37 protein-coding genes (1 of these 37 only partly in view) are annotated in these 57,671 nt (G+C 39.2%); 13 read left to right on the plus strand and 24 right to left on the minus strand.

Features of this window, described 5'->3' with window-relative positions; all coding sequences use genetic code 11:
• The first annotated feature begins 200 nt into the window (after window positions 1-200).
• Entirely contained in the window at window positions 201-1,451 is a 1,251-nt protein-coding gene (locus AC04QZ_RS24295; RefSeq protein ID WP_086545723.1) for a Na+/H+ antiporter, read from the plus strand.
• Between the two features lie 691 nt (window positions 1,452-2,142).
• On the opposite strand, the gene AC04QZ_RS24300 is transcribed toward AC04QZ_RS24295, so the two are convergent.
• Genes AC04QZ_RS24300 through AC04QZ_RS24310 form a run of 3 tightly spaced genes read right to left on the minus strand, consistent with a single transcriptional unit; the run spans window position 2,143 to window position 6,084 of the window.
• Window positions 2,143-3,819: a sodium/sugar symporter gene (locus tag AC04QZ_RS24300; RefSeq protein ID WP_478359799.1), complete on the minus strand. Its 1,677-nt coding sequence runs from the start codon at window positions 3,817-3,819 to the stop codon at window positions 2,143-2,145.
• A gap of 39 nt (window positions 3,820-3,858) precedes the next feature.
• Window positions 3,859-5,010 carry a galactokinase gene (locus AC04QZ_RS24305; protein ID WP_478359800.1) on the minus strand — a complete coding sequence of 384 codons (1,152 nt, stop codon included), beginning with the start codon at window positions 5,008-5,010 and terminating at the stop codon, window positions 3,859-3,861.
• An 18-nt stretch (window positions 5,011-5,028) separates the two neighbouring features.
• The gene (locus tag AC04QZ_RS24310) at window positions 5,029-6,084 is read right to left on the minus strand and encodes a UDP-glucose--hexose-1-phosphate uridylyltransferase (protein WP_086545720.1); all 1,056 of its coding nucleotides are present in this window, start codon (window positions 6,082-6,084) and stop codon (window positions 5,029-5,031) included.
• A 163-nt stretch (window positions 6,085-6,247) separates the two neighbouring features.
• Between AC04QZ_RS24310 and AC04QZ_RS24315 the strand changes: the two genes are divergently transcribed.
• Together AC04QZ_RS24315 and AC04QZ_RS24320 are read left to right on the plus strand one after the other, a co-directional pair.
• Window positions 6,248-6,946 carry an NUDIX hydrolase gene (locus AC04QZ_RS24315; RefSeq protein WP_086549285.1) on the plus strand — a complete coding sequence of 233 codons (699 nt, stop codon included), beginning with the start codon at window positions 6,248-6,250 and terminating at the stop codon, window positions 6,944-6,946.
• 127 nt (window positions 6,947-7,073) lie between these two features.
• Window positions 7,074-7,604, plus strand: a complete 531-nt coding sequence (locus tag AC04QZ_RS24320) for an OmpA family protein (RefSeq protein ID WP_478359801.1) — start codon at window positions 7,074-7,076, stop codon at window positions 7,602-7,604.
• Window positions 7,605-7,724: 120 nt separating this feature from the next.
• Here AC04QZ_RS24320 and AC04QZ_RS24325 read toward each other — a convergent pair whose 3' ends face one another.
• The 13 genes from AC04QZ_RS24325 to AC04QZ_RS24385 form a co-directional block, all read right to left on the minus strand.
• Complete coding sequence (locus AC04QZ_RS24325) at window positions 7,725-8,582, minus strand: glycoside hydrolase family 16 protein (RefSeq protein ID WP_478359802.1); 858 nt, start codon at window positions 8,580-8,582, stop codon at window positions 7,725-7,727.
• A gap of 98 nt (window positions 8,583-8,680) precedes the next feature.
• Entirely contained in the window at window positions 8,681-10,426 is a 1,746-nt protein-coding gene (locus AC04QZ_RS24330; RefSeq protein WP_478359803.1) for a RagB/SusD family nutrient uptake outer membrane protein, read from the minus strand.
• Window positions 10,427-10,438: 12 nt separating this feature from the next.
• Window positions 10,439-13,528, minus strand: coding sequence for a SusC/RagA family TonB-linked outer membrane protein (locus AC04QZ_RS24335; protein WP_478359804.1), 3,090 nt, complete (start codon window positions 13,526-13,528; stop codon window positions 10,439-10,441).
• Window positions 13,529-13,558: 30 nt separating this feature from the next.
• Complete coding sequence (locus AC04QZ_RS24340; RefSeq protein WP_478359805.1) at window positions 13,559-15,262, minus strand: RagB/SusD family nutrient uptake outer membrane protein; 1,704 nt, start codon at window positions 15,260-15,262, stop codon at window positions 13,559-13,561.
• Window positions 15,263-15,266: 4 nt separating this feature from the next.
• On the minus strand, window positions 15,267-18,353 hold the full coding sequence (locus tag AC04QZ_RS24345) for a SusC/RagA family TonB-linked outer membrane protein (protein WP_478359806.1): 3,087 nt from the start codon (window positions 18,351-18,353) through the stop codon (window positions 15,267-15,269).
• Window positions 18,354-18,635: 282 nt separating this feature from the next.
• On the minus strand, window positions 18,636-20,471 hold the full coding sequence (locus tag AC04QZ_RS24350; RefSeq protein ID WP_478359807.1) for a glycoside hydrolase family 35 protein: 1,836 nt from the start codon (window positions 20,469-20,471) through the stop codon (window positions 18,636-18,638).
• Window positions 20,472-20,580: 109 nt separating this feature from the next.
• Entirely contained in the window at window positions 20,581-21,702 is a 1,122-nt protein-coding gene (locus AC04QZ_RS24355; RefSeq protein ID WP_478359808.1) for a glycoside hydrolase family 43 protein, read from the minus strand.
• Window positions 21,703-21,787: 85 nt separating this feature from the next.
• Complete coding sequence (locus AC04QZ_RS24360) at window positions 21,788-23,035, minus strand: DUF2264 domain-containing protein (RefSeq protein WP_478359809.1); 1,248 nt, start codon at window positions 23,033-23,035, stop codon at window positions 21,788-21,790.
• Window positions 23,036-23,047: 12 nt separating this feature from the next.
• Window positions 23,048-24,181 carry a glycoside hydrolase family 88/105 protein gene (locus AC04QZ_RS24365; RefSeq protein ID WP_478359810.1) on the minus strand — a complete coding sequence of 378 codons (1,134 nt, stop codon included), beginning with the start codon at window positions 24,179-24,181 and terminating at the stop codon, window positions 23,048-23,050.
• Window positions 24,181-26,352: a glycoside hydrolase family 43 protein gene (locus AC04QZ_RS24370; RefSeq protein WP_478359811.1), complete on the minus strand. Its 2,172-nt coding sequence runs from the start codon at window positions 26,350-26,352 to the stop codon at window positions 24,181-24,183. Before AC04QZ_RS24370 ends, AC04QZ_RS24365 begins: the two co-directional genes overlap by 1 nt.
• 15 nt (window positions 26,353-26,367) lie before the next feature.
• Entirely contained in the window at window positions 26,368-27,693 is a 1,326-nt protein-coding gene (locus tag AC04QZ_RS24375; RefSeq protein ID WP_478359812.1) for a BNR repeat-containing protein, read from the minus strand.
• Window positions 27,694-27,833: 140 nt separating this feature from the next.
• Window positions 27,834-31,829, minus strand: coding sequence for a two-component regulator propeller domain-containing protein (locus AC04QZ_RS24380; RefSeq protein ID WP_478359813.1), 3,996 nt, complete (start codon window positions 31,827-31,829; stop codon window positions 27,834-27,836).
• A 166-nt stretch (window positions 31,830-31,995) separates the two neighbouring features.
• Window positions 31,996-33,651, minus strand: coding sequence for an arylsulfatase (locus AC04QZ_RS24385; protein ID WP_478359814.1), 1,656 nt, complete (start codon window positions 33,649-33,651; stop codon window positions 31,996-31,998).
• Window positions 33,652-33,867: 216 nt separating this feature from the next.
• On the opposite strand from AC04QZ_RS24385, the gene AC04QZ_RS24390 reads away from it, so the two are divergent.
• Window positions 33,868-34,050, plus strand: coding sequence for a hypothetical protein (locus AC04QZ_RS24390; RefSeq protein ID WP_086545708.1), 183 nt, complete (start codon window positions 33,868-33,870; stop codon window positions 34,048-34,050).
• Window positions 34,051-34,188: 138 nt separating this feature from the next.
• On the opposite strand, the gene AC04QZ_RS24395 is transcribed toward AC04QZ_RS24390, so the two are convergent.
• Window positions 34,189-36,042 (minus strand): ATP-binding protein, encoded by a 1,854-nt coding sequence (locus AC04QZ_RS24395; RefSeq protein WP_478359815.1) that lies wholly within the window; start codon window positions 36,040-36,042, stop codon window positions 34,189-34,191.
• Between the two features lie 119 nt (window positions 36,043-36,161).
• A complete protein-coding gene (locus AC04QZ_RS24400) occupies window positions 36,162-36,443 on the minus strand; it encodes an Rdx family protein (protein ID WP_478359816.1) in 282 nt (93 codons plus the stop codon).
• A gap of 476 nt (window positions 36,444-36,919) precedes the next feature.
• Between AC04QZ_RS24400 and AC04QZ_RS24405 the strand changes: the two genes are divergently transcribed.
• Window positions 36,920-37,336 carry an SRPBCC domain-containing protein gene (locus AC04QZ_RS24405; RefSeq protein WP_478359817.1) on the plus strand — a complete coding sequence of 139 codons (417 nt, stop codon included), beginning with the start codon at window positions 36,920-36,922 and terminating at the stop codon, window positions 37,334-37,336.
• On the opposite strand, the gene AC04QZ_RS24410 is transcribed toward AC04QZ_RS24405, so the two are convergent.
• The 3 genes from AC04QZ_RS24410 to AC04QZ_RS24420 all read right to left on the minus strand — a co-directional run bounded on the left by AC04QZ_RS24410 (window position 37,333) and on the right by AC04QZ_RS24420 (window position 43,108).
• Window positions 37,333-39,501, minus strand: a complete 2,169-nt coding sequence (locus AC04QZ_RS24410; protein WP_478359818.1) for an alpha-galactosidase — start codon at window positions 39,499-39,501, stop codon at window positions 37,333-37,335. The genes AC04QZ_RS24405 and AC04QZ_RS24410 overlap by 4 nt on opposite strands.
• A gap of 142 nt (window positions 39,502-39,643) precedes the next feature.
• Window positions 39,644-40,753, minus strand: a complete 1,110-nt coding sequence (locus AC04QZ_RS24415; protein WP_478359820.1) for a PepSY-associated TM helix domain-containing protein — start codon at window positions 40,751-40,753, stop codon at window positions 39,644-39,646.
• A 3-nt stretch (window positions 40,754-40,756) separates the two neighbouring features.
• A complete protein-coding gene (locus AC04QZ_RS24420; RefSeq protein ID WP_478359821.1) occupies window positions 40,757-43,108 on the minus strand; it encodes a TonB-dependent receptor in 2,352 nt (783 codons plus the stop codon).
• 178 nt (window positions 43,109-43,286) lie between these two features.
• Between AC04QZ_RS24420 and AC04QZ_RS24425 the strand changes: the two genes are divergently transcribed.
• The 4 genes from AC04QZ_RS24425 to AC04QZ_RS24440 all read left to right on the plus strand — a co-directional run bounded on the left by AC04QZ_RS24425 (window position 43,287) and on the right by AC04QZ_RS24440 (window position 46,818).
• Entirely contained in the window at window positions 43,287-44,060 is a 774-nt protein-coding gene (locus AC04QZ_RS24425) for an SDR family NAD(P)-dependent oxidoreductase (protein WP_478359822.1), read from the plus strand.
• A gap of 634 nt (window positions 44,061-44,694) precedes the next feature.
• The gene (locus AC04QZ_RS24430; RefSeq protein ID WP_478359823.1) at window positions 44,695-45,501 is read left to right on the plus strand and encodes a phytanoyl-CoA dioxygenase family protein; all 807 of its coding nucleotides are present in this window, start codon (window positions 44,695-44,697) and stop codon (window positions 45,499-45,501) included.
• 157 nt (window positions 45,502-45,658) lie between these two features.
• Window positions 45,659-46,348 (plus strand): CDP-alcohol phosphatidyltransferase family protein, encoded by a 690-nt coding sequence (locus AC04QZ_RS24435; RefSeq protein WP_478359824.1) that lies wholly within the window; start codon window positions 45,659-45,661, stop codon window positions 46,346-46,348.
• Window positions 46,345-46,818, plus strand: a complete 474-nt coding sequence (locus tag AC04QZ_RS24440) for a GtrA family protein (RefSeq protein ID WP_478359825.1) — start codon at window positions 46,345-46,347, stop codon at window positions 46,816-46,818. Before AC04QZ_RS24435 ends, AC04QZ_RS24440 begins: the two co-directional genes overlap by 4 nt.
• 301 nt (window positions 46,819-47,119) lie before the next feature.
• Here the strand turns inward: AC04QZ_RS24440 and AC04QZ_RS24445 are convergent, their stop codons facing one another.
• The 3 genes from AC04QZ_RS24445 to AC04QZ_RS24455 form a co-directional block, all read right to left on the minus strand.
• Window positions 47,120-48,211 (minus strand): phosphotransferase enzyme family protein, encoded by a 1,092-nt coding sequence (locus tag AC04QZ_RS24445; RefSeq protein ID WP_478359826.1) that lies wholly within the window; start codon window positions 48,209-48,211, stop codon window positions 47,120-47,122.
• Between the two features lie 118 nt (window positions 48,212-48,329).
• On the minus strand, window positions 48,330-49,679 hold the full coding sequence (locus AC04QZ_RS24450; protein WP_478359827.1) for a Gfo/Idh/MocA family protein: 1,350 nt from the start codon (window positions 49,677-49,679) through the stop codon (window positions 48,330-48,332).
• A gap of 130 nt (window positions 49,680-49,809) precedes the next feature.
• Entirely contained in the window at window positions 49,810-52,137 is a 2,328-nt protein-coding gene (locus AC04QZ_RS24455) for a beta-galactosidase (RefSeq protein WP_478359828.1), read from the minus strand.
• A gap of 598 nt (window positions 52,138-52,735) precedes the next feature.
• Between AC04QZ_RS24455 and AC04QZ_RS24460 the strand changes: the two genes are divergently transcribed.
• The 4 genes in view from AC04QZ_RS24460 to AC04QZ_RS24475 are tightly spaced (at most 47 nt apart) and all read left to right on the plus strand, a layout consistent with a single transcriptional unit that may run on beyond the window.
• Window positions 52,736-54,550, plus strand: coding sequence for a type VI secretion system Vgr family protein (locus tag AC04QZ_RS24460; RefSeq protein ID WP_478359829.1), 1,815 nt, complete (start codon window positions 52,736-52,738; stop codon window positions 54,548-54,550).
• A gap of 1 nt (window position 54,551) precedes the next feature.
• Entirely contained in the window at window positions 54,552-54,710 is a 159-nt protein-coding gene (locus AC04QZ_RS24465; protein WP_478359830.1) for a hypothetical protein, read from the plus strand.
• 47 nt (window positions 54,711-54,757) lie between these two features.
• Entirely contained in the window at window positions 54,758-55,570 is an 813-nt protein-coding gene (locus tag AC04QZ_RS24470; RefSeq protein ID WP_478359831.1) for a hypothetical protein, read from the plus strand.
• A gap of 10 nt (window positions 55,571-55,580) precedes the next feature.
• Window positions 55,581-57,671 carry the 5' portion of a PAAR-like protein gene (locus AC04QZ_RS24475; RefSeq protein WP_478359832.1) on the plus strand. It continues 1,521 nt past the right edge of the window, so only the first 2,091 of its 3,612 coding nucleotides appear in the window; it begins with the start codon at window positions 55,581-55,583; its stop codon lies beyond the right edge, outside the window.

Below are 57,671 nucleotides of genomic sequence, written 5' to 3' on the forward strand. Positions count from 1 at the left end.
ATTTTTTTGTTGACCATTAAGAATTGAAGAACATGAAGGATTTCTTCATTAAATTTAAATGTACTAATCGCAGTAGAATTCCAGGCATCCTCCACGTTTCATCGGTAAATTTATTTTGATCAGAAACTTTTTAATTCAGTTCTAAACCTATATTTTGCATTAAGTGTTTCGACATTTATTAAAAAACGCGTTTTGCAGATATGGAAAATTATGCCATTGTAATATTTATTTTAGCGGTGATGATTGGCCTTTCTGCTATCGCCGATCGAATTAAAATCCCCTATCCTATTTTATTGATTATAGCTGGAATTGCAGTGGGTTTTGTACCATCTTTACCACCAATTGATATTAATCCTGAAATTATATTTTTGATATTCCTACCGCCATTGCTTTACGATGCTGCCTTTAATATCTCATTTAAGGAATTTAAAACCAATATCAATACCATATTTGCACTTGCCATTACGCTGGTTTTTATCACCGCTATTGGTATTGCTGTAGTGGCGCATTATATGATTCCGGGGATGAGCTGGCCGGTATCTTTTGTATTGGGCGCCATTCTTTCGGCTACTGATGCGGTTGCGGCGATGAGTATTACCAAAGGACTCGGTTTATCGCACAAAACCAACACCATTTTGGAGGGTGAAAGTTTAGTTAACGATGCTTCTGCACTGGTAGCCTATCGTTTTGCTGTTGCCGCGGTAACCGGAACAGCCTTTGTATTTTGGAAAGCGTCTCTCGAATTTGCCCTTTTAATGGCAGGTGGATTCTTAATCGGCGTGGTGATGTCGAGAATTTTGGCATTTATCATTAAGAGGATCCACAACAACCGCCTGGCAACCATTAGCTTTATGTTATTGATGCCTTTTGTTACCTATTTAATTGCGGAACAAGTACATGTTTCGGGGGTTATTGCCGTGGTTATTTTAGGATTGGGCATATCCAGGTTTAGCAACAAGGTATTTCCGGAGCAGCTTAAAAATCAATCGAAAAACATCTGGGACATTATTATCTTTTTATTGAACGGCCTGATTTTCATCTTAATCGGTTTACAGTTCCCTTATGTATACAAAAATATCAACAGTACAGATATTCTACCTTACATTGCTTATTCGCTGGTGATTACCATTGTAGCGTTGTTACTGCGGATGGCACGTGTTTTCCTGCAAAAATTTAATCTTCAAAAAGCTTTTCAAAAAGGGAAACACCGCATTACAGAAGACGCATTGCTCGATTTCAAAAACAGTTTAATTATTAGCTGGTCGGGAATGAGGGGTATTGTTTCACTGGCCATTGCCATTGGCTTACCTGCTACCTTATCGGATGGCAGTGCATTTCCACAGCGAAATGCCATTATCTTTATATCCGTTGTGGTGGTCCTGTTTACCCTGATCGGACAAGGGCTTACTTTACCATGGTTGGTAAAAAAACTGGCTACTGAAGAGGATTAATAGCTAGTCCTTAGCGCAAGTTATAAAGCCATTGTCAATTTAACTTGTTTTACAGGAAAGATGCTGAAATAAATTCAGCATGACGATTACAAGAGAAAGTTCTCTTCCTGAACTTGTTTCAGGATCTTTAGGACAGCATACTTCATTATTAAGGGTTTAAGAACATTAAGGTTTAAATTTAATAGCACCGTCTTCATGAACTTGTTTCAGGATCTTTAAGACGGCATACTTTACCATTAAGGATTTAAGAACATTAAAGCTTAAATTTAATAGTACCGTCTTCCTGAACTTGTTTCAGGATCTTTAGGATGGCGCATACTTCATCATTAAGGATTTAAGAACATTAAGGTTTAAATTTAATAGCACTGTCTTCTTGAACTTGTTTCAGGATCTTTAGGACGACATACTTCATCATTAAGGGTTTAAGAACATTAAGGCTTAATAGCACCGTCTTCCTGAACTTGTTTCAGGATCTTTAGGACGGCATACTTCACCATTAAGGGTTTAAGAACATTAAGGTTTAAATTTAATAGCACCGTCTTCCTGAACTTGTTTCAGGATCTTTAGGACGGCATACTTCACCATTAAGGATTTAAGAAAATTAAGGGTTTAATTTACAAGCGAGCACATTTAAACAAAAAAGGGATTAAATCTTAAGATTTAATCCCTTTTCATTGCTATAACTTATGATTTACCAGTATACACTGTAAAGTGCAACTAATAATCCGATGATAATTAAAGCACCCACTGCAAAACTGGTAGAAGTTTTAAACATCTTCGCATCAATGGCCAATCCTTTTGCTTCTGCTTCAGCTTTGTTGCTCAACATACTGATGATGTACATACCAATAATACAGAATACAAACACGAAGCCCATACGGTCTAAAAATGGAATTTCATAAACGCCAGCTGCGTTTTTAACAGAGAAACCCATACCCGATAACCAGGAAAGATCGGTAAGGTTAGGTAAGAATTTAAGTAAAATCGATAAGCCGAAACCGCCAATGGTGGCGAATAATGCAGCAGTTGAAGTTGTTCTTTTCCAGAAGAAACCTAAAATAAACATGGCAAAAATACCCGGAGAAACAAAACCCGTATACTCCTGAATATATTGGAAACCACCTTTTTTATCGATTCCTAAATGTGGTGCAATTAATACGCCAAGAATCATCGCTACAATGATCGAAATTTTACCTGTAGTTACCAGGTTTTTCTCTGTGGCATCAGTTCTTAATACTTTTTTATAAATATCTAAAGTAAAAATAGTTGCAATACTGTTTGCCTTACCAGCCAAAGAAGCTACAACCGCAGCGGTTAATGCGGCAAAGGAAAGTCCTTTTAATCCGGCAGGAAGTAAGTTTAACAAGACCGGATACGCACGATCTGGGTTTACAGCTCCATCCTGAAGCATTTCTGACTGAAAGGCTCCATCTTTAAATAAAACATAAGCGGCAATACCCGGTAATACGACAATAATTGGCATTAATAATTTCAAGAATGCCGCGAAAAGAATACCTCCACGGGCAGTCTCCAGGTTAGCACCTAAAGCACGTTGCGTGATGTATTGGTTACAGCCCCAATAGTTTAAGTTCACAATCCACATACCACCTACCAGCACACTTAAACCAGGTAAATCGATATAATTTTCGTTCTCCGGTTTTAAAATCATGTGAAAATGTTCAGATGCCTTTGAAGTCATTAAGCTATAACCTTCGAAAATACCAGATGTTCCATAGTGGGTAGATACAAGGTTTAAAGCTAGATAAGTAGTGGCCAAACCACCCAGAATGAGGAAAAACACCTGGATCACATCGGTATACCCAATAACTTTCATTCCACCTAGTGTAATGATAATGGCAAAACCTGCAATGGCGTACATGCAGAAACTGAGATCGAAACCAGAAATACTGCTCACCGCTAAAGCACCTAAGTAAAGTATAGAGGTTAAGTTAACTACAACATAAAGTAATAGCCAGAAAACAGCCATAATCATGGCCACTGTACCATTATAACGCTGATGCAAAAACTGCGGCATGGTGGCAATTTTGTTTTTCAGGTAAACCGGAATGAAAAATACCGCGACAACCACTAGTGTTGCTGCGCCCATCCATTCGTACGTTGCAATGGCAAGACCCATTTTAAAGCCTGATCCGCTCATACCGATAAACTGCTCGGCTGAAATATTCGAGGCGATTAACGATGCGCCAATAGCCCACCAGGTTAAAGAGCCTTCAGCAAGAAAATAATCTTTAGAACCCGTAGATTCAGACTTTTTCTTATTGTAAATGTAGAGCCCGTAAGCGGCTACAATAACGAAGTAGATTGCAAATACAATGTAATCCTTCGTGTCTAATAAGTTGTTTTTCATTGATTTATTTTGGTTAGTATAACTTGGGTTGTTTAAATTTTAATTGAATAAACTGGTTCCGTTATCGGTTTGAACAGTGTAGGAATCAAGTTTGAGCCCGAATTGTAATAAATATTTTGAAGATAACTCTTCAACTAAATCGGCAATTTTTTCTTCTTTCACAATATTGATGGTACAACCACCAAAACCACCGCCCATCATTCTGGCACCCAGCACATAATCTAATGGTTTAACCGCTTCAACCAGGAAATCCAATTCTTTACAACTTACTTCGTAATCTTTGCTTAAACCTTCGTGTGTTTCGAACATCAGCTTACCTAAGGCTTGTAAATTACCGTTCTCCAACTGTTCAGCTGCTGTTAATAAACGCCCGATTTCTTCTACTACAAAACGGCACTTATTATACACTTCTAAGTCCATTGGCTTAACATAGGTTTCTAACATGGTTAAGTCTACATCACGAAGGGTACTTACATTTGGATAATGCGCCTTTACCCAGGCTACACCTTGCTCGCACTGTGATCTTCTTTTGTTATAAGCCGAATCGGCTAGTGCATGTTTTACATTGGTATTTAGAAGCAAAAGTTTATAACCATCCAATTTTAAAGGAATGTAAATATGCTTCATCGATCGGCAATCGAGCATAATGGCTTGATCTTTCTTGCCAAATACCGAGGCAAACTGATCCATAATACCGCAGTTAACCCCGGCAAAAGTTTGTTCGGCTTTTTGTGCAATTAATGCGATATCCATCCTGGAAACAGAAAGCGAAAAAAGTTGATCGAGTGCAAATCCGGTTGCACATTCTACAGCAGCCGATGATGATAAACCTGCGCCCAAAGGCACATCGCCATCGATATAAAAGTTAAAGCCACCCAACTGGTAACCTCTTTCCTTTAACTGATCGGCAATCCCTAAAATATAGTTTGCCCAGCTATTTTCTGATTTCTTTAAACTGTTTATCGATGAAATATCAAACTGCTGATAGCTCTCTGAAAATAAATGTATTTCATCGTCTTCTCTTTTTGATATGGCGACATAAATGGCCTTATCAATAGCAGCAGGCATTACAAAACCACCATTATAATCGGTATGTTCTCCAATAATATTGATCCTTCCCGGCGAACGCACCAAAATAGGCTCAGCGTTGAAAAGTTTTTTAAATGTATTTTTTAAATGTTGTGCATTCATTATTTAATATTTTTAGTTTTAAACCTTGCTGATTTTATAGTGTGTTGCAGACATTTCTTTTAAACGGTTTGCGGCAAACTCAGGGGTAATATCACGTTGAGGATTGGCCAACATCTCATAACCCACCATAAACTTTTTAACTGATGCCGAGCGCAATAACGGCGGATAGAAATGCATATGCCAATGCCATTCAGGGTAATAGCCATTGTTTACCGGCGCCTGGTGCATGCCGGCAGAATATGGAAAAGAAGTTTCGAACAGGTTATCATATTTGGTTGTTAATACCTTAATGGCTTCAGCTAACGATTCCTTTTCGGCTTCTGTAAACAACCTAATGCTATTTACATGGCGTTTGCTAATAATCATCGTTTCGTATGGCCATACTGCCCAGAAAGGAACAAGCACGGCAAAATGATCGTTTTCGAATATAATGCGCTCCTTTTTCTTCTGTTCTAATTTAAGGTAATCGGATAATAAGCTCCTTTTATGAATAGCATAGTAAGATTTCTGGCGTTCGGTTTCTTTGGCGATTTCCAGTGGAATATCGCCCTGCGACCAGATCTGACCATGTGGGTGTGGATTGCTACAGCCCATTATTTCGCCCTTGTTCTCAAAAATCTGGATGTATTTGATCCAATTGTTTTCAGCCAGACTATTAAATTCATTCTGCCAAACATTTACCACAGCAGTTATTGCTTTAACACTCATCTCGGGAAGTGTAAGGTGGTGTTTAGGGCTAAAACTGATTACCTTACAAAGTCCCCTCTGGTTACTGGCTACCAATAAATCATGTTCATTCATATTACCGGCTGGTGTATCTTCAAGCAGCGCGGCAAAATCATTGTTAAAAACAAAGCTTTCGGTATATTCCGGATTGCTATCGCCATCTGCCCTACTATTACCCGGACATAAGTAGCATTTAGGGTCGTATTCCGGACGATTATCTGGTGTGACGTCTTCAACCTTACCCTGCCAAGGCCTTTTTGTACGGTGCGGAGATACTAAAACCCATTCGCCGGTTAAGATATTTAACCTGGTGTGTGGATTACTGTCGAGTTCGAATGTTTGGTTCATCTTCTTATTTTCAATTGGTTAGAAACACGAAAGCTATTTTAGCTTAGCTTATCTACGCCGCTAAAATATAAAATAATTATTAATTGTCAAAATGACAATTAATAATTATTTTTATATTCGTGAAAATTTGAACATATTAAGCCCTTTAAAATCCCGGATAAAAATGATTGAATATTCCAGACAGCCACATTATCTTGTTGCCGTTGACTGCATCGTATTTGGATTTGATGGAGAACATCTTAAAATTCTATTGGTTAAACGAGGTTTAGAGCCCGAAATAAATAAATGGAGTTTAATGGGCGGTTTTGTAGGCGCTGACGAAAGCCCGGATGATGCGGCAAACAGGGTGCTCAAGAAAATGACCGGTTTAGAAGGCGTTTACCTAGAGCAGATGCAAATATATGGAGAGCCTGCCCGCGACCCTATTGAACGCACATTATCTGTTGGCTATTTTGCTTTAATTGATATCCATAAATATGAAACACAGCTGAATGACGATTATGAGGCCGAATGGTTCCTGATTAATGACAGGCCAAAACTTATTTTCGATCATGACCAAATGGTTGCTGACGCCAGAAAAAAACTAAGGTATAAAGCTGCCCTTCATCCTATTTTGTTCGAGATGCTGCCGAAAAAATTTACGATTCCACAATTGCATATTCTTTTCGAGGAAGTAAATGATACTAAGATTGATACCAGAAATTTCAGCCGTAAAATTACCTCTACCGGACTATTGATTAAGATGGCTGAAAAAGACAGAACAGGATCTAAAAAAGGGGCATTCTATTTTAAACTAGATAAAAAGAAATACCATGCTAATTCGCAGGCCTTCTTAAACTTAATGCCAAATTTAAAGGTTTAAATCTTTGTTAAAATTTAAAAATCAATTTCAGAAATATAACTTCTTCTAAAAAACGTCGTTATAGCTGTAATCATTTATTAGTATGTTTGGGCAACAAACACACAATAAACTTAAATTAATTTTAAACATGAACATTACCAAAAACCTTTTATTTAGTACGCTCCTAGCTTTGTTTACCCTTACCATGTATGCTTGTAAAACAAAAAAACTGGTTGCAAAACCAGCGCCGGCACCCGTTGAGAAACCAGCACCTCCGGTAGAAGAGAAAAAAGCAGCACCTGCACCGCAGAAAGAAGAAACCCCGGCTCCCGTTGAAAAGCCAAACTTTAATTTAGATAATATCCAGTTTGAGTTTAATTCTTTCGTACTTAAAACATCATCATTCTCTATTTTAGATAAAGCTGTTGCCGAAATGAAAAAATCGCCAAACACAAAATTCATTCTTAACGGCCATTCATCTGCCGAAGGCACACCAGAGCACAACATGCAACTTTCTGTTGACCGTGCAAACGCAGTAAAATCGTACTTCATAAACGCAGGTTTAAGCGGAAATAATTTCACAGTTGTTGGTCACGGCGAGAAAGAGCCGATCAGCAGCAATACCAGCGAAGAAGGCAGAATACTGAACAGAAGGACTGAAATAAAAGTTCAGAATTAATTCTTTTTAAAACAACAAAAAGAGCCATGGTTTAATTTCCATGGCTCTTTTTGTTTCGAATAAACGTATCAGGTTTTAAAAACCTGATAGGTTTACACAGGATGACAATTGGAAAAGCATTTATTTCTGATAAACCCTAACGTAATCTACTTCCATTCTGTTGGGGAATTTAGTATCATTTAACAATCCACCGTTCATACCACCCATGGCCAGATCAAATAAGATATAATGCTGTTGTTTAAAAGGATGAAAATCGGAGCCATCATCATTTTTGAGGTCGCTTAAATTGGTTTTATTCAGGAGTATCCCATCTACAGATAAGCTAATGGCTTCGCTGTCCCAATCCATACGCCAGATATGAAACGCTTCTGCCCATTTTTTTCCACCCAATTCGGTTATGGTTTTGGTATTGCTAAACCATTTTGGCTTTCTATTGGCGCCTAAACTAGCAATATTGGCCAGTAATTTTCCGCGGTAGTATTCCATAATATCAATTTCGCCGTTGGCAGGCCAGCGGCCTTTTACACCAAGTGTCCAAAATGCCGGCCAGAGTCCATCCGAGATATCAATCTTTCCCCTCATTTCGAATCGTCCATACTGCCAGCTCTGTAAACCTTTGGTGATGATACAGGCAGAAGTATAGGTTATGTTTTTAGGTTTTTTACGCCAATCGTTGCTTCCTTCTACATAAAGCGGATTAGGTTTCACTTCTTTCCTTGCTTCAATAATCAGCTTGCCATCTTTGCAGAAAGCATTTTCTGGCTGGTACCATTGTAATTCTTCATTACGCACAAAACCTTTTTCATAATCCCAATTGGCCGGATTTGGCGCTCCATCTTTTTCAAACTCATCACTCCAAACCAGTTTATAACCTTCTTTAGCATAAAGGTTTGAAACATTTTGATTCTTTTTGATCGCACAGGATTGCATGAAAATGGCTAACAAAACAATAAGAGAGAATGAGATTCTATTTTGCATGGGTAATTTCTTAATTATAGTACAATTTAACTAAAAACTTAATTTAAAAAATACCGGATCGCCAAAAAAAGACGACCCGATACACTAACCATATCAAATTAATAGCCGGGGTTTTGAAGCATTGAAGGCATCTTCGAAACTTCCGACTGTGGGATTGGCATTAAATAATGTTGTGGGTTAAATACATGCTGACGGATGGTATTCACCACCTGATAGGTATACACATTCCCTGTTTTGGTAATATTAATCGCTTTATTAAAACCATTGTTTACATCAACCGCAATTTTCCATCTTCTAATGTCGTTCCAACGGTGATCTTCATTCATTAGTTCAATACGGCGCTCATTCTGAATCACAGCTCTCATTTCATCAACGGACATATTAGCCTTTAAACCATATAAATTATCGCTACCTGCAGTTATGCCTGCGCGTTTACGGATAGCCACTAATTTTGGATATGCCAGTGCTGTTTGTCCGGTTTCGTTAATGGCTTCGGCATAGTTTAATAAAATTTCTGCATAGCGGATTAACGGCCAGCCCCTTTCGGTATTGAAAGAACTGTTGCTCGAAATATTCTCATCGCACATTTTACGGGCATAATAACCCGTTGTGGTTGGCCCGGTTCCGTTAGACGTATAACCATCAGTTGGAGCGCCATTATAAGTATTTACCACAATTTTAGTACTGGTTGTGGTACTGTAATATAGCGATTGATTGTAAATAATCGAATACCCGAATCTGGGATCGCGGTTTGTGTAAGGGTTTGCGGCATCATAACCAGAAGTAGGGTCGGTAATTGCTTTTCCATTTTTCATTGGGAAAGCAGCAGCCAGTTGCTGTGTTGGCGTAGAGTTTTTTGCCCCTCCCCTTGATGGTGGATTGTAATAACCTTCAAAATCGCGGTTAGATGGCCTGTTAAAGGTGAAAATATATTCAGAATTAACCCTTTTTAAGAACACATTGTAAAAACCGTAACCCGGAGCAGTAACATTATCTTCAAATAAACTGTAGGTACCGGTATTAATCAGTGCTTCTGCCGCGTCGGCTGCTTTTTGCCAACGGGCTACGCTATAACTCGGATAACTTACAATTGGTTTTACAGCTGCCGAAGCCTGTGCTATAGCACCACCATTAAACAATGGACTGGCAGCATACAATAAAACCCTCGATTTTAATGCCAAGCAAGCTCCTTTTGTTGCCCGCCCATAATCCTGCTCTGCATAGTCGGCAGTAACGGGTAAAGTATTGGCCGCAGCATCGAGCTCAGAAGTAATGTAATTAACGGATTCGTCAAACGATGACCGGGGAAGATCGATCACATCGGTAATGCCATAAACATTATCTCCTTCAAGCGGTATCCCACCAAAATTGATCAGCAGTAAATGATAATACCATGCCCGCAGGAATTTCAGTTCGCCGGTAATGCGTTTCTTTTTTGCTTCTGAAAGTGGAATAACAGGCAATTTAGATAACATCAGGTTTACCCTACGGATATTGGCGTAAGGAGTTGTCCAAAAATCGGGTAAACCACCCCCACTCCAAAAATTGGTTGGCGAAAGTGTTCCATTGTACATGATTACCGCGTTCTGGGTTGGCCCTGAATAGGCGTATTCGGCATCATCAGTAGCCATTTCGGTATTTCCGTGGCTGCTAAAGCGTCCTTTTGCAAAACTATAAGATGAAGCACTATAAATCTGGGTAAGAAAGCGGATAGATTTTAAACTATCTGAAAACACCGAAGCTTCAGTTTCTCCTGTATCTGCTTTGCTATCTAAGAAATCGCTATTTTTTTTACATGCTGCTATTGAAGCACATAAACCTATCATTAATATTATTTTTTTCATGTCAATCAATTATCAAAACGTAACACTTAAACCTAAATTGATCATTTTTTGCGGTGGATATTTAATCCTGTCCTGCCCTGAATTCGATTCCGGATCGAATTGATAACGTTTATCCAAACTCGACCAGGTGAGGAGGTTATATCCGTTGATGTAGGTACGAATGTTCTGCACTTTTAATCTTTCAGTCAGCTTTTGAGGGAAATTATAACTGAACTCTGCATTTTTCAAACGGAGGTAATTTCCTGATACCAACCAAAATGTAGATGGATAAGCTGAAGGACTGCTTAAACCAGGGCTTAAAGAAAGCAATGGATATTGTGCTGCATCGCCAAGTGCTGGAGTCCACGAGTTTTGGTGGATCGAAGTTAAATTAGAGGCAAATGCCTGAATGGCTTCTGCTACCCCACGAACATTAAAGTTGGTTGCGGCCTGGAACAATAAACTTAAACCAAAGTTTTTATAATTGGTCCGAAGTTCCAAACCATAATTTGTATTGGGCAAATTCGGATTTCCGTTTATAGACATATCGTAACCATCAATTTTACCATCACCATTTAAATCGGCATATTTTAAATCGCCAATTCTAGGTGCAGTTTGAGGTACAGGACTTGAAGCAATATCGGCAGCAGAAGTGTAGAAACCAATCCACTGATAAGTTAAAATCTGACCGATACTAGTTCCTGTAAATGCCTGATAAGGATAAGCTGGCAAAGGTTCATCACGATAGAGGATTTTATTTTTGGCCAATGAGTAGTTTGCCCTCACAGAGAAATCGACATTTCCGATTTTATCCCTGTAGCTGATCTCGATCTCACCACCCTGGTTTTGTACTTTACCTAAATTTACCGGCGGCAAGCCCACACCAAAAATTGATGAAACTGTTCCTCTTGAAGTTAAAATATCGCTCCTTACATTATGGAACAAATCGATAGAACCTGTGATCTTGCTTCCGAACAAGCCAAATTCCATCGCCACATCTGCTTTCTTTTCTTTTTCCCAGCTTACATCATCATTACCCAATGTACCTTCTGAAAGTCCGGTTTGTGTATTATCTGAATAACCGAACGATGCATTGCCTCCATTGCTGTAATTTTGCTGATAGTAGTAGTTAAAGCCATCACCAATGCGGTCGTTACCTACAATACCATAAGAACCCCTAAATTTTAAAAAATCGATAAATTTTACATTGTCCTTCCAGAATTTCTCGTTCGACACCACCCATCCGGCAGATGCCGCAGGAAAAAACCCATACTTTTTCTTGCTCACAAAACGATCTGAGCCATTATAGGCTGCATTAAACTGAAATAAATATTTATCGGCATAATCATAACCTACACGGCCGGTATAACCTTTAAAGTTGTTAGGCACAAAATTATAAACTGCGTTATCATTATATTTAATGACGGTATTGATATTGGTTAATGCCGTTCCGTAAACATGGTGGCTGTTAAAACTTCTATCGTAATTTAATATGGCTTGAGTAGTTAAGTTTCTGATGGTACTGCCTGCATTGTAGCCGATAAAATACCTTCTTACGCGGTAAATATTCGGATCTCTGGGTTCGTAAGTATTGTTGTCTGAATTGTAGATAAAAGATGGAAACTGATCTCTCGTCATACTTCTGGTATAATCGTATGTACTGGCATAAGAAAGCACACCTTTTATCGAAAGTCCTTTGGTAATAAAATCTAATTTCTGGTTCACATTGGCTACTAAATTCATGTTATTACCATATTTGCGGTTATAACCGTAATGTGTAATCCTTCCCACAATGTTATTCTGATTGTAGTTTGGATTCTCATCTCTTTGCCACTTACTATAACCAAAAGTTCCGTCAGGATTATAAACCGGGTAGTTAAATGGCGCCAGCGAAGCGAAACTTACGTAATCGTAAAAAATATCGTTATAACCAAAAGCACTACCGATGTTATTGGTATTGGTTACGCCCAAATTACCATATAAATCAATTCGGATATCCATGGTATTGGTTGCCTTAATATCCAGATTTGAACGGTAATTGTACCGGTTATAGTAAAAGTTAGAATTTACACCTTGTTCTTCCCCATAATTCCGCAACATACCATCCTGGTATAAAAAGCCTGCAGAAACAAAGTATTTTACTTTTTCTGTACCGCCGGAGATATCGAAATTGCCTTTTAGCTGACTGCTGAAATCCTTGAATAAAATCTTTTTCCAATCGTTGTTCGGGTGACCGTAGGGATCAGATCCGTCCTGATATTTCTGCAGATCGTTTTCGGTAAATCTTGGTGCCAAACCATCATTTGCCTTGGCCTGGTTATATAATTTTGCCGATTCGTAAGCATCTAAAAACTTAGGCATAACTGTAGGCTGCATTACACTATATTCGCTTCTAAAAGTAATCTGTGGTGTACCCAGTTTCCCTCTGCGTGTGGTTACCACCACTACCCCGTTTGCACCCTTGATACCATAAATTGCCGTAGTTGCAGCATCTTTAAGGATACTGATGTTTTCTACCTCGTTGGCGTCGATGGCTGCAAACTGCTCCGGACTGTATTCAATATCATCTACAATGATTAAAGGTGTGGTAGAACCACCATTGTACGAACTGATACCCCTGATAAAAAATGTTGCACCATCTGATCCCGGTGCACCAGAACGTTGTTGAGAAAAGAAGCCCGGTAACCTGCCCACCAGGGTGTTTTGTAAACTGGCAGACGGATTTTGACGGATATCAGCTCCTGTTATGGTACTCATGGATCCGGTTAAGGTTATTTTTTTCTGTTTACCGTAGCCGATAACCACCACCTGCTCTAAACCCTGTACATCATCTTCTAACTGCACATTAACGGTTTTTCTGTTGCCAACCACGACTTCTTTTGGTGTAGCGCCAACAAATGAAACCACTATGATACCGCTGGTTCCCTTTAACCTAAGGGTATAATTTCCCTTTGCATCGGTAACCACCCCATTGGTTGCCAAGCCCTTCTCTTTCACAGAAGCGCCTGATATGGGGCCTGTAGCATCGCTAACGGTTCCCGATACGACCTGGTTTTGTGCCATAACCAAATTGGAGGTTAAAAGCACAAGCAACACCAGTAAATATTGATATATATATTTCATGTTATGATCTTATATTGGATTTGTACTGATTTACCAACCTTCGTTTTGAAGCAGTTGACTGTTTTTGGTTGTTTCGGCATACGGTACCGGCATGTGGTAGAGTTTATTGGTAAAAATGGAAGTCACTACCGGAATATTCTCGTACGTAAAAGTGTTATTGGCATTTTTGGTGATTTTGGTTCCATTCAATGCCCCACTAAGAACGGTTGGTGCAATTTTCCACCTGCGGATATCCCAGAAACGGTGTTCTTCAAAAGCCAGCTCTACCCTTCTTTCATTCATAATCAGTGTTCTCATACTCTCCTGTGAAATTCCTACCGGAATACCATAACGCGTGTTTGCGCCTGCTGTTATTCCTGCCCTGGTACGTAAAAGGATAATCTGCTTAACGGCATCTTCTGTTCTACCTACCTCATTTAATGCTTCAGCATAATTCAGTATAATTTCGGCATATCTGAAAATGATGAAGTTGTGCGATTGGTTGGTATAGGTACTATTGGTAGCAAAATTCCCCATAAACTTGCGCAGGTAGTAACCTGTTCGGGTTTGTACAGTTGTTCCACCCGGCTTATCCAAACCACCCTCGTAGGTTTGTACCCCTCGGTTCAGCCAGTTTACGCCATTATAAAAAATGGTATAATCTAACCGGAGATCTCTATTGGTGTAAGGCGCCACCGGATTGTAACCTGATGCCGCATCGTTAATGGGCAAGCCATTCCTCATGGTAAACGCATTCACCAAATCTGCCGTTGGACTTGTTCTACCATTACTTAATGCAGGTGCTCCATAACCAGATGGTGCATTGGTGGTTTCGATACCCGTATTTACTGCAGCCTGTTTGCTCAGGATAACTTCAGTATTTTTATTGGTTAAAAACACATTGTTGAATACCGGCTGTAACTGGTAATAATTTAAAGCATTGAGTTCTACTGCAGCATCAATTACTTTTTGCCAACGGCTAGCGTCAGCTGTTGGATAACCTGTCAAGACTTTTAATGTTCCGTTTGATTCTACACCGCCACCATTGTACAATGGACTTGCCGCATACAAATAAGCCCTGCATTTTAAGGCTATTGCTGCTCCTTTCGGAATCCTGCCCCAATCAGAAGTGGTATAATTTGCACCTGTTTCTAATCTTAAGCTGTCTTTAACTGCATCACATTCGCTAATGATATAATTTATGCAATCAGCAAAACTGTTTCTTGGCAATTCGAGGTTATCTTCAAGCGTGAAAACCTTGTTACCGATTAACGGAACGCCACCATATCTTTTCAACAGTTCGAAATATAATAATGCCCTAATGTACCTGGCCTCTGCCCTCCAATATTGTTTGGTCAGCGCAGCAATCGGCACCACATTAATATTGGCCAGAAAAATATTGGCTGCCCTAATGCCATAATAACTATTTCCCCAATAAGGATCAGGATTGTTGAGCGTACTTATCCTGCCATTTGTAAAATATTCTACCTGGGTATTGTTTCTTGACGGAATGGCATCTCCGGAGGCTGCATCTAAAAAATCACCATCTATCCGGTTAAAACCACTCGGTATATAGTTGTATACACTGTTTAAAAAGAAACCTGCCACAGTTCCGTTTTTATCCTGATCATCCCAAACTAAATCTGCCTGGATCCAATCGCGCGGCTCGGTTTCTACCTTTTTACATGAGGTAATGGCCATAGCCACCTGAAAGCCAAATAACGCCAGTATGATATATTGTTTAAAATTTTTCATGTGATTAAAGTTTAATGTTGATACCCATGTTGATCGATCGCTGAATTGGATAGCTTCCATTGTACACCTCCGGATCTACTCGATCATAAGCGGCAAGTGTTACTAAATTGGTCCCATTGCCAAATACCCTGATGCTCTGCAGACCTATCTTCCTGGCCCAATGGTTTGGAATGGTATAACCTACCTCAACATTTTTTAAGCGTGCATAATTGCCCGAGTGTTGCCAGAAAGTAGAAGTAGCTTCGTTATTGATATTTGTACCAATCGATAATCTGGGCATTGTAGCGGTACCTGCCGTTTGAGGCGTCCAGCGGTCGAGATTTTGTTCCCAGGCCTGTCCGAAACCATTATTTTGAAAAGCCCACTCTGTATTTCCGCTCAGGTAAATGGTGCGGTTCATCGCACCTTGTATCAATGCACTAAAATCGAATCCTTTAAACTGGAAACCTAAGTTTAAACCATAATAGAACAATGGTTTTGCATTCCCGATTGCGGTTTGATCCAGCTGGTTGATGATCCCATCACCATTCAGATCGCGGTATTTAATATCTCCAGGCTGTGCGGTATAACCTTCCAATTTAGCGCTGCCATTTACTTCAGCAGTATTTTGGAATAAACCATCGGCGATGTACCCAAAACGCTGACCAACGGCTTGCCCTGTTCTGGCCATCCAAGGGAAAGGTTGGTTCACCTCATTCTGGTAAAGCACTTTGGATTGTTGTAACCCACCGGTAGCGGCAATGTAATAGCTAAATTCATTCACCGTTTGCTGGAAATTCAATTTAAAATCCCATCCGGTATATCTGCTCTGCCCAATATTTTCTAAAGGGTAGTTCTGCCCGATAAGTGCAGAGTTTTTACCTCTTTGCATCAACAGGTCATAATATTTATCACGATAATATTCAGCCGTAAAACTGAGCTTGTTATCTAAAATCGCTCCCTGTAAACCTATATTAAACTTGTTTGCTTTTTCCCATGTAATATTCGGATTGGCTAAAGGTTGTTCATAAATACTGGTATTGGAACCTGGAGTAGCGCCAAAATAAGTAGCTGCTCCATCAAAATACCTTTGGATGTACACAAAGTAACCAGGATTATCGTTCCCCGTTTTGCCGTAAGAACCATATAGTTTTAAGCTGCTCAGCCATTTGGTATCTTTTAAAAAGTTTTCTTTATTGATGTTCCAGGCTAAAGCCATAGCCGGAAAAAATCCATACTTATAATCACCTGATGGCGGATAATAATTAGAACCATTGTATCCAAAAGCCAGATCGGCAACATATTTCTCATCGAAATTATACGATGCCTTTCCCGAAATCCCCTGTACGGTATAAGGAAGATCGGAACCCGTAAATGAGTTATCGTGGTTAGCCAATAAAACAGCACTTACGCCATGTTTGTTAAAATTACGGTCGTAACCAAGTGTTAGCTCCTCGTAATCTGAATGGCCCTGGTAATTAATGCCTGTGTAGTTATTTTGTGTACCAATGGTACCATATTGCGTATAAGCTTTGGTAGTTGGATTATAGAAAAAACTGGCAAACGATTTCTGTCTGTAAGTATTTTCAGATAATGTTGCAAAAATTGATGCTTTAGCTTTTAACCAAAGACCTTTTGTAATTTCATCGAATGTTCTTTTTAAGAATAAATCTGCTGATACATCTCTTTTATAGGTACCAACATAACCAGAAGCAATGGCCTGAGCATAAATATTGTTCTGATAAGAAGATGTTGTTGCGAAACTTCCATTTGGATTATAAACCGGATATGCGTTCGCAGGAGTTGCATAAATGGAATTCAAAATCGATTGTGAACCAAAACCGGCTGAATTTGCGGTATAACCAGACTCATTTCCGTTAATTAAACGTCCCATTAAATTAATACCTGCCGATAGTTTCTTGTTGATCTGCAGATCGACATTAGAACGGATTACATAACTTTTGTAGGTATTGTCTGTATCATAGGTGTTGAGGTCTGAATTTTTAAAAAGTCCGTTTTGATCTACATGCTCAACAGCGACAAAGTATTTCCCAAAATCGTTACCGCCCGATACATTTAAGGTATAATGATTAAAACGTGAAGTGGGTTTAGTTACCAAATCTTTCCAGTCTACATCGGGGTGGCCTTGCGGATCACTGCCTGTTTGGTAAGCCTGTAAATCGGCAGCAGTATAAACCGGAGTTAAACCATCATTTACCCTGGCCTCATTGTATAAAGTGGCGTATTGAAATGAATTTAAGCCTTGTGGAAGTTTAAGTGATTTTTGAAATGCAGTTTGCGCAGTAAATGAAATGAGCTGTTTTGCTTTGGCGCCCCTTCTGGTGGTGATTAAAATTGCACCACTTGCACCTTTTACACCTAACATTGCTGTTGAAACGGCATCTTTCAATACGGTAATCGACTCGATCTCTTCCATATTAAAAATGGTAAGCGGTCTTGGTATACCGTCGACAATAACTACCGGGTTTTGTCCTCTTAGCGACATTGTAACGGCATCAGAACCTAAAGAACCGAGCGAAAGTAATGAAGCAGTTCCATCAGTTCGTCCTTCGGAACCTAATCTGCCCGAATTTTGATTGGTATATAAACCTGCTAAACGACCCGTAATGGCCGATTTTATAGAAGTTACCGGCGTTTTGGTTAAATCTGTGGTATAAACAGCATCAGTTGCCATGGTAGATAACGATTGCTTAACCGTTTGATCATAAAGTGTTCTCACTGGCTTTAGTGCAGCAACTCCAGGGTTTTTACTGCTCACCACAATCACATTTTGGCCTTTCCTAATCTCAAGTTTTAATACCAATGCATTTGAAGCATAAACTTCAATCAGATCACCAGTGCCATAGCTTAATGGAGCAATACCGTTGATATCGGTAACAGCACTGGTTTTATTCTTTGTATTAACAAGCTTAGCACCTACAAGTGGGAGCTGATTTTCATCAACAAGGTAGAGCGATGGGGCCTTTTGCAGTGTATCAATATGCTGCTTAAAACTCAGGACAAGTTTAGCCTCGTTGGAAGCTTGTGCCGGGATAATTTTAAACAGCAATAAAAACACAACTGAAAATTTCAGGAGTAATTTTTTTTGCATACTAGGGATGGTTGGTTAAAAAATTCTGCTCAGGTGAGCGGGTTTGTTTAATGGTTATTTAAAGAAAAAAATTAGTTAGATGTTTTTCAGTAGTCGTGATGTGCTTTAAAAAAAATGTCGTTTGTTTTTGCTCATATCTTATTGGTTTTATTATTTGGTTGTAACAAAGTAACCATAAAAAAACCCCTCAATTGAGGGGTAATACGGTAATTAATAGGGGTTAAATTGTTACTTTTTGCCAAATTTAGGCCTTTAACACCAATTTTTAAGATTTTTAAACGTTTAATCTACGTTTAATTTTTTAAGTGTATTTAAGATTGGTTGATCAATTGCTTTTAAAATATTTTGATCGGGTTTAAGTAGTTCCAAAACTGTAATATCATTCTTGCCTTTTTTTAACCATTCCTGAGGAACATAAAGCGTTTGTTGCGGACCAATTGCCCAGTACTTTCCTAAATTGTGTCCGTTAACCCATACGACGCCTTTTCCCCAATCGGTCATATCTAAATAAGTATCTGCAACAGTCGAAATCTGGAAGGATCCTTTCTGTAATGTTGGCCCGTTTCCATTTGCTTTTGATGGACTAGTAATGGTCAAGCGATCGTTGCTAAAAGGAAAGCCATAGATCGACCAGTTTTTAACTTCGGCACCATTAAAAGTTACCTGTTCGGTAATTCCTTTTTTATTCTCTAATAAATACTTTCCAAAGTTTACCCGTCCCATATTTTCAACAAAAATATCGAGCTGTACCTCTCCTGCCGGAAGATCTAAAGACAGGGTGTTTTGGTTTAACCTGCGGTCTAAAATACCTGCCCTTTTTTGGTTGATAAAAATCAGCGCATAATCGCGTAATTGTTTAAGCTGCAATTGGCCTTTTTTCCCGCCCTGAATGGTGGTGCGGTATAACACATAGCCATAGTCCTGCTTAAGGTCTTCAAAAGTTAAGGGCGTGATATTTTTCACAGCTTTTGGCAGTGCATTAAACAAAGTAACTTTACTGGTTAGTTTAAAAGGCGCAATCGCGATACTTGGTTTAGCTGCAGGGATTGGTGGCAAACTTTGCCCTGCCGGAAGATGTTTTTCGATTACACTTCTAAAAGCCCTGAATTTATCGGTTACGTTCCCAGCCTCATTTAAAGGCGCGTCGTAATCATAACTACTGGTTTGTGGTTCGTATGGAGAAATATCCTTGTAGTTAGCACCATTCATAAAACTGCGGGTTGTACCGCCATGAAACATGTACATGTTGATCGAAATGCCCGCTGCTAAAACAGCATCTAATTTTTTGGTGTATTGCACAGCAGGAACGGTGTGGTGCGCTGTTCCCCACCAATCGAACCATGCAGGGTACCACTCCGCTATAAAATACGGACCTTTGCCATCATGGTTTTCATTTACCAGCTGCCTGATTTTTGCCGGATCATCGATCCCGTTTACTGCGGGTAATAAACCAGCTAAATGACCGTCTTTTACATCAGCAGCCGGATCGCAGGTATAAAGCAATCCATCGAAGCCTGCCTCGATAAACATTTTTCTGTTGATATCTAAATAATTTTTATCAGCAGCATAAGAACCGTATTCGTTCTCTACCTGCACCATAATGATGTTACCGCCATGGTTAATCTGCAATGGGGCCAGTTGTTTCCCTACCTCAAGGATATATTTTTTATACTCATCCAGGTATTGTTTTTCGGTACTTCTTACTACAAGGCCTTTTTCATTCTGTAACCAATATGGGTAACCGCCAAACTCCCATTCAGCACAAACGTAAGGACTTGGCCTTAAAATCACCCAAAGTCCCTCCTGCTGGGCAATTTTCACAAATTCGGCGATGTTGTTATTGCCGGAAAAATCGAATTTTCCTTTTTGTGGCTCATGCAGATTCCAGAACACGTAGGTACCAATGGTGTTTAGCCCCATGGCTTTGGCCATTTTCATCCGGGCCCGCCAGGCTTCTTTTGGTACACGGGGATAATGTAACTCGCCAGAAATTATCTGGAAAGGTTTATCATCCAGCAAAAAATCCGATTCTCCCAATTTAAACGTGTGTTTGGCTTGCTGGCCAAAAGCGGTTAAGGAGAAACACATCGCCACCAACCATAATAATTTTACTTTCATTTTGAACTGTTTTTTTTGATGACCTGGATTTTTTAGGCAAAAGGGTTCCTAATTTGCGTATTTCTCCGCAATCCATCATCTGGGTTTTATATAAAAATTTTGTTTTTCTCTACTTTTTAAACACGCTCAGATTCCATTCGTCTGCCCAGTTTATCGAAATTTTATCGCCTTCAAATTTGATCGGCAACCATAAATAACGGCCATCGATGGCATTTTTGGGTTCCCATTTATCGGCCATAAAAATAAACTCTCCTTTTTTGCCCGGGGCAGGAAGTACATGTGTGCTCTGACCGCCGTAGGTTAATTTAGCACCCTCGCCCTGACAAGGGTTCCCCATATACGTCCAGGGACCCCAGATGGAATTTGATTTAAACCATCGTGCCGGATTTGGTGCCCAGCCTGTACAACCCGAACCAACCATGTAATAAACGCCGTTTTTCTTAAATAAGGCTGGTGCTTCTGTTTGTTGCCCCACATAAATCCTGATAAATTTTCCGGTGTGGCCTAAATAATCGGGGGTTAATTCTGCTAAATGAAGCGTAAAATTCTCTTCTGAAGAAAATATGTGATAAGCTTTTCCGTCATCATCTACAAAAACAGTCATATCTCTGGCCATCTGTCCACCAGCTAAATCCCTACAGAAAAAACCATCGCTCTTATTTGCTGGTTTTTCGCAATTTACCTGATCTTTTTCTGGTGTTCCTTCAGCATAGAAAGGCATTTTACCTGGATTTGGGCGGTAACTTTTGATAAAAGTATATGGCCCTGTTGGGCGATCGGCCACTGCAACACCTGATCTTGCCGCTGCATAACCTTTACCCAAAAGCTCCAGGTGAAACCACATCACAAACTTTTTGGTTTTTTTGTTGTATACCACTTTTGGACGCTCCAGAATACAACCTTTAGCAATATCACTTTTCAGGTCTTCAGAAACCGGAAGTGCAATACCTTCATCTTTCCAATTGTATAAATCTTTTGAAGAATAACAATGTACACCTACCTGCGCTGTATTTCCTTTTTCGCCTTCAATTTTATGCTCTCCAAACCAATAATAGGTTCCTTTATATTCTACAATGCCACCACCGTGTGCATTAATATGAACGCCTTTATTATCTTTCCAAATTTTTCCTGGCGTAAAAGAAGTATAGGCCTGTTGTGCTGAAATGTTTCCGTTTAGCAACAAAACAAAGGCGATAAATCCTAAAACAAAACTGATTCTCTTATTCATCATGTTAATCAATAATTTTAATGTTTTAAAGATGGAATTTACATAACATCTTCTTAATTATGTAGTTATCTGATATTTAATTAATTAGTTATTTTAAACTTGCACTGTGATCATTTTCAAAATTTTCTCCACTCCAGATTTTTTGCGCACTCCATTTCTCTGCAGCGTTTGCCCAAAAGGGATCCGTTTCTGACAAGCCCAATGGCAAAAAGATATTTGAAGCGATGTAAGGACTACCCTGGTTGTTATAAAAATCGCCCAGATTGGGTTGATCACCATATAAACCAATGGTTAACCAACCGTTTTTATAGGTACCAGGACTTTCTAAAGTTTTTTTGATGACGGCGGTTAAAGCGCAACGGACCTGTGCCGGACTTAACTGTTTTGGTAATGCCTTTCTCCAGGCCATATCGGCCAAATGATGAAATGCTGCACCACGGTAAATGATAGAACGACCAGTTGCAGGATAAGTGCCATCAGCATTGATTAATCGCTCCTGAATTACCGCATATCGTTCGTTCCGCTTTTTAATTTTATCGAACATTTCTTTATAACTGTTCGTTTTAGCACCAATGATATTGGCCAAAGTAGCCAGATAAGGGTGGATAACATAACTGTTGTAATAATCGAAAGCGAAGGATGTTCCATCGGTGTACATGCCATCCCCTGTATACCATTGCTCCATTTGTTGCAAGGCATAATCAACCCGCATGGGATCCCAGCTGTAACCAAATTTGGCCAGAAAAGCTTCGTTCATAGCAGAGAACAATAACCAGTTAGAAAAAACAGGCTTAAATCTTCTGGTGGTAATGATCGATTTCATCATCAGCTCCTGGTTTCTCTTATCCAGGTTTTCCCATAACCAGGGCGCACGAACCAGCGCCAATGCGACATAAGACGCATCTACCAGTTGCTGCCCGCCGATATCGAAATTCATAAAATCTTTGGCATTTGAATCCAATGCATTTTTTAACCCTTGAAGCGCCCATTCGCGATATTGTTTACGTAAAGCCACTTCTTCTGCCGAACCTCCTTCTAACTGTAACCATGGCGCAATACCACTTAAAACCCTGCCCAAAACCTCGACATATTGTACCTTAATGCGGTGTTCTTTATTATCAATATGGATAGAGGTAGCCTTAGGCATTGCAATCCGCAGGCTATCTTTAGCCAGGTTATATAAAACAGGTTTCACCATCTTATCCATTTGCTGCAACCAGAACTGCCTGTCGGTTAAAACTGCGCTTTTGGTGTTTTTGGCTTTCTTTTGTGCAAATACAGTTCCGCCAATCAATGTGATGAGTATAGCTGTAATGCAGATATTTCTTAATTTCATTTGTGTTAAAATTTAATTTTTATTCGATAAATAGCGGTACATTTCGCTTCCTGCCAATAAAAAGGCCCCCACACCAAAATTAGCAGTAGAATTTACATCAACCACCTGACCCGGAATGGCTTTCTCCCCTATCGGTTGTACATAACCCAGTTTACCATTAGGTTGTAATGCGGTTTTGCTTAGGTATGCCCATGCTTTTTGTGCTGCAGGTAAGTATTTTTTTTCTTTTAAATAGCCATTGTTAATCCCCCATAGCAAACCGTAAGTAAAAAAGGCTGTACCACTGGTTTCTGGTCCCGGCGCGTGTTGCGCATCGAGGATGCTTCTGGTCCAATAGCCTTCTGCCTGCTGGCTTTTAACAATTGCTTTGGCCATATTCCGGTACTTGGTTAAATATTCATTGCGATGCGGATCGTTAAGGGGCAGATCTTTCAACACTTTCGCCAAACCTGCAAATACCCAACCATCACCCCTTGCCCAAAAATCTTTTTTACCATTGGCACTTTTATGTTTTGGATAAACATATTTGGCATCGCGATAATAAAGTTTTTCCTTTTTATCGTACATGATATTGTTGGCATACCTAAAATATTCGTACAGTTTATCCAGGTATTTTTGATCGCCAGTTACCTTATAAAGTTTGGTCATCACTGGCATTACCATGTACAAGCCATCAGCCCACCACCAATAATCGCTGTTTGGTGTACTCATTTCGTATTGCATCACCTCTTTTGCCCTTGCAATTTTATATTCTTCGGGTTTTAAGTGATAGAGATCGATATAGGTTTGAAAGCAGATTTGCCAATCGCCAAACAACACATATTCATCTGTTTCGCCGTATTTATATTTCCATTTGGATTTATCGGTCGATTTTGCACCCATCCATTGGTTATGAACGGCCCAGTCTTCTGAATATTTACGGTAAGTTTCGTTTCTGGTAATTCCGTAAAGTTCCATATTCCCGGTATGGTAAGCAGCATGATCCCAAAAAGCACGTACTTCGGGTTTATTGTTATTTTGCCAATAGGTATTTGCGCGGTTAAGCATTTCGAGCACTTCTTCTTTTGAAAGTGCAGGTTGTGCATTTACCACAATGCTGCTAAAAAACAACCATAAAAAAAGGGCCTGATATAATCTTAATTTCATTAGTGTATGGGTTTAATGCCGTTTACTGTTGGTACTACAGGTTTAATGGTTCCATCTGCGTTAAATTCCATCTTATCGATGCAAACCTCGCGGTTATACCCTGCAGCTCTTCCCATCGAAATGCCTTTTGGCCTGGTAAAGCGATGGTAAACCATGTACCATTCGTCTTTTCCGTTGACTTTGATCACGCTGTTATGCCCTGTGCCGTAAATACCTTGTGTTACATCTTTGGCCAGAATCAGGTTATTTTCCGGAATGGTTATTTTACCCGTAGGTGAATCAGAAAAACCATAACGTACCCTATAATTTTCGCTCCGGGTATCATCTTCCGACCATAAGAAGTAATATTTTCCATTGCGATAAAAAACTTCCGTACCTTCTCTAAAACCGTTGTTTGGCGTAATGATTTTAATCGCATTGGTATCAATCGAAACCATATCGTCATTTAATGGTGCAACCGCCATATAACCATTTCCCCAATAGAGATAACTTTTATGTGTTTGAGGATCGTTAAACACATCCGGGTCAATCTCCTGACCACCTTTAATCCCTTTTGGTTTACCAGAAATTAAAGCCTTTCCACTGTCCTTAAACGGGCCCGCCGGATCATCAGCAACAGCAACTCCAATTTTCTGGGCCGCTGTAAAATAATAGAAATACTTGTACTCACCATTAATCTTTTTTTCGATGATGGTAGGTGCCCAGGCATTCTTTTTTTCCCAGGAAACGTCTTTTTCAAGGTCTAATATTTTGCCTTCATCTTTCCAGTTCACCAGATCGGTAGATGAAAAACTTTTAAAATAGGTGCCGCTCCAATTCGTAAAACCATCACTGGTTGGATAGATGTAATATTTCGAAGTTTTATTGGAATATAAAATTTCAGGATCTGCATAATAACCTTTTAGCACAGGATTATTAGCTACGGAAACGTTTACCTCGTAAGTTTTAGCTTGCTGACCGGCAATGTTTAGCTTAATTTTCACAGGACCTTTAGAAAAATCGAGTTTTCCTTTTGGTGTAATGCTGATTTGATTAAAGGTATTAAACTGCGGATCGAAAGCCTTTAAATCTGTCCCATAGTTTACAGGCAAATCAACTTTTTGGTTTACACTATCTAAAACCATATTATTTTGATTGATGGCCTTATTTTCTGCACTAAGCAAAACAGACCCGATGCTGTACCACTGATGGAGCAACCGGTTTAACTCTTGTTGATTAATTGGCAAAATAGTGCCATGCCGAGGGTGAAAATCCATCGTAATATCCTGATCCACTACACTAAAATTTGCCAGATCTTTGCTTTCGGTAAACTGATAGCGGCCTTTCATGTACACATCGTACATCAGGATATATTCGTCACTCTGGTTCAGTTTAAAAACGCCCGCTCCTTCAACCGCTTCTTTGGTTTGCTGCAAATATTTATCCTGCAGCACATAACCTGTTGTTAGCTGATCAGAAACCGCTTTTTTAATGCCATTACCATTACCTTCTGTTTTAAAGAACAGATTGTATTTTCCTTTATCGTAGATAATATCTCCATCAATACAAGAGCCATTGGTTGGACTAAAAAAGAGCTGCTTCGGAACGGTTTCCAGGTCGGTAAAATCAGCATTGGCGTAAGCATAATAAATTTTATCGGGATCATCGCCATGTTTCATCGACCAATAAACCATATATTTTTTGGCAATTTTATCATAAATGGTCTGCGGTGCCCAAACGCGGAGTAAATTTTCGTTATTTGGAAAACGTTTTTGAATATTAACCACTGCCGATGTCCAATGGATCAAATCATTCGATTTCAACAATACCATGGCTCTGTTAGCATTCCATCCATTTGCTGAAACCATATCGGTAGCCACCATATAAAAGGTTTTGCCATCCTCACCACGTAAAATATGTGGATCGCGTACACCTCCGGTACTGCTGATCTTTTCAGAAGAAATAACCGGATTATTATTATTTAAGGCTTTGAAGTGGTAACCATCGGTGCTTACAGCAAAACGGATTGCTTCTTCTGCTTTAGCGTTGCCGGTAAAATAGGTAAATAAATAAGCTGTGTTTTCTTTGGATGCCCCGGTCGTTTTTTTGCTTTGTGCCTGTACCAGATTTACGGATACCATAAACAAAACAGCAAGCAGGGAAAAGTTATATTTTACAATAGGATATTTCATTTCAACATTAATTCGTTATTTATCTTTCGGTTTCCAATCCAGGGCCTGCACTATTGTCGGTGCCTGGCTGGCCTTTCCTTCGCCATCTATCTGGGTAACATGCTGTAAAAACAGACTCAAAATCCCTTTACTTTTCCAAAGTTCGGTATCATAAGTGGGTTCCCAATCACCAACGCTTTTTTGAGTAAGGTCTTTAATCTTCCAGTTTCCTGTTCCAAGCTGATCATTCAAAGCAATGGAAACTTTGTTTCCCCGTTCAGCATCTCTGAACAACAATCCCGCAGCATATTGTTTTCCATTTGGCCAAACGATAATCTGTGGCCTCGAAATCGGAATCTGTTTGGTACCGCCTCCACTTAAACTAAAAGCCGTTTTTCTAAAATTAAGGTTACTGACTTCCCAATGGTTACCGGTTTTAAAAACCAGGTGATATTGTGGTATAGTCTCGTTCGTATCGCGCCAGTAGCCTGCAATAAATACATTGCCCTTGGCATCAGCAAACATCGACGTTTGGTTGATCAGCTCACTTTTTTGCGGAATTTTAAGCGCATATTCGGCATTAGATGCCGTAATGGGCAGGCTATATTTTTCATTGGTAGATTTTAACCAGCTTAGTCCGCCATCCGTAGATTTAGCATAACATAAATCGTGGTTACTGGCTACATCAGGGCTTTCGCGCCACACCCACGATAAATGGATGGTTCCAGCCTGATCTACTGCCACCTGCCAATAGGCATTTCGCTGTCCTTCGCCATCAATCATCCCATCCTGTACACGCGTCCACTTTTTAGTCTTCAGGCTATAACGGTTGATCATCAGGTTTCCATTTCCGGAGCCCCCATCACGGTAAAAAAACAGAAGATCGCCATTGGCTAGTTTGTAAAACTCTGGATAACTAACTTTATTTTCTTTTGCAGAAAGCATAGTTTCCTTGGTCCCTAAAGTTAGGGAACCTGCTGAAACCGATTTTGCATAATTTAAATTGTTGTTATGCTGACCCCAGGCCATATGGAGGAAACCATCGCCATCTATCATGATGCTAATTGATTTATGGGCATCGGTCGCATCACCTTTATAGGGGGTGGTAACTACTGTCCAGCGGGTTGAGCCAATTTTGCGTTTAGCCAATACCACATTTTGTTCCTGATCATAATAAGCGGCATATTGGCTATCTTTAAAACTGACCAAAGAATTTTTACGAAAAATAACAGCATTTACCGAGTTGTTTGCCCATCCGTTACTGGCAATGGTACTCAGTTGTGTTTCTTGTGCAGTACTCACCAGGCTGATGCCGATGAATGTACAGATTAGATATATACTTTTATTTAGCAATTGATACATTATACGGTTAGGCTGCTCAGTCTTTACATTTGGTGAAGCCGAAGTACCGAATTTTTTAAGCTTTACACAGGGGGCTAAATCATACTTTGCAGGGGGCGTTTTAAGATAAACAGCTTTAAAAGCCCAAAATAGCGTAACTTTTATGTAGTGGCATTAATATTATAGTATTTATGAAAACTTTTCCGGTGTTTCTTTATAAATTCCGATGGCGTTAATTTAAACAGTTTTTGAAACTGTTCTCTAAAGTATTTACTATCATTTATGCCTACCCTAAAAGCGGCTTCGTTAATATTCAGATTGGTATTGATTAACAATTCGGCAGCCTTTCTTAACCGGATAAACCGGATAAAACCATTTACAGACTGACCCGAAGTGGCTTTAATTCTTTTGTAAAGATTAGAATGGCTCATGCCCAGATCAGATGCCAGTATTTTTACATTAAAACTATCTTCCATCAGATTTTCTTCAATAATCATAATGCATTTTTGAAGAAAACCTTTGTCCTCCTGCGATACTTTATGGGCATCACTCTTTAAGGTTATTTCATTGTAAAAATAAGACTGAAGATTGGTCCTGTTTTTAATAATGCTGTTAATTTTAGCTGTAAATAGCTCCCTATCAAAGGGTTTGCTGATAAAATCGTAGGCACCCACTTCTATTCCTTTAAGTTTTACCTCCGGACTCGGGTCGCCGGTTAGCAGAATTACCGGAATATGGCTCAGGGCAGAATCGTCTTTAATGGCCTTACAGAGTTCGATACCATTAAGGCCATCCATGTTTACATCAGAGATCACAATATCAGGTAAATATTCTTTACAGCGTTTTAGTCCATCGGTACCGTTTTCGGCTTTATAAATTTTGAAATTTTCCTGAAAAATGTGCCTAATGTAATCAATAATTTCAGGGTTATCATCAATCACTAAAATTGAGTGCAGATCTGAGATGAGCAATTGGAGGTTACCCACATGCTCTGTATCGTTATTTTCTGCTTCTTCCTCTTGCGCGATGAGCTCATTTACATAGGTTAATTCGTTTTGAAAAACACCGCTATGCTGCAAATTGGGTTCTCCTACCGGAATATCGATCAAAAATATGGTACCCATCCCCTGGTTAGAGCGGAACGAAATTTTCCCTTTATGTAATTCTACAAAGTTTTTGGCCAGGTAGAGCCCAATACCGAAACCCATCTTCAGCGATTCGTTCGACATTACCTTATAAAATTTATCGAACAACTTTTCGCCCACATGCGCCGGAATCCCAGGACCACTATCGCTCACCTCAATCTGCACACGCATGCCAAGGGTTTTAACACTAAATTTCACAAAACCGCCTTTTGGCGTAAACTTAAGTGCATTAGAAAGCAGGTTAAAAAAAACAATTTCGAGTTTGTCTTTATCTGCATAAATATCTAGTTCTTCTTCCTCACACTCAAAAGTATATTCGATGTGATTTTGTTTTGCCAGATAGTTAAAGCAGAGAAAAATTTCGTTCGTAAACTTGTACAGGTTGATCCTTACAATTTTCAAGGTATCATTTTCACTTTCCGTCTTTCTAAATAGCAATAACTGATCTACCAGGCTTAACAAACGCCTTGAATTGCGGTAAACTATATTTAAATCGTTCTTTTCTGGTCCCGGATCTTTTTTAAGGATAATATCTTTAATCGGATTAACAATTAAGGTTAAGGGCGTTCTCAGTTCATGTGAAATATTGGTAAAGAAATTCAGTTTTTTCTCATTCAGATCCTTTTCACGCTCCATTTTAAGGTTGGTAATTTCTACTTCATGTTTCAATCTTCTCTGGCGGTTGCGGTAAGTTTGAAAAAGGTAAAATATGGACGATCCGATAATAAGATAGATGGTATAGGCCCACCAGGTACGGTACCAGGGTGGTAAAATCCTAATCACTACAATTTTTTCATTGTTGCTCCAGGCGCCTTCAGTATCGGTACTTTTAATATGGAGCTTATATTCGCCTTCATTTAACCTGGAATAATAGGCCGTACTTAACTTGTTTACATAATTCCAGTCTCTGTCCCAGCCTTCCAGGTAGTAGGCATAAGAAATCTGATCCTGAAAGGAGAATTCTATTGCGGCATAATCGATAGAAATCACGGCATCACTAAACGGAATTTCTATGCGTGCCAAATTAATAACAGAGATATCGTTATAAGCTGAATCCTGATCAAGCGGAATATTGTTGATCCTAAAATCGGTTAGCACCATTTTAGGTATGCGCTTATTTTTCTTGATGCTATCGGGCGAAAACAAGTTAAAGCCCCCAATCCCGCCAAATAAAAAATTACCGTTGGAGAGTTTTAATGCTGCGTTATAATTAAACTGATTGCTTTGTAAACCATCGGTAGCATAATAATTTTTAAAACTGTGGTGCCTAACATCAAATCTGGATAAGCCATTGTAGGTACTACACCATAAATTACCTTGTGCATCCTGAAGGATATTAAGCACCGAATTACTTGGTAATCCATCACTCTGGATGTACCGCTTTATTTTTTTCGTTTCCGGATCAAAAAGTAGTAAACCTCCACCTTCGGTGCCGATCCATATCTGGTGATTAAAATCTTCCTGAATGGCCCTAATGGCAAAGTTGATCTTCGTATAGTTGTGTTTTTTGTTTACCGGATCGATTTCGATCAGTTCGGTATAGTTTCCCGCCCAAAGCCTGCCCTTCGAATCCTGAAATAAACTGTGAATATCCTTTAGTTTAGGATCGAAAAGTTCAAATTTATCGACGCTTTTATTGTAACGATACAATGCGCCACCTTTTGTGGTACCCACCCAGATATTTTGTTGTTTATCTTGATAAAGTTTCCAGATATTAATATCGTCAACACCTTTAGAGGTATTGTAACAGTTATAGTGGACAAATTTTCCAGTTGCTTTATTAAAACGATCTATCCCGCCGCTAAAACTGGCCACCCAGACATTGTGGTCTGCATCATTTAAAATACTGGTAACAAAATTACTGGTTAAAGAATTTGGATCGCTGGTTTTTGCATAATTGGCAAAAGTATTTAGCTTTCGGTTCCAAACACTTAAACCACCTCCATCAGTCCCGATCCAAATGTTTTTGTTTTCATCTTCGCTAAAAGAGAGCACAAAATTATTAATTAGAGAATTACTTTTTAGCGGGTCATGTTTAATGGTGGTAAACTGCTCATTTTCGGTATCAATGATATTTACCCCACCACGTAGGGTTGCAATCCACTTTCTCGATTCATGGTCTTCGTAAACCTGTGCAACAGAATTACTGCTGAGCAAACCTTTTTCTTTTCCTGCAGACAGGTAACTTGTTTTTTGATTTTTGGTATCGTAAACGGCTACCCCGCCTCCATCAGTCGAAATCCAGAGTCTTTGTTGCCGATCTAACAACAAACCCATAATGTTCTCATTGTTTAAATGCTGGTTAAACTTGCTGATGCTAGCTTTTACTTTATCAAACTGAAAAAGTCCGCGTTCTGTTCCAAGCCAGAGCGTTTGCTTAGTGTCTTTCGTAATACAAGTTGCCGAGCTTAGGGCAGCAGTTACTAAACGAACTTTATTTTGGTCTTTATCATACTTACAAAGCCCCACATCCTTAATAAAAAGCCAGAGGGTTTGATCATCATCAATATATAAAGCCTTTACTGTAAAGTCGAAATTTTTACCAAATGGGATTCTTTCTGCCAGGCTGCTGTTCTTTTTGAGCATGAAAAGGCCTTTTTCTTCGGTAGCTACATAAACAGCCAAAGCCTGACTTATGGCAATGGAATTAATGGCATAACTTACCTCATTTTTGCGTCCCTTATCTAAATAAATCAATTGATGAAACCTGGAATCGGCATAATCATAATAGGAAATTCCCTTTTGTGTACCTACCCAAACCCTGTTTTTCGCATCCCCATTCAGTACTGTAATGTGATTATTGACCAGTGAATGCTCATCTCCCCATCCATTTCTAAAAACCTTAAAATGATAACCATCGTAACGGTTTAATCCGTCATAGGTACCCATCCACATAAACCCAAAATGGTCCAGGTATAATGAGTTTACCACATTATTAGACAGGCCACTTTCTACACCCAAATATTTAAGGGGAATAGCTGTAGACTGGGCAAAACAAATGCCTGTACCCATCCATAAAAAAAATATGAAGCAAGCAGTTTTTTTTTGAATAAGGAGCATAGAAATAAACCTACCGTGGCATACCTGGTATGAAACGAATATACATATTTTCCTAAAAAATTAGCTAGCGCTCCTGGCCTGGTAAACAATAAGATTTTTTCTATGCTGAAACACAGCACTATTGAGGTAATATTCGGGCTACTTTTTTCTTTTTCGCCTGTATTTTAACCACCTCATCATAGGGAACAACACCTGCAAATGCAGCCCAATTCTGGTATGCTTGAGTTAATTCTGCAACTTTGGCCGGCATTTTTGCAGCCAGATCATTTAATTCGGATCTATCCTTGCTTAAATCGTATAGTTCCCATTTAACCGGTTGACCGGCGCTGTATTCGCTTACCAGTTTGAAGTTTCCTGATCTAACAGCGGCATTACCTTCGTGCTCCCAGAAAATTGGTTGCTGATGCACCGGCAATTCTTTGCCTTGTATTAATGGTAACAGGCTTTTTCCCTGAAGCGGAATAATTGGATTTCCTTTATACTGGCTAGGATATTTTGCCTGGGCCACATCAACAATCGTAGCCATAATATCGGGCAGAAAACCATACTGATCAGTAAAATGCCCCAATGAACTTTTAGGTATTGCTTTTGGCCAGTGTACAATCAGTGGTGTACTAATACCACCTTCATTTACCCAGTGTTTGTATTTTTTAAACGGTGTGTTAGAAGCATTGGCCCAGGATTGACCATAACTGAGCATATAGCCTAATTTAGTACCCAAATTTTGAGGTAAACCACCGCCAAGTTCACCACCTTCGGCACATGCACCATTATCAGAAAGGAAAAAGATTAAGGTATTATCTAACTCACCCGTGGCCTCAAGCGTTTTAATTACGCGGCCAATGTTCTGGTCCATGCGATCGATCTGTGCTGCATATAATGCCATGCGATGATCCATTTCATCTTGCTTTTCAGGCGAAAGTTTATCCCAGTCTGCGCCATCATCCTCACTCAATAGCGAATTACCGCTTATTACACCCAGCTTTTTCATGCGCTCATACCTTTCGCGCCGAAGTGCCTTCCAGCCATTTTTATATTTACCTCTGTATTTCTGAACATCTGCGGCTAATGCATTTAATGGCCAATGTGGACTGGTATAAGCCAGGTACATAAAGAAAGGGGCTTTACTTTCCTTTTTGTTTTCATCTAAAAACTTTATTGCATAGTCGGTAAGTGCATCTGTAAGGTAAAAATTTTCGCCTTCTGGTGCTATTTTATGGTTCATGAGCATTAAGCCGCGGCCACCAGATGGATTAAAATAATTTGTTGCGCCTGCCAGTAAACCGTAATATTTATCGAAACCACGCTGCAAAGGCCATCTTTGTTCGCCATGATAGCCTACATGCCATTTACCGCTCATTAAAGTTTGGTAACCTTTTGTTTTTAACACTTCGGCGATGGTTACACATTTATTGTTTAAACTGCCCTGGTAACCAGGCAAGTTATAATTGAAACTTGTACTGTCTTCCGGATCGTTAGACATATGCCCGATACCCGCCTGATGTGGATATAGCCCGGTTAATAATGAAGCCCTGGTTGGGCAACACCTGGCACTGTTGTAAAATTGCCTGAAACGGAGACCGCCCGCAGCAAGCTTATCCAAATTTGGTGTAGCGACCTCACTGCCATAACAACCTATATCGGCAAAGCCCATATCATCGGCCATTATCAATAAAATATTTGGTGCTTTTACCGGAAGAGATACTTTTGGTTTGGTACCACTAAAGAAAATTAGAAGAGCGAGACAACTAAAGATTGAAAAAAGTTTATTCATGATCAGGTTTACAGTAAAACTTTATTAAATTGACAGTATAAAATCGAACTATTTAGGTTTAAATAACCAGCATAATAGTCGAAAAAGACTTAACTACCTATAGATATTCCAGGTAAGAATAAATCCGTATTATTTCCCTTTACACAATAACTTGATTTTTGAATTTGAGACAAAAATCCTATTAAAAAATGCTATCTAAGCCTATTTTTGCTCATTATGACACGTATTGATGCGATGACTCCAATCCAAAGATTGGAACAACTAAAGGTTGGCGATGTTATTTCCGATGCATTAGGTAGTTCTGGTGCCATTAAAAGTATTGAAGTTTTAAAAGGCAAAACTTTTTTAACCTACTATTTCAGAATCAAATCGGGCAAACTTATACTAGCCTTAAGGTAATAACTTGCAAAAAAAGCCTTTTCAAATCTATACAAAATAGATAGATTTAATATACATAAATTTGAAATATTCTTAATCTACTGTTTTTAAGGACGATACATGGATTCTAGAAAATTAACAGGCGGGAATTTTAACCAATTAAACAGGCAACTCGATAAAAAAGGTTGTACCGCTAACGGGCTTACGTTCAAACCAGATTTTGCCTCCATGGGCTTTAACAATTTGTCTGGATATCGCTAAACCAAGCCCGAAAGGTTGTTCTCCGGCCGTTCCAGGACGTCTGGCTTCTGTAAACATGTCGAAAATTTTATCTTCTATTTCAACAGGGATGCCAATGCCTTCATCAGCTACTCCTATCCTTAAATAACCGGCACCTTCTTCCATTCTCACCTCAATTGTAGCCCCATTAGGACTAAATTTGATTGCATTGGTAATCAGGTTACTGATAACCCTCCAAAGTTTTTCCCTACTGGCTAAGAGTATTACCGGTTTAACATGCAATATAAGATGTTGTCCTTTTGCTTCGATATTACTTTGTAACAGTGAAACACAATACCGCAACATTTCGGCTAAATCAATTGGTTGCTTGCTTAGCATTTCTGTTTTGAACTGCGTTTGCAGTAAATCGTTCACCAGTTCGAGCGAATCTTTACTTGAACTTTGAATTACCCTGAGCATTTTCTGGTCTGCATCCGAACGCCCTGTCTCTTCTATCATTAATGAGGTAATGGAATATATACCAGCAATTGGGCTACGCAGATCGTGGGCTACAATTTTTAACATATTGGTATTATCGGCCTGACTTTGCTCCAGTGCATTAAGTGTTTCGCGCATCTGGTTGTTCTGATTGGCCATCTGCTCATTTAGCTTATGTATGCGTTTTAAGTTTTTCCTGATCACAATGATCACCACTAGGGCAAGTAAACAGGCAATAGCTGTTATAACCAATAAGGTATTTTGATATTTAGATCGCTCTACTAAAGCATCTATCTGTTGTTCTTTAAGTGCATAATCAAGATAATCTACACTGGATATGTTATTGATTTTATCCTGCTCTTCTTGCAATAGAATTAACTTGTGGCTATATATGGCCGCAGTGCTATTATCGCCTTTAAGGGTATAAAAATCGAATAATTTTCTGGCCAGTATCTTACTGTAAATTAGAAAGCCATTTTTATCAGCAATGGCAAGCCCTCTTTTATATTGGTTAACGGCTAATGTTTCATCCTTTGCCATTAACTGATCACCCAGGTCTAACAGCATGTCCATTGATACGTAATAGAGCTTTTGATTAATTGCGCTATCCAACGCCTTTTGAAGGAACGCTATTCCCCGCTGAAATTCTCCGTTTGCAATGAACTCATCTGCAATAAGCTGATCAATAGCCAGTAATGTTCTTTTGTCGTTATATTTTAAAGCAATACCCTTCGCTTTGTTAATGCATTTTGCTTTATCCACAGCTTTAAACTTGTTCGGATAAATTAAAAGATAGTTGTAAATAACGAGCGACATGATGGAATCCTGCCTCAGCTCCTTACCTTTTTTAACAGCTACATTAAACCATTGTACCGCACGCTGATCTTTATCAAATTCTTTGTAAACCATGGCAATATTCATGGTTGTTTGTACAACATTGATAGAATCTTTAATCTTGCTGTAAACGGTATGGGCTTCGTTGTAATAACGTAGGGCAAGTTGCAGGTCGCCCTTAATATCAAAAAAGACGCCTAAATTATTCAGCGCATCTGCTTTGCCTTTAGCATAATCGAGCCTGATTGCAATTTCACGGGCCCGGCGGGTATAATAAAAAGTACTATCTACATTTTTCTCATACATTAACATTCCAAGTCTGTTTAATGCATCCACATATTTAAGACTATCGCCAATGGTTTTCATCGATATCTTTATTCGCGCTATTTCGGATAACTGGGCAAAGCCAGCTAAACGCAAAAAAAGCAGCAAACAGATAAAAAGAAAACCCTTTCTTATCATAAACGCTAATTAACTATGATCAATTTACTTGAAGTAAGTATAAGCATATTTTCAAATGTTTAACTTAATTTTAATAACCGAAAGTTTTTGAACAGCAGTAAGATTTAATGCTGATTAAGTTATTTAACATCAGAGTGCCCAAGATTCATGGCTGGATTCACTTCATCACGAATAAGCTGTTTCAATTCTTTAATTTCAGGAAAACGCTGCATCTGTTTTCTATCAAAAATTAGTTTTTCACCAACCAAAATATTAAAAACACCAGGTGTTTCACTCGGAATTAAGGTCACGCCTTTTACCTCATCAACAAATGTGGTTAAAATCTCTTGAGCCATATAAGCCGAACGCAGCATCCAGCCACATTTGGGGCAATAGGTAATGCTAACGAGTGGTTTCTCCATTTTTATTTTTTTTTTACAAGGGTACAAAAAATATGGAGGGATGGAAAATTGATGAAGAAAAAAATGGATGATGGAATGTGCGAAAAACTGCGATAATGATATCTTTTGCCTTGTAGATCAGCATCAAATTGCTAAAGTTGTTCATGCCTTTTATGGTCAGCTAAACCACACTGAACAAAATGAACTAAACAAGTTTGCCCCTTAAAATGTTGTCAAAAAAGAAAAGGGTAGCCACATCCGTGTTTACCCCTTTCCAATTACTCCCGTGTTAGAGGAACTATAATTACACCGATAAGGCAATTTTTGTTTGCTTTATCTACATAATCATACACCTCAAGTCTGAAAAACAGATAGTAAAATCACTGTTTTTATTTGAAGCGATATTTTTGATTCGCTCAAATCACCCTTTAATTTGTCTTCAATGGCCACCTAAAAGTAAACGCTTAACTGTTAATTTAGGACATAATTTAGTCTGTATGAATAAGAATGCTTTAGTAGCCAGTATTGAGATAAACCAACCGGTTAACCTGGTATGGGAAATCTGGAATGAGCCCGAACACATTGCTAAATGGAATGCGCCATCTGGTGAATGGATCAATGAGAAAATTGAAAATAACCTGATCGAAGGTGGTGGCTTTCTATATGTAATGGTGAGGAAAGATGGAAGTGAGCGTTTTGATTTTAGCGGCACTTATACTGAAATTATTCAACATAAGCGCATTGCTTATACATTGGATGACAATAGAAAAAGCCTGATTACCTTCACAGGAAGTAACCCGGTTACGCTCACCGAAACATTTGAACCTGTTGCAGATCTTGATCTGACCATGCAACAGGAATTCTGTCAGTCGGGACTGAACCAGCTGAAAGCCTATGCTGAGCAGCTTGCTTAAATGACTTCAAGCTCTAGTACAGAACTGGTTTCGCTACGATTCAGGTACCATTTTAAACCCGAGTTCATCAAACTTTCGCCCGTATAAACCTGATCGTTATCCGGGCATTTTGATTTACTGCCCGGCAACAGGTTGATTTCTCTGATCCGGTATCTCTTTTGCGCATCCAGCCCTTTTAAAATTAGCGTAGGGTAGTTTTGGGCTTCGCTTACCGTTAAATTATAGGCAAATAACACGGCTTTATTCATCGTGCTATCAACATACATCAACGCCGCACTATTGGTGTGATAAGGTGATACCAGCCTGTACAAATCACCATAATTGATTACGGGCTGTAATCTTTTGTAGTTTTCTACCGTAATTTTACTCAGTGCGAGGTCTTTTTCGTTTAATTTTTTCACCTGGATATCAAAACCCATTTTACCAGACATGGCCACATCCAGCTTAAATTTAATCGGTTGTTTGCCCCATTCGGTAACGTGGTTGCAAATGGTGAGTGCCGGGAAGAAATAGGAATATCCCCATTGGATTTTTATACGGTCGAATGGATTCGTATTATCGCTGGCCCAAAATTCATTAAAATACTTCATGGCACCATACTCTACCCTAGCGCCTCCGCTTGCACAAAGCATCAGCTCCAGGTTGGGGTATTTGGCTCTTACGGCATCCAATACCTGATACAGCCCCTGTGTGTATTTAACAAACATGGCATTTTGATCTTTCCCCATAAAAACACTGTAAGGATTGCTCATGATCCTGTTACAGTCCCATTTCATGTAGGTGATGCCCGGCGCTTCTTTCATTAAATTATCGATTACGCCAAATACAAAATCCTGCACCTTCGGGTTGGTCAGATCGAGCACCAGCTGTGTCCGCTGAAGGTCTTCAGGGCGGTTTGGTGTTTTCAGTACCCAATCCGGATGTTTTTCGTACAATTCACTCTTTGGGTTGACCATTTCCGGTTCGATCCATATCCCAAAGTTAATTTCTTTATTTCTGGCCTCTTTAACCAGATAACCGATGCCATTTGTTAATTTGCGTTTGTTCACTTCCCAATCGCCAAGGCCAGCCTTATCGTTATCGCGTGGATATTTGTTTGCAAACCAGCCATCATCCAGTAAAAACAGATCAACTCCTAGCTTTTTTGCGCCATCAAATAAATTAACAAGGGTATCCTGATTGAATTTAAAATAAGTGGCTTCCCAGTTGTTAAGTAAAGTCTGCCTGCGCTGATCGCCTTTCCAAATGCCATATTTAACGGCCCAGTGATGAAAATTGCGGCTCATCTGCCCCTGTCCGCCATTGGTATAGGTAAAGATAAAATGCGGGGTACTTAAACTTTGTTTATTTTTAAGGCGATAATCTGATGCATAAGCATTAATGCCACAGATTACCTTTAACGCATCGCCGAGGCGCGAATTATTTTTAAATGTTTCGAACTGGAGGTTAAAATTGCCGCTCCAGGCCAAAGAGCCGCCAAATACCTCTCCCTGGTTTTCATCTTCAAGCTTCTGTTTGCTGAGCATAAACGATGATAAACCGTTTTCAACTGTTTTTACACCCAGTTTCGACTGAATGCTGTAAAGTCCGTTAGGCAATAAAAATTCTTCCATCTGTGCCTCAATTCCCCAGTCGCCATTAAAACGGGTCAGGTAATTGGTTGCTCCCGGAAAGTTCAAAAATGCCGATGCGTAGCGGTGCAGCACCACATCACCTTTTTCCTGATTGTCTATTTCGTTCCAGGTTTCGATTATATTTTCCTTTTGATAAGCCTTGTAATGTAGGTTTACAAAAAAATTATAGGCAGGATCTTTTAAACGGATAATGGTTTCGGTTACGTTACCTGCTGTTTTTACAGCTGATGATACAAACCCGAGTTGTAACGACATATTCCCATCGGCATGGGTTACCTCTATCGCTGGCTCCTGTAAATAAGTGGCGCCACCGGTTGCAAAAGCAGGCAATTCATAAGTACTTGCAGGCCTGTAAGCTGCCGAATCCTGAAGTTTTTTACCGAAATAAGTTTGTTCTAACTGTTTCTGATTATTGACATGATATACCAGTGCCGAATGATCGGTACTAATAACAATTTTTTGAGCGTAAGTATTCGAACCCAAACAAAATGCCAGGGTTAGCGCTAAATAAATGTGGATGCTGCGTTTCATTCGCTTGTGTTGTCTCTATAAAATAAAGATCAAAACTTGCAAAAAAATACAGATCGTAATGATTTGTAATTATCAGGTTTAAGCGAAATATTAACTATTTATGATCAGATAGCAGCTATTTAAACGTGTTACAAGCACAAATTTACCCACGGGCAAGAACAGGTTTCGCTTTTCTGGGCTTTTTCCTTTTCTTCCACCAGATGATGAAACCCGTAACCGGCAAACTCGCTGCAACCAAAGCTGCTAAAAGAGAAAGAATTTTATTTGGCAACCCCAAAAGCCTGCCCGTATGCAGATCGTAATTGGTGGCTTCAATTAAATCGGCGCCATTAAAATCTTTATACAGTTTAGCCCTGGTCATTGTACCCGTGGCTTCTTCGTAAAAAAAAGTATTCTGCTTACGTGCCCAACGGTACGGATAGATCATCCTTAACCGTAATTCGCCCTTACCACGAAGTGAAAAACTAGTGGAAATAGCCCCGGGATATTTAATTTTAGCTTCAGTATAAATTTTATTGTAACGTACAGGTACCGAATCGATGTGTTTAGGTTTGGATAAAACAATAGCTTTGCCTTGCGCTAATTTACTCCCGGTAAAAAAGCTCGCTGCATTTTTCACCCCTTTAAAAGCAAAGTACAAACCACTTAATGCAGTAACCAATAACACAAGTGATGCATAAAAACCCAATACATTGTGTAAATCGTAATTCAGCCGTTTAAATGAGGCTTTTCTTTTAATGGTTAAAGATTGTTTTAATAAGCGCATTTGGCCGGGAAACCAGAGTACCAGTCCCGTAATTAGCATCAGCACAAAAATAACTACCGACCACTGCATAATAAATTGGCCGGTTTTACCCAGCAATAGCGAGGTATGGATATGTTCTACCACCTGGAGCCAATCTTCGCCACCTTTTTTTACCAAAGCGGCATTGTAGGGGTTAAAATAATAAACGATGCCTTTTTTTGTGGTAATTTCTACTGTGGCGTTTGAAAACCCGTCTTCAATCCTGATCAGCCTTAACTGGTCTTTGGGCGATAATTTTTCGAAGCTGGAAATGATATGATCTAAACCTACAAAAGGCTTCTGTTGAAGCCCTACGTAGCGAAAATCTTTTTGTGTAAGCTCCCTGATCTCTTCTTCAAAGATATACAGTGCGCCAGTTATACTAATAATAAATACCACCAGGCCAGTGGCCAGGCCGAGCCAGAGGTGAATGTTCCTGATGGTATTTTTAAAATTCTTATTTTTCATTGCCTAAAAAGCGTAGCCTAACGACAGGTTAAATCTACGTCCATTGCCCCTCACATAATTTACATTGCTGCCATAAAACTGAGAAATGGCAGGATAATAAACTTTATTCAGTAAATTTTCTACACCTACCGATAATTTTAAAGGTGGTGTAACCTGATATACTGCGGCAACATTAAATAAGTTGAAGGCTTTTACCGGACCTTCGCCGATTAAATATTTACCTGCAGCATTGGTTTTAAAACGGTCGCGATTTCCTACACGCATCCAGTTTACATCCAAACTTAAGTTTTTAATCCCTGAATATTTAAGATAAACCGTAGTTTTTGATGGCGGGATACGCGTTGTGTTTAAATACACATCTTTCTCTCCGTTAAAATTACCATCATCATCTACATCGCCTTTTCCTTCTACCTGTGCATAGTTACCACCAATGCTCAGCGCTTTTAAAACCTGATAATCGGCCTGGATTTCAAATCCATATACACGCTCCGGAATACGTTGAGAGATATAAGTACCATTTACTTCCAAAAGATTGGCACCCAGTTTAGAAGTGCTGTAGTAATAAGCTGCACTGAAATTCAGTTTACCTAAGGTACTGCTAAAACCAGCTTCGTAATTGTTTACAATAATTGGTTTAGTTTCTAACTGCGATAAAGTATTGCTTTTTGCTGCCCTTAACACCCTGCCTAGCTCGAATACCGAGAACGACTGCGCATAACTGATAAATGGATTAAAAAACTTGAATTTTGAATAACGTGCACCAGCATTAAATACTAAAGCATTGTAATTTAATTTACCGCCCTGTACCGCTATACTTCCTGCACCGTTTGCACCAGTTGCCAGGGTGTTAAAATCGTCTACATCAATATTAATATTTTCGACCCTTAAACCTCCTTTAATGGTTAAATCATTAATTAGGGTTGCAGAAGCCTGTAAGTAAGGTGCAAAGTTTACCATATTCATGTTAGGTACCCATAAACGACCATCAGTTAGACTTTGAGCCGTTTTATCATTCATTAAATCCAAACCATAGTTCAGTTGCATCGGCACCTGTTCTGTAATGTTGAAAGGTGTGTTCAGGTTTACCCTTGCGCCCTTTTTGGTTGAAGTAATAGCCGATTGGCCGCTTCCGAAAAATGATGCTGAGTTAGAATAAATGGTATAAAAATCCTGGTAATATACATTGGCAGTTAAATCAGTTTTACCAAAAATCTGCTGATTCGTATACTGTAAATTAGCATTATGGTTAAACCTTGTTCCTTCATCTTCACCCAGTCTTGTTCCGTAAATACCAATGGCCGGCGATTGGCCATAAACGCCATCTTTGGTTAAATATTTAGAATGCTGTCTGGAGCTAAAGTAATTGTACATCACCTGCAAACGCTGTTTTGGAGTAAAGTTATAGCCCAGTTTTACAAAACCATTGTAAGATTTGGTTTCGCCTAAGCCATATTCAGGCGAGATAACCAGGCCTTCAGCATCGCGGAAAACACCGGTTTTTTCGAACATACCGCTTACCAGATAATCAAATTTATCCGCTTTACCGTAAAGCTGCTGCGAAAAGCGGTAACCAATGGTACTATCGCCTTTTAAGTTTCCTGTAATTCCGGCTTGAGAATAACCTCCGAATGATTTTCCTTTGTCAGCTTTTTTAGTAATGTAGTTAATCAAACCACCTTCAGCACCATTACCGTAAATGGCGGTGGCACCTTTAATCACTTCAACACGCTCAATAACCGAAGGATCGATACTGCGGATATCCCTTCCTCCTGCTCTTAATGGCGTAGACTGTGGAATACCATCAATTAACACGAGTACATTTCTCCCACGTAAAGTCTGACCAGAGTTACCCGTTTGATTAGTAGAAAAACCTAATCCAGGTACGCTGTACGAAAGGATGTTAGCCAAATTTGGACTAATGGTTGATTGTGTATTTAATTCCTTAGCAGTAAGTACCGTTACTGATGATGGTGTTTGCGATAAGGATTCTGGCCTTCTGCTTGCCGAAACAATCACATCATTAAGTTCTGCGTGTTGTTCTTTCAAAACAAATGTTACCTGTGTGGTATCGTTTGCAGTAACCGATACACCTTGTTCAACCTGATCGTAACCTGTAATCGAAACCCTGATTAGTTGGTTACCGGCAGGAACAGCTGTTAATTTAAAGGCACCTGTTTTATCTGAAGTACTTTTAAGGTTCTGTTTTCTAACCTGTATGTTGGCAAAAGGTATACTATTCCCTAACGAATCGACAACTTTTCCGCTAATTGTCCCCTTCCCTGTTTGGGCAAAGAGTGAAATTGTGATTAGCATCAAAAGAGCCGTGGCAAAAAATTTTATGTATTGGTGTTTCATGCAATTTTTAAATTTCGGCAAAGCTAGCATTATTTAGACTCGTTAAAAATAATAATTCAAAAAAGATACCTATATGGCGTTTAATCATGCAGCATTTTAAAATAAATAAGGCATAAGCTTTAATTTATTTGATATTTGTGTTAAACTATTCAGAGTAAAAAAGATGCTGGACACCAAGATGAAGTACGCAATAATCACCGGAGCAAGTAAAGGTATTGGCAAATCGATGGCCATTGCATTGGCGAAAAGAAAAATTAATCTGCTGCTTATCTCCCGCTCGGCTGATGAATTGAGTGCTTTACAAACCGCTCTTAAAAACCAATATGAGGTTGAAGTGCATATCCTGGCAATCGATCTTAGCCAGGCTGAAGCCCCAAAAGCAGTATACAACTGGATCACAGAAAAGAATTACGCCGTTCATATCCTGATTAATAATGCAGGTTACGGATTGTGGGGGAAATTTGGAGAACTGGATTTAAGTGCCCAGTTAGAAATGTGCCAGTTAAACATGACTACGGTAACTTCATTGTGCCATTTATTGCTTCCAGTCCTTTCAGCAGAAAAAAAAGCTTATATACTCAATGTTTGCAGTACTGCAGCCTACCAGGCGGTACCAACTCTGGCCATTTATTCGGCAACTAAAGCTTTTGTTTTATCCTTTACAAGGGCATTAAGGTTCGAACTTAAAGATGGTCCTGTTTCGGTGAGCTGTATAAGTCCTGGGCCTGTTGATACCGGCTTTGCACACCGTGCCGGATTAGATGCCTTTAGCAAAATGGCAGAGAAATTTAATATGAAACCCGATGAAGTAGCAGAAATTGCCATAAAAGGAATGTTCGCCGGGAAATCTGAAATTATTCCAGGTTTTACCAATATCATCAGCGTATATGCCAATAGGATTTTGCCAAAAGGATTTATCGAAAAAATGGCCGCTGGGATTTATAAGACTTAAGAAGTCCGGAAGTCAGGGGTCGGAGGTCCGGATAGAATGGCTTAAATGGAAATCATGTTTTTATTTATTTGAAAATGAAAGGGCAGTTATTCTTGGCGGTTTGCAGTCCTGCTTTTGGTACAAGTTCCGATGAAAAATCGGGAGCTTTCCCCGTCAATCAGGTTTAGGAACAAAGGTTAGCGCAGCATAAAAACTTAAAAACAGGCTTGAATTTGTCCTCTAGCCCCGGTTGCAACGTTACCCTGCAGCAACGAAGAATGAGGAAGCGAAGCGTATAAGCGGAAAACGGGCACACACTTACTGCTTTGCACAGCTATTGCGCTTCGAAAAAGAAGAAAGTCATTTAATAAAATTAGCCAGCCGGATAATGGAAATATCTTATTTAATGCTCCTGCCTAAGCCATCAATTTACTTCTCCAAAAAAATATTTTAAAATATTTCCAATTAAATTCTTTGGAATATTAAAAATATGTTACGTTTGTATTAAATACTACTAATTCTATAGATTATGTCGAATAAAACATTTGTGTTTTATTTTCCTTCAGTACCGAACCACTCGCGAATGCGAATGTGCTGTTGCTGCGCATAATTCTAACTCCAATTTATCCTTTTCATAATCATTAAATTTCGACACATGGCAACATCGTATCCAACCTTTACCCTATCTGAACAATTAACAGCACAACAGCTCGACTTTTTTAACACGCATGGATTTATCCATTTCAAAAATTTTATCAAACCCGAAACCGTAAACGCCATTATCGATGCTTCTAAACAGGTTGAACAAAAGTGGATTGAGCAAGATATTAAAAAAATAAACGGTGTGCCGATTAAATATGGGAAAGATCTTGATGGTTCGTCCATTGTACAGCGTTTTGCTTTTATCAACCAGCAACACCAAACTTTAAGCGGTTTGTTATTAGATCCACGGTTTAATGCATTGCTTCAACTGGCAGGTGAAGGTGCTCGTCTGGGTACCGAAGAAAAAGATGGCATGGTGTTTAACCACTACATTAACGGGCCGGAAAGTAAGTTCAGTAAAATGGGCTGGCATACAGATGGTTTAAGGGATATTTTCTATGGCGCTAAACTAAACCCAATGCTCAATGTAGGCATTCACCTGAGTACCTTAAAACCTGAAAACGGCGGGTTAAAAATTATTCCGGGTACCCATAAACAGAGTATTTACCAAATGCTTTTCCGCAAAAAATACTTTCTGGATAACAAACCCGATGCTGAAGAGGTATCGATACTACCCGAAGCAGGAGATTTAACCATCCACGATGGAAGGCTGTGGCACAGGGTTGCAGAATCGGCCATTCATGGTGAGGAAAGCAGAAGACGTGTGATCTATGTTCCAATTATTGCGGGTAAATACGCACCAAAAAATGAGAATAGTCCAACTGTATTTTACCAGCGCTTTGCAGGCATAGTTAAATAATTGATGTTATTTGTACTCGCATTCACTTACCTGGTCAGATCAGGGAAGCTAAAGCAAATCAGTGGTTTTGCTAAGGGAATACCGAAGAAAATCAGTTTAAAATTTTATCGACCAGAAACCGCTATGTTGATTGGCTTTATATTAGTGGGGTATTAAATTGGAGGCTATTATTAAAGAGAAAGAAGCGAATACAGCACATAAAAGGGTATTTTCAGACCGCGAACGAACCAATATGTTGCGTAAGGGTGAGCAAAGGTTAATCTTATTTTTGCTTAAAAAAGTTCCAGACTGGATTACGCCAAATATAATGACGGGTATTGGCATGTTTGGATCATTAATTGTTTTTTTGGCCTTTGTTTTAGGCAGTTTTTATTCCAGAAATAATTTACTGATCGGCATTTTAGGCCTGATCATCAATTGGCTTGGCGATTCGCTTGATGGCAGACTGGCCTATTACCGTAAGATCGCCCGAAAATGGTATGGCTTTGCACTTGACATTGTGATGGATTGGCTCAGCATTATCCTCATTGGCTTAGGCTATTACTTTTATGCCAGCGGAACCACACAGATTTTCGCATTTTTATTTGTGGTACTTTATGGCTGGTCGATGATTATTAGTCAGCTCCGCTATAAAATAACCGGTTTTTATCAAATCGATTCAGGGCATTTAGGCCCAACGGAGTTACGTGTAATTATTTCATTTATCCTTATTATTGAAACATTAATTGCAGGCAGCATCACCTATTTTGCCATCGTCGTAACCCTATTGTTATTGGTCATCAATATTATCGATACGCTTAAACTCTTAAAAGCAGGCGATGCCAAAGACAGGGAGGAAAAAGAATGATCAGCTGGGCATCGGTTAAACTTTTTCTGAAAGCGCAGGTATCGGCTTTTTCTGGTGGTGTTACCGATTATGGTTTGATGATACTGTTAACCGAGTGGTTGCACATCCATTTTACCATTTCTATTTTAATTTCCGGAACCCTGGGTGGGTTAGTTAATTTTTGCATTAACCGTTTTTGGGCTTTTAAAAGTAACGATGGTTATCACAGTTCTACCACTGGTCAGCTCATCCGTTTTTTTACCGTGGTGCTGGGCAGTATCTCGTTAAAATCTGGCGGTACCTTTTTGCTGCACCAAAGCTTAAATATAGATTATAAAATCGGCAGGCTTTTAATTGACAGTATCGTTTCTTATGGTTTTAACTATCCGCTAATGAAATATTGGGTATTTAAAATGAATCGCCTGGACGCGAGCTGCCCTGATGAAACAGGCGATTGCTTTGAAAGTCTTGGCAAAAAACAAATCGTTTAACCACAAATCTTTTGGCAAAACGCCTCAAAAAAGGCTGTATCATAGATAGAATTGTCATCCTGAGCCTGTCGAAGGATCTATTAAATACGCTTTAAGGTGTTTCGACTACTTGTCCCGATTCTTCGGGAAGCTGAACATGACCGCATCTAAAGTAAAATCGCATTTATCAAACGTTTGCGCGTTATCCAATACGAATCTCATCCGTTAAAAAATAACAGATGAGATGAAGTGTAAAAAAGGTAAGAGGAATGTCCAGCCCAAACGATGAAGCATAAAAACTGAACACCTTGCCTTTACCTTATTAGTTTAATATTGTTTTAGAGTCTATTACTCTATTTTCGTTAATCTGCTTAATAATTTCTTCAAATTTCGATTCTTTGGCAATGTACTTATTCAATAAATCGATCTGATTTAAGCCCCTTACCAAATTGTGCCCCGGATAATTCGTTTTATAGTAAATGTCGCCATTTAAGAAATCGGCTATAAACCTTACTGCCTGCATGTAAATCATAAATTTACCCGAATAAATAAAGAATTGTTTTTCGGTAAAGGCCAAAACCTGGTCCATTTCTTCCATGTAGCCTTTATGTATGGCGGCAAAAACATCTTCTCTGATGGCTATTTTGCTAAAATCCTTTTCTTCTTCGTTAGCCTCTGACAGATAAGTACGCATCATATCCCCTACATCGCTAATAAAGTAGCCTGGCATTACGGTATCTAAATCAATTACACATAAACCCACGCCGGTTTCGGCCTGTAGCAGTACATTGCTAATTTTGGTATCGTGGTGTACCACACGCAAATTAAGCGCACCGCTATCTACCATGTGTACATACTGCTCTTCTATATCGTAATGTCTGATAATCTCTTCTATAGCAAACTTTGCCTCACCAATCCTTTCTTCACCAGCTTGTTCTAAAGCTTTTTTAAACTGCTCTACACGTAAAGGCAGGTTATGAAAATCTTCGATGGTGGGCTTTAATTTTTGTACGTTGAAGGCACAAAGCATCCTGGTAAATTTACCAAACTGCTTGGCAGCGTGATAAGCCTGCTCAGGTTCATGTACAAAATCAATAGAGCAAGAATTTTCCACAAATGGAAAAATCCTGTAAAAGTGATCGTCGAGAACCACAAAATCATCTCCATTTGCTGCCGTAATTGGGGCAACAAACAAGTATTTAGGGGCTGTTTGATCGAGATATTTTTTTATTGTCTCAATATTTTGAGCAATATTTTGAGGCTGGCGAAAAACTTCCGTATTCACCTCTTGCAGGATATAGGCTAATCCCTCACCGTAAACTTTCCAGGTATGGTTAATTAAGCCCGAGCCGAAAGGTTCAATTTTAAATTTTTCTGCGTTAAGTCCATAAGCACCTAATACTGCTTGAAACATAAGATGGTAATATATTTGAATGAAAATTGTTCCGGGAAATCAATAAAATATGATGGTCCGGATAAAGTTGCTTATTAAATAATGCGGGTAAGCCATATGGCATTACCCGCACACGGGACTAAAAACCGCTATCGTCTAAAGCGAAAGTATTTTTACGATCTTTCCATTTACCTTTTGTAAAATCAGGGAATTTTTGTGGCATATTTCCTTCTTTTAACGATTTGGTAGAAAGTGGCATAATTACACTCATGGTAACTGAATCATATACGTCAATAGGTGTTTGTTTTTTCTGTTTTACCGCTTCGATAAATCCATTAAATACAAACCAATCCATACCACCGTGACCAGCACCTACAGCTTCTTTTTCATATTTTTTCCAAAGTGGGTGATCGTATTTAGCAAACCATTCGTCAGCTTTATCCCAGGCATGATCTTTTGATTTATGCTCGATGTGTACTGATTTGTTTACATCCATCCAAAGCCCTTTTGTTCCCTGTACCCTGAAACCGATAGAATATGGTCTAGGTAAATGGGTATCGTGACTTAACAATACGGTTTCGCCGTTTGCACAGTTAATTAATGTAGTGGTTACATCACCATTTTTATAATTAATTTTAGCGTTAGGGTGGCCAGGAGAAAGTTCTTCTACATATGCTGCCAAACCTCTTGCTTTAGAGCTGAACGATACCAGGCTGGTAAAGCTGTTTCCTCTGTTAATGTTTGCATATTGCATTAATGGACCAACACCATGGGTTGGATATAAATCGCCATCTTGATCGATGTTAAACTGCGTACGCCATTGTGCTTCGCTTAATGCTTTTGGCCCATACTCTACCCCACCTCCATAATAATCTTTACCGTTGTTAAAAAGTACGTTTCTTAAGTTGTGCTGGTAACCACCTTCAAGGTGCACCAATTCGCCGAAAAGACCCTGTCTAACCATATTTAAAGCGGCCATTACATCTCTGCGGTAACAAACGTTTTCTAAGGTCATGTAAGGCATTCCTGTTTTTTCAGAAGTGTTTACAATATCCCAGTGATCCTGCACACTTAATCCTGCAATTACCTCGCAACCTACATATTTACCAGCTTTCATGGCATCAACTGCCTGATCTCTGTGAAACTGCCATGGGGTGGCAATAATTACGGCATCAATATCTTTACGGTCTAAAAGTTTTTTATAAGCATCTAAACCACCGGTATACTCTGTTGCTGCCGGTCTGCCTTTTTTAGCGATAAAGTTACGGCAAACTTTAAGCGAGCTTTCCTGGGTATCGCAAATTGCAACAATTTCTACATCGTCTCTTAAAGCACCTTCAGAAATATGGCTCATACCACGTGCACCTACACCGATATAACCTACTCTTACTTTTCCACTGTCTGATGATGCAAATAAACTTCCGGTTGGCAGGACGGTTAAACCCGCAGCCGTGAATGCACCATTTTTGATAAATTCTCTACGTTCCATTTGTGTTATTTAATATTTATTGTTTAGTTTTTTTTATTGATCCGGGTTAATACTGAACAAACGTTTTACTTGCTATTATTTCGCACTTTTTTCACCTTAAAAACCATTCACTTACAGCTCGTTAACAGCACTAAAGGTTTTTAAAAAGTGTTTGGTTAAAATATAATTTGTAATCTTTAATTCTTCCATTGGCATTATCTTGTCTGGGTAATAACTTTAAACCTTTTATGGTGTAATTTTTACCCAGGTCTATCACAATCTGGTGTGGTGGTTTTGGCGATTTCGATTCCCACTGGGTATGCCAGATACTGGTAAACTGTAAATCGAAAACATTAGCCGCATTTCCATCATCGCCACCCAGTTCTTCACTATCGGCATACACTATTTTCCAATCGCTGCGCGGAATTTCGTTATCCTTTTCATCCAGCAGTACAATTTCGGCCACTGAAGTATAAGGCTGTCCTTTTTGTTCAGATAAGGCTTCCAGACAAAAATAACGTGCGGTTACCGGTTTAAAATTCACCAGCTGCCATTTGTTATCGTTCGCAAAACTACCTTCGGCATAAGCCTGTTGTGCATCCGAAACCCATTTCTGGTTAGGTTTTTTATGCAGCTCGGGCTGTTTTTCGTTCACCACATCCAAAATGGGTTTATCTAAAAAGTTTAATGCTGGCTTTTCTGTTCCGAAGAGGTCAAAAACAACAATTTCATTTTTGCCTTTCTTTAACCAGCTGCCTGGTACCAGCATGGTTTGAGTTGGGCCGATATTCCAGTATCTACCCAAACACATTCCATTTAACCAAACTAAACCTTTATTCCACTTACCCATATCGAGGTAAGTATCTTCTAACTTATCGGCATTAAAACTTCCTTTGTAAAAAGAAGCTGCAGCAGGCTGATTGGCAAGCGTTTCGTAACGAAGCGGAATATTCACCTCTCCCAGCCTCACCGGGTAATTTTTCCAGCCTTTTAAAGCTGTTTGTTGCCCGTTTTCGCTTAAGTATACGGCACCATGTATGCCTTTCCAATCGTGCATCTGGTAGCCATAATTTACCCTGCCTGTTGCCTCTACCAAAACCCTCAATGTGCTTTTAGCCGTTCTGGCCGGGATTTCGATGCTGAATTTGTTTTTTCTCCTGTCTAATTCGCCAATCTTTTTACCATCAATATATACCAAAGCATAATCGTGGATATCTTTAAACACCAGGCTCGATTTTGGCCCTGCGGTTAAACTGGTTTCGTACACCACACAACCAAAATCCTGGTCTAAATCTTCCATCAACATGGCTGTATCGGCTAAAACAGGCTTAGGCAGGTTTTTGGATAGTATGGCGATTGAACTGAATTTTACCGGCTGTAATTGCTGAATTCTGTTTGCAACAGGTACCTCTGGCAATACCTCACCTTCTTGCAGGTAACCGGCAAATAACTTACGTATGGCGTAAAACTTTTCGGTTGCGTTACCGGCCTCATCAATAGGGGCATCGTAATCGTAACTACTGGTTTGCGGCAGGTATGGTGGTGCATTTGCACCGCTGTAAGTACCAAAACTTGTTCCGCCATGTGCCATATAAATACTAAACGAAGCCTTATGATCAAGCATGTATTTTAATTCGGCTACAATACGCTGGGTATCGCCTTTGTGGTGCGGCCTGCCCCAGCTATCGAACCAGCCGGGATAATATTCGCCACACATTAATGGGCCTGTAGGCTGTATGGCCCTTAAAGCTTTAAAATTAGCTTCAGGCCCGCTGCCAAAGTTTACCACCGCAAATAAACCTTCGGGATGGTCGTTTTTTAACTGCGAAGGTCCGTCGCAATGAAATAATGGAACCGTAAAGCCAGCTTCCTGTAAATTGGCTTTTATGATGTTCATATAATCTTTATCGTTACCGTAGCTGCCGTACTCGTTTTCTACCTGCACCATAATAATGTTGCCGCCACGGCTAATTTGTAATGGTGCCAGCTGCTTACCTACTGCTAAAAGGTATTTTTTGGCCCTTGCTAAAAAGTAAGGATGTTGCGTGCGCAGGCGGATGCTCTTATCTTTAAGCAGCCACCAGGGGAAACCGCCAAACTCCCACTCGGCACAAGAATATGGCCCCGGCCTTAATATCACGTATAAACCCACCTCTTTGGCCAGCTTGCAAAACTCGGCCGCATCGCTCTGCCCTGTCCAGGTAAACTGATCGGGCTGTTTTTCGTGTATATTCCAGAATAGGTAGGCACAAACCGTGTTTAAACCCATGGCCTTGGCCATTTGTAAACGTTGTTTCCACTCGGCTTTGGGTATACGGGCAAAATGCATCTCACCACAGCGTATAATATACGGCTTGCCATTAAGCTCAAAAGATTCGGCACCTATGGCAAAGGTGTTTTCTTTTTGGGCCCAGCTATTAACAGTTAAGCTTATTAATAGCCCTAAAACAAGTGTTTTTTTAAGCAAATGGGTATGCATTTGTGCTGGTTCTTTTCGGTTTTGTTGATTTGTATTTTTTAAAAGTAGAACAAGCAAATGAGCATTACAACATAAATATCAGCGCAAACGATTGACTAATTTTTAATATTACCGCTTTATTTAAGCCCAAAACAAATCGGCTATTTGTAAGGCTTATTTAACCCATACTTTAAGGCTTTTGCCACACAAGCTGGTACCCGGCAAAAGCTAATTAAAGCTTCTCTCCTTTTACCGCTATTTAAAAATGGGCTGAAGCATTTACTTTAAACAAAATAAGCTGTGGAAATCATTAAAAATTGAGGCGGTAATTCCACAAAGGCAAAGCTATTGGGGAAATAAGACAAACAAAAAAATCATTATATCCGGCATATAACAAAAACTCTTTAATCCTTTTCCACAAAATATAGTAGTTAAAAAAGGCTTAAAAGCGGTTTATCAGCCTAATGTCGATCGAATAAAGCCGCTTTCTTATTTTAAACATAAGCGTAATAGTTAAATCTGGTTAAACTTTTGTCTAATAAATGGAGAGCGAGCAACATCAGCAATAAAAAGAAGATGAGCATTCGCATTTATTTATTGTTTTTTCTGACGATCTCTTATGGAAAACAAACTCATCACCGAAATCAATATTGAAGACAAAGCCATAACACACTTTGACTCGTTCGATCTGGAGCAACAATTTAACGGGCATCATTATTTCGAACTTCGGTTTAAGCAGAATCAATTTGGCTTGCCCAGTCTAATCAATCTTGATGATAGCCGCGATTTTGTAGGTAAAACACTTATTGCCTCATTTGGATATCACGCTAATAAACTACAAGAATTTGCAGGTTTGGTTACCAAGGTGGAACTCTCGCAGAGCCATGGCTACCATGGCGTTTTAATTGTAAGTGGCTATAGTCCTACAATTCTAATAGACCGCGGTCCCGATTTGGGTTCTTACTTGGATAAAGACCTAAATGAAATTATAGCGCTGGTTACAAAAGATACCTCTGCTAGTGATCTTAAAGTTATCTGCAATGCCAGCAGGAAAAAGCCTATTGATTATCTTATTCAATACAAGGAAAGTGATTTTGAATTTCTGAACCGCTTATCGGGCGAATATCATGAATGGTTTTTCTACGATGGCAAACAGCTCAACTTTGGCAAACCAGATGAGCAGAAAGAAGTAGCGCTTTTGTATGGCCGAGATATACAGACACTTCAGTATGCCATGGAAATTTCACCAATCAAGCATAACCGCTTTGCATATGATCCTACACAGGATGAAATGCTGCATAGTGAAAGCCCAGGCACAGTAGATGGCATACTCGATCTTGCCCACGCTATACAGGCTTCGAACCGCACTTACAACAAAACATTCAATCAGCCCTCGCTCATTCGTGTAGATAACAGTAACGACATGAAAAGCAATGTAGAGAATGAAGAAAAAGCCACCATAGCAGAACTTCTTAAAATCAGCGCCACAGGAGATAACGCTGAATTAAGTATTGGCAATATTGCTGAAATTACAATGAGTGTGAGGAAGGAGGCTGCTTTTATAACCGAAAACATAGGTAAATTTCTGATTACCAATATTCACCACCATATAGATATTGCAGGCAAATACCATAATACTTTTACAGGTTTGCCAGCCGCCACGGAGCGTATTATGGTAAAGAATTATAAAAAGCCAAATCCGGATCTACTGTTGGCAGATGTAATGGACAATAATGATCCCGAAGGACAAGGCCGGATTAAAGTAAAGTTTAAATGGAAATGCGTGACAAACGATATTACCGAATGGCTGAGGGTAATTGCGCCTGATGCCGGAAGTAGTGAACAGGTAAATACGAACAGGGGATTTGTTTTTATACCTGAAGTTGGAGATCAGGTTGCCGTAACTTTTGAAGAAGGGAATATCGCCAGACCGATTGTAATGGGAAGTGTTTTCCATGGCATTAACGGCGCAGGTGGTTACGAGCATAATCATTTAAAAACAATTGCCACCCGAAGCGGCCATTTAGTAGAATTTAATGATGCTGCTGGCACCGAAACCATTACTATTACGGATAAAAACCGAAATATTATACGCTTTGATACCAATGCATCGAGTATTGAGATTTCTGCTCCAGAAAATATCAGTATCCGGGCTAAAAACATAGATATCAATGCCGAGCAAAATATATCTATAGCTGCTGGAGAACATATCTACAGTAATGCAGCAGGAAATATAAGCAACAATGCCGGCGAAAACCATTCAATAATGGCCGAAAATATTACCATGGTAGCTAATAATAACATTAATAAAAAGGCTACCCACATCGAAAAAACCGCCGAACACATCAGTCTAAACAGTACCCGGGAGAATATTGAATTTCATAGTGCCAAAGAGATCGTGAATAAAAGCGGTAACAAGGTCAAATTATTTTAACATGGGAACGATTAAATACATCAGCAAAACCATCACTGAAAATACAGGCAGTGCTAAATGGTTTTCTACTCAAGGAGATATAAATTTCAATGCGGCAAAAGAAGTAATTCTTAAAAGTAGATATAAGATAAAGTATGATCGATATGAACCTTCAAGATAAACAGGGTTAACTGGTCTTGCTATATCAGGTAAGTCAAATTTATAAAAATGAATAAAATCGATTACAAACCTTTAGAAAAGCCTTTAAATATACTTTTCAAAATTGAAATCGCTGAAAAAACAGCATTTAAAGATGAATCCATCTTTAAGCTTTTTAATATAGATGTTTTACCAGCTAAGGCCTCTTTTTGGTCTGGCCATCAGCATATCGAAATTATACGCAAACAAAGTTTGATAGATGCACTACCCGATAATGATGTTGATTTATTCGTGCAGCAGATTTCTGCAGCACTACACCAGCTAACCTTAAAAATAGGATTTAACGGAATGCCCGTAAGTGTTGAAAAACAAAATGAATTATGGCAAAAATGGTTAGCCATTAGAGAAAATATAGCCAGTAGTTATACTGGAGACTGGATTGATTCGACCTTAACAGTGGTTGACCAAAAAATGCTGCCTGGTGAAATATTAACCAAACAGATAAAGCAAGATTTATTTCTTAACGAATATTTCAGGGGAATTTATGATGCAACTTTTGTAGAAAACCAATTTAACCGAAAAAGAGAGGTGTACGGCCTATGCCCCTTTCCTATCCAATTTAACGAAAAGTGGATACTCCTGACATCAGAGAATCAAAAACTAATTAAATTTTCTGGTAACTGGATCGGGAATGTTGATCAACCAGGATTTAATAACTGGTTAAAAACGAAGACAGATAGTGAACTCACAGAAATTAGTGTTGAAGGGTTTTATCGGATAGATCCAATCACTGGTTGGTGCAACGCCCTGGAAAGCACTTATTTATTAGTAGCGAGTAACAGCTATAAAAAAACATTAAAAATTACTTTAACAACCAATTAGATACCGCCAAATGGATTGGAATATTGAAACTGAACCACCAAATAGCGAAGAGAACCTAAGCAATGATGAGGTTACGGGTGACCTAACTGTATCCAAAGCTTCAGGCAGGCAAGGAATAGATGACCCTGTACAGAATGGAAAAATCACCGAACTATTGGTATGCCATGGTGCTAAATGCATATGTGATAAAGCTGTCGATCCTGCTCCAAAACAACTTAAAGTACTCAGCCATAATAATTACATCATTAATGATGATGGCGAAACCAAACTTATTGCGACCACTTTAGACAATAAATTACTTAATATCAACTTCGGCCAATGCAAAGTACCAGATCCAAGTAAACCAGTACCTTGTACCGCCAAATTACAATGGAAAGATTATTATGAAAAGCTAGAACTACCAAATGGAGCTTATGTGTTAACTGATAAAAGCGCTGCAATATGTACAGCAAAGAATGGAAATATCAAAATTGTACAGCATGGTCAACAAGCAAACATTACTGCGCAAGAGCTGAAAAATGCAAATGCAGGTAGCTGGGCAGCTAATGGTCCACTGCTTACCGAAGAGATGATACATACCGAACAAGCAGCAAAAAATGAAGATGAAGATGGTGCAACCGTAAAATCTATAACTACTTTAACATACGGAGCGCAACAACCCCTTAATAGCCCGATTACTTTTAAAGCCAATTTTGATGGTGAACCAATCGATGCAGATAAACAAGGTGTAAACTGGATCATTTATGATGTAAACGGCACACCCATGCAATTGCGCAATGATGCAGGAGAAACCCTTACCGTTACTTTTAAAAAAGCAGGTACTTACCTCATTGAAGCTTATGGTAAAACCAACGGCGACAAAAAAGTAACCAGGCCATATACTATTAAAGAAAATGAGATTGAAACTGTAACAACGATCGATGGAAAAACCAAGGTAAGGATACAGACACCTATAGAATTTAGGCTTAAAAGCCTTTTTCCATCAGTCGCTATACCGGGCGACACCAATAATATTAACTGGCAGGTAACCAAAACAAGCGGCACTGGTGTGCCTATACTGTTAATCCCTACAGGAAACATGACAAAGATAATCTGCGATGAGGAATGTACCTATATAGTTTCAGCCTATTTTAATGGTATTCCAAAACAGTCAAAACAGATTCAGGCTTTAAAAAATGGAATTACTTCAATCATCACTTCGACAAAAAGTACGAGAATAAAAGAAGAGATAACTTTTAGTGTAAAAGACCAATTCAAAATATTGCCTGCACTACCGCAGGAAATTGCAGCTGTAAAATGGATCTGTAAAAATGTAGATGGCAAACCAATTGAGGCTTTTAAATCGAAAACTGGTGAAACCATAACCCACCAATTTGACGAACCTGGCGAGTATACCGTACAGGCATATATGGTACAGCCAAATGCAAAAGTAGCAGCTAAAATAGTGGTTGCCCAACCTGAAATTATATTAGCCCAATGGGAATATCTGGAAGGTGGTAAAAAAACAAAAACAGGCTGGGGTGAATCAAATTATGCCTACATCAAATTTAAAGCAGCAGAAGGTATAATAATCAATTTAGAATATGGTTATTTAGATCACACTGGTAAAGCGAAAGCCATTCACGTAATTACTGGTTTCAGAATCCCTCAAAACCAAATATTGGATCTGGAGAAATACCATTTCGTCCCCAATGCAGATAAGTATAGAAAATTGCTAAAAGAAGGGACGGAGTTTTATTTCAAAGTATACTCTACTGATAAAAAATATGAAATCTTAAATGGGAATATTCCACAACCACTGCAAAAACTAAAGCTGGTTACCAAAGAAGAAATTGTAAGTATCGAATTTTTAACCGAAAACAAACCAGTCATCCAGGCACTATATGGCAGTAAGATGAAATGCCGTATTCGCACACGTAACCTCAGTGCAAAAAAAGTATCCGTTAAAATTTATCGCAAGGAAAGCCGCCTGGGACTCGATAATTTAAGGAAAGATACACTTGTATATCATGAAGAACACCCTTTAACTTCCAGCGGTGTAGTTGAATTCGATTTTACTTTAGCTAAAAGCTGGGAGAAAAGTTATAGTGAAAAACTGCAT

The organism is Pedobacter folensis (assembly GCF_056490665.1).

Excerpts from the sequence above, each read along its gene's own strand:
- AC04QZ_RS24295 (WP_086545723.1), top strand. The coding sequence starts at position 201 with ATGGAAAATTATGCCATTGTAATATTTATTTTAGCGGTGATGATTGGC.
- AC04QZ_RS24300 (WP_478359799.1), bottom strand. The coding sequence starts at position 3,819 with ATGAAAAACAACTTATTAGACACGAAGGATTACATTGTATTTGCAATC.
- AC04QZ_RS24305 (WP_478359800.1), bottom strand. The coding sequence starts at position 5,010 with ATGAATGCACAACATTTAAAAAATACATTTAAAAAACTTTTCAACGCT.
- AC04QZ_RS24310 (WP_086545720.1), bottom strand. The coding sequence starts at position 6,084 with ATGAACCAAACATTCGAACTCGACAGTAATCCACACACCAGGTTAAAT.
- AC04QZ_RS24315 (WP_086549285.1), top strand. The coding sequence starts at position 6,248 with ATGATTGAATATTCCAGACAGCCACATTATCTTGTTGCCGTTGACTGC.
- AC04QZ_RS24320 (WP_478359801.1), top strand. The coding sequence starts at position 7,074 with ATGAACATTACCAAAAACCTTTTATTTAGTACGCTCCTAGCTTTGTTT.
- AC04QZ_RS24325 (WP_478359802.1), bottom strand. The coding sequence starts at position 8,582 with ATGCAAAATAGAATCTCATTCTCTCTTATTGTTTTGTTAGCCATTTTC.
- AC04QZ_RS24330 (WP_478359803.1), bottom strand. The coding sequence starts at position 10,426 with ATGAAAAAAATAATATTAATGATAGGTTTATGTGCTTCAATAGCAGCA.
- AC04QZ_RS24335 (WP_478359804.1), bottom strand. The coding sequence starts at position 13,528 with ATGAAATATATATATCAATATTTACTGGTGTTGCTTGTGCTTTTAACC.
- AC04QZ_RS24340 (WP_478359805.1), bottom strand. The coding sequence starts at position 15,262 with ATGAAAAATTTTAAACAATATATCATACTGGCGTTATTTGGCTTTCAG.
- AC04QZ_RS24345 (WP_478359806.1), bottom strand. The coding sequence starts at position 18,353 with ATGCAAAAAAAATTACTCCTGAAATTTTCAGTTGTGTTTTTATTGCTG.
- AC04QZ_RS24350 (WP_478359807.1), bottom strand. The coding sequence starts at position 20,471 with ATGAAAGTAAAATTATTATGGTTGGTGGCGATGTGTTTCTCCTTAACC.
- AC04QZ_RS24355 (WP_478359808.1), bottom strand. The coding sequence starts at position 21,702 with ATGATGAATAAGAGAATCAGTTTTGTTTTAGGATTTATCGCCTTTGTT.
- AC04QZ_RS24360 (WP_478359809.1), bottom strand. The coding sequence starts at position 23,035 with ATGAAATTAAGAAATATCTGCATTACAGCTATACTCATCACATTGATT.
- AC04QZ_RS24365 (WP_478359810.1), bottom strand. The coding sequence starts at position 24,181 with ATGAAATTAAGATTATATCAGGCCCTTTTTTTATGGTTGTTTTTTAGC.
- AC04QZ_RS24370 (WP_478359811.1), bottom strand. The coding sequence starts at position 26,352 with ATGAAATATCCTATTGTAAAATATAACTTTTCCCTGCTTGCTGTTTTG.
- AC04QZ_RS24375 (WP_478359812.1), bottom strand. The coding sequence starts at position 27,693 with ATGTATCAATTGCTAAATAAAAGTATATATCTAATCTGTACATTCATC.
- AC04QZ_RS24380 (WP_478359813.1), bottom strand. The coding sequence starts at position 31,829 with ATGGGTACAGGCATTTGTTTTGCCCAGTCTACAGCTATTCCCCTTAAA.
- AC04QZ_RS24385 (WP_478359814.1), bottom strand. The coding sequence starts at position 33,651 with ATGAATAAACTTTTTTCAATCTTTAGTTGTCTCGCTCTTCTAATTTTC.
- AC04QZ_RS24390 (WP_086545708.1), top strand. The coding sequence starts at position 33,868 with ATGACACGTATTGATGCGATGACTCCAATCCAAAGATTGGAACAACTA.
- AC04QZ_RS24395 (WP_478359815.1), bottom strand. The coding sequence starts at position 36,042 with ATGATAAGAAAGGGTTTTCTTTTTATCTGTTTGCTGCTTTTTTTGCGT.
- AC04QZ_RS24400 (WP_478359816.1), bottom strand. The coding sequence starts at position 36,443 with ATGGAGAAACCACTCGTTAGCATTACCTATTGCCCCAAATGTGGCTGG.
- AC04QZ_RS24405 (WP_478359817.1), top strand. The coding sequence starts at position 36,920 with ATGAATAAGAATGCTTTAGTAGCCAGTATTGAGATAAACCAACCGGTT.
- AC04QZ_RS24410 (WP_478359818.1), bottom strand. The coding sequence starts at position 39,501 with ATGAAACGCAGCATCCACATTTATTTAGCGCTAACCCTGGCATTTTGT.
- AC04QZ_RS24415 (WP_478359820.1), bottom strand. The coding sequence starts at position 40,753 with ATGAAAAATAAGAATTTTAAAAATACCATCAGGAACATTCACCTCTGG.
- AC04QZ_RS24420 (WP_478359821.1), bottom strand. The coding sequence starts at position 43,108 with ATGAAACACCAATACATAAAATTTTTTGCCACGGCTCTTTTGATGCTA.
- AC04QZ_RS24425 (WP_478359822.1), top strand. The coding sequence starts at position 43,287 with ATGAAGTACGCAATAATCACCGGAGCAAGTAAAGGTATTGGCAAATCG.
- AC04QZ_RS24430 (WP_478359823.1), top strand. The coding sequence starts at position 44,695 with ATGGCAACATCGTATCCAACCTTTACCCTATCTGAACAATTAACAGCA.
- AC04QZ_RS24440 (WP_478359825.1), top strand. The coding sequence starts at position 46,345 with ATGATCAGCTGGGCATCGGTTAAACTTTTTCTGAAAGCGCAGGTATCG.
- AC04QZ_RS24445 (WP_478359826.1), bottom strand. The coding sequence starts at position 48,211 with ATGTTTCAAGCAGTATTAGGTGCTTATGGACTTAACGCAGAAAAATTT.
- AC04QZ_RS24450 (WP_478359827.1), bottom strand. The coding sequence starts at position 49,679 with ATGGAACGTAGAGAATTTATCAAAAATGGTGCATTCACGGCTGCGGGT.
- AC04QZ_RS24455 (WP_478359828.1), bottom strand. The coding sequence starts at position 52,137 with ATGCATACCCATTTGCTTAAAAAAACACTTGTTTTAGGGCTATTAATA.
- AC04QZ_RS24460 (WP_478359829.1), top strand. The coding sequence starts at position 52,736 with ATGGAAAACAAACTCATCACCGAAATCAATATTGAAGACAAAGCCATA.
- AC04QZ_RS24465 (WP_478359830.1), top strand. The coding sequence starts at position 54,552 with ATGGGAACGATTAAATACATCAGCAAAACCATCACTGAAAATACAGGC.
- AC04QZ_RS24470 (WP_478359831.1), top strand. The coding sequence starts at position 54,758 with ATGAATAAAATCGATTACAAACCTTTAGAAAAGCCTTTAAATATACTT.